Below are 57671 nucleotides of genomic sequence, written 5' to 3'. Positions count from 1 at the left end.
CATCTTCCTGGCGATGCTCGGAGCGATGATGATCCCGGGCCAGATGACGCTCGTGCCGGTGTTCGTGCTGCTTCGCAACCTGCACCTCATCGACCGCCTGCCGGCCCTCTGGCTGCCGGCACTCATCAACGTGTTCGCCATCTTCTTCTTCCGTCAGTACTTCAACACGATCCCGCGCGAGCTCGACGAGGCGGCGCGCATCGACGGCGCCGGCGACGTGTGGATCCTGTTCCGGGTGATCCTCCCGCTGTCGGGACCGGCGATCGCGGCGATGTCGATCCTGTCGTTCGAGGCGTCGTGGAACAGCTACCTCGGCCCACTGATCTTCATCTCCAGCGAGGAGAACATGACGCTGCCCCTCGGTCTGACCGCCCTGGACATGGGCCAGGGCGGGTCGTCGGTCATCGTGTTCGCCGCGATTACGGCCGTCGTCGTTCCCGTGCTCGTCGTCTTCCTCGTGTTCCAGCGCGCCTTCGTGGCGAGCATCGCCTCCGTCGGGATCCGCGGCTGATGCTCGCGGTCGCGCCCGACCCCCGCCGCTTCGTCGAGCGGGAGATCATCGCGGCGACGTTCCGCAACGCGTGGCCGAGCCTGCCGGCGCTGACGATCGCCAGCGCCGCGGTCTGCCTCGCTGCGGTCGTTCCGATCGTCGTCGTCCCCGGGATCAACCCGCTCGCCGCGCTCCTGGCGGCCGTGTGCATCGCACCGTTCGGCGCCGCGCTCGTCGCCGTCGTCCAACAGATGGCCGCCGGCGACCATGGAACGCTCACCACGTGGGGACGATCGCTGCGCCGGCACTGGCGGTTCGCGATCGGGCACGCCCTCGTCGCCGCGGTGCCGCTCGCTGCCTTCCTCGCCGCCCTCCACGTCCTCGACCGGACGGGTGCTCCGTGGGTCTGGCCGTCGGTGGCCCTCAGCGGTGCGGTCGCCGTGCTCACCGCGCTCGGGCTCACGGCGGTCATCCCGCTCGGCCTCGCCGACCCGTGCCTCGCGTCTCGTGGTCCGACGCTCTGGCTCGCCGCCTTGGCCCTCGTCGCCGCCCGGCCCGTCCGCTTCAGCGCCGTGGTCGCCGCCGCCGGCTTCGTCGTCTGGCTCGGCACGGCGGTCAGCGCCTCGCTGCTGCTGTTCGTCCCGGCACCGGCGGCGATCGTCGCCGTGACCGCCACGTGGACCGCCGCCGCAGCCACCGATCCCATCGCCGACGCCTCCGCATCGACCGATCCCTCAGGAGAATCGTGATCCGTACCGTGTTGCTCCCCGCCGTCGTCCTCCTCGTCCTGTGCGTCACCACGATGACGAGCGCGGCTGCCGCCACGACGCCCGACGAGGGGACGGGCGAGGTGTCGGCCGGCCCGTTCACGAACATCTACGACCCGAGCGTCGGCGAGGCCGGGCCGTGGTACATCAACGACCACACCATCGTGCAGGGCCCCGACGGGACGTGGCACATGTTCGGCATCACCCACGCCGAGCCCGCTGATGCCCTCGACGAGAAGCACCTCGCCCACGCCACCGCGCCCACGCTCGCCGGTCCCTGGACGAAGCGGCCGTTCGCCCTCGACGCCGACCCGTGGTACGGCGAGACCCACCTGTGGGCGCCGCACGTGATCCTCGTCGACGGCCTCTACTACATGTTCTATTGCGGCGGCGGTCCCGACAACTCGCAGTACGCGATCAACGTCGCCACGTCACCCGACCTCGAGACGTGGACGCGCCGGCCCGACGGTCCACTGTTCCGCGACGGCTACGACGCCCGCGACCCTTTCGTCGTCCGCGTCGGTGAGCAGTGGGTGATGTACTACACGGCGACGAGCGAACCCGCCGGCGGCAACCACACCGTGATGTACCGAACGAGCGACGACCTCGAGACGTGGAGCGAACGGCGCACGGCGTTCACCGACCCCGAGCTGGGCACGTGGGGCGGCGGCACCGAGTCGCCCTTCCTCGTCGAGCGCGACGGCATGTGGTACCTGTTCATCGGCCCGCGCGGCGGCTATCGGGGGACCGACGTGTTCCGCAGCGCCGATCCGTTCGATTTCGAGCAGGCCGAGCTCGTCGGCCACATCGACTCCCATGCCGCCGAGGTGGTGCGCGACGGCGACGACTGGTACGTCACCTCCGCCGGCTGGGGCGAGGGCGGCCTCCACCTCGCGCCCCTCAACCTCCCCTGACCGTCTCCGGCGGCTCGTGATCTCACCGTGACTGATGCTCCTATCGTTGTCAAGCGGCGATTGCGGGGATCTTGGTGTTGAGCCAGGTTTGGTAGCGGGTGGCGAGGTCGAGGTCATGTTGGAGGCCGCGCTCGAGCTGGGAGATGCGGGTGGGCCAGGTGCCGAGCTGCTCGGCGACGACGGCGAGCGAGATCCCGGCGGTGTTGCGGGCGGTGCGTAGGTCAGCGCCGTTGGGCACGGCGGGCGGGTTCGTGAGGAGGCGGAACATCTCGCGGGCGACGGCTCGTTTGAGGCAGCGGATGATCTCGCGGATGCTCAGGCCCTCGGCGGTGCGACGCTCGACGTAGGCCTTGGTGCGTTCGTCGTGTTGGAGGCGGACCATGATGATGCGCCACAGGGCGTTGTTGGCGCGGCGGTCACCGCCGCGGTTGAGGCGGTGACGGATCGTCTTGCCCGATGACGCTTCGATCGGAGAGACGCCGCAGAGCGCGGCGAAGCTGGCTTCGGTCTGCATCCGTTGCGGGTTGTCGCCGGCGGTGACCAGCAACGCGGCGGCGACTTCGTGGCCGACGCCGCGTGCGGCGACGAGGGCCGGGTTCGCTCGCGCGGTGAGCATCTTGAGAGCGCCGTCGAGCTCGGTGATCTCGACGTCGAGGGCTTGCCACCGTCGGGCGAGGTGACGCAGGGCGTGACGAAGCCCTTCGGTCGGGTCGGTGTAGTCGCCGGGTCGGAACCGTGCGCACGCAGCGACCCGGTTCACGGTGTTGAGGCCTTTGAGCTGGGCTCGCAGATCGTCGGGGGCGGTCACGATGAGATCGCGGATCTGGTTGCCGGCCTGGGTCCGGGCCTTCACCGCGGAGCGACGAGCGACCTGCAACGACCGAATCGTCTCCACGATCCCGTCGCCGGTCTTGGGTGTTGCGGTGGCATCGCCGCTCAACGCGGCCCGCGCGGCGGCGATCGCGTCGACGGTGTCAGACTTGCCGCGGCGCCGACGGGCTTGCCGGTCGGGACGGTTGACTTCAACCACGGCCACGCCGTGACGAGCGAGGTGGCGGGCCAGGCCTGCCCCGTACGAGCCGGTGCCTTCGACACCGACTTGGACCACTCGGCCGTGTCGGCACAGCCACGACAACAACTGCCGATACCCGGCCGTGGTCGCTGGGAACGACCCAGTCGCGAGCACTCGGCCGACCGGGTCGAGCACAGCAGCGACGTGGACATCGCCGTGCGTGTCGACACCGCCGGTGACAACGAGGCGTTGATGATGCATGCTGGTGGAGCCTTCCCTTCAAGAAGCTGGGGATGTTGGCACCACCGGCCGGGACGGCGGACAGCACACTCAGGACGCCGCTGCGAGGCTCCTATCAGGTCACGTCCGCCCGACCGGTCGGTGCGCGTGCTTGACGAAGACACCCGACCGACAGATCAGAGTCAAGGCAGCAAGCGCCGGTGACACGGTGGGTCAGATCGGAGGCATCGCCAAGCACGCGAGTCATTATGAGTGTGACACCCCTGGTTCACACTGGGGACCATGGCCGAGATCGCCCGATACACTCGCCGGGTCATATTCACCCTGCCCCATCATCCCGGTGGGGCCCCGGGGAGCCCGTCACTCGTGCCGGTCCCGGGTCCGGAGGGAGGTTCCAGCGCACCATGCGTGCATACGAGTTGATGGTCATCATCGACGGCGACGTCGACGACCCCAAGGCCCAATCGTTCGTGAAGGTCGTCACCGACGGCATCACGGCCGCCGGTGGCACGATCCACGGCAAGCCCGATTGGTGGGGGAAGCGTCAGTTCGCCTACCCGATCAACCGCAAGGAGACGGGGTACTACCTCGTCGTCGAGGCCGTGGCACCTGCCGGATCACTTGGCGAGCTCGAGCGTTCGCTCCGCCTCGCGGACGAGGTCGTCCGCCACAAGCTGATCAAGCTGCCCGTCTCCGAGGCCACGCGTCGCGGCATGTCGGGCGTCGCCGCCTGACTTCGGTCACCCGCCGAAGTCCACACCGCTTCACAGCAGGGAGCACACCATGGCAGACAACACCGTCACCCTCGTGGGCAACGTCACCCGCGATCCCGAACTTCGCTACACCACCGGCGGCCGCGGCGTCGCCAGCTTCGGTCTCGCCGTCAACCGGCGCTACCAGTCGAACGGTGAGTGGCAGGAGCAGACGTCCTTCTTCGACATCGTCGCCTGGGGCACCCTCGGCGAGAACGCCGCCGGCTCCCTCAACAAGGGCACCCGCGTCGTCGTCGTCGGTCGCCTCGAGCAGCGCTCGTGGGATACCCAAGAGGGCGAGAAGCGTTCGAAGATCGAGGTCGTCGCCGACGAGATCGGCCCCAGCCTGCGTTGGGCGAAGGCCGAGGTCGAGAAGATCGCCCGCACCGGTGGTGCCGGTGATGGTGGTGCTCCTCATCCCGCCGACTCGGCATCGAGTGGCATGAACCGTCCGGCTCCGTCACAGAGCTACGACGAAGAACCGTTCTGACACGACTGAACAAGTCACCCAACGAACTCACGAGAGACTGATGGCCAGCAAGAAGAATCGGGCACGCGCCGCCAAGGACGCGGCTCCCCGCAAGTACAAGAAGAAGACGAGCGCGCTCGTCATCGAGAAGGTCGAGTACGTCGACTACAAGGACGTCGACCTGCTGTCGCGCTTCATGAGCGACCGCGCCAAGATCCGCAACCGCCGCGTGTCGGGCAACGACGTGCAGCAGCAGCGCGAGGTGGCCCACGCCATCAAGGTGGCGCGCGAGATGGCGTTGCTTCCCTACGCCAAGCGGGTCGCCAACCAGCGCACGCGCCCGCCACGTGACGGCCGTCCCGGCCGTGGCGACAACGAGAACGCCACCGACGTGAACGACGAGAACGCGATCGACGAGACCGACACGTCGCTGGATGCCGGGCTCGACGGTGCCGACGACGGGGAGGAGTGACATGAAGCTGATCCTTCGTTCCGATCTCCAGGGCCTCGGCAAGCGCGGCGACATCGTCGACGTGTCCGACGGCTACGGGCGCAACTACCTCCTGCCGCGTGGTCTCGCCATCAAGGCGAGCGACGGTGCCGTCGATCAGGCGGGCCGCATGCGGCGCGCCCGCGACCTCCGCGACGCCAGCGACCGTGAGGCCGCCCAGACCATCGCGTCCACCCTCGTGCCGAAGATCATCGAGATCTCGGCCAAGGCCGGCACCGAGGGCCGTCTGTTCGGCTCGGTCACCGCGGCCGACGTGGTGGCCGCGGTCGAGGCGCAAACGGGCATCACCATCGACCGCCACCGCGTCGAAGTCGACGTGATCAAGTCGCTCGGTCAGCACACGGCCACGGCTCGTCTGCACGCGGATGTGGCGTTCCCGATCACCCTCGAGGTCATCGCGGCCTCCTGAGGTCGCCGATCCATTCCTGACTCGTGGCGGCGCTTCGGCGCCGCCACGATTCGTTCTCCCGGAGGTCCTGCCGTGTTCTCGCGCGCCCGTACACAGCCTCGCTCCCGTTGCCCACAGCTCGTCCACACCGAATCGCGGTGTTGTGCACCGGGTTGTTCCTCTAGTGCTCCACAGTGGCGAGCTGCCATCGTGAGGCAGATGGGCGATCAGTCGTGAGCGCAGCGAGCGACGGCCGTCCGCGCGAGCGCAGCCCTCAGGTCGACCGGTGAGTGACGACGACCCGTTCCTCGCTTCGCTGTCGACCACCCGTCCGGCGCAGCCGCGAGACGGTCGCAACGGCGGCCGGCAAGGTGGACGCAACGGCGGCAGGGGCAGCACCGACGGGTCGCGGGTCCCGCCGCACAACCTCCCGGCCGAGGAGGCCGTCCTCGGCGCGCTCCTGCTGTCGCGCGAGGCGCTCGGCGCGGTCATCGAGGCCGGCCTGCGCTACGACGACTTCTACAAGCCGGCCCACCAGCACATCTACGACGTCGCCGTGTCGGTGTCGCAGTCGGGTGGCCCCGCCGACACCATCACCGTCGCCGACGAGCTGCAGCGCCTCGGCCTGCTCGAAGCGGTCGGTGGCGTCGAGACGCTGCACCATCTGCAGAACGCCACGCCGGCCATCTCCAACGCCGGCCACTACGCCAAGATCGTCGCCGACGCGGCGATGCTGCGCCGTCTCATCATGGTCGCCGGCGAGATCAGCGAGATCGCCTACAGCGGACCCGACAACGTCGACCAGGCGCTCGACGAGGCCGAGACGAAGGTGTTCAAGGTCGCCGACCGGCGGGTGTCGGACACCTACGCCGAGATCGGTGAGCTGATGAAGGGCGCCATCGAGCGCATCGAGGAGAACTACGCCCGCGGCGACACCATCACGGGCATCCCCACCGGCTACCAGGATCTCGATGAGCTGCTGTCCGGCCTCCAACCGTCGACGCTGAACATCATCGGGGCCCGTCCAGCCATGGGCAAGACGGCGTTCGGCCTCGGGATGGCGACCAACGTGGCCAAGGTGTCGGGCAAGGCCGTGCTCGTGTTCTCGCTCGAGATGGGCCACATCGAGCTCACCCAGCGAATCCTGTCGAGCGAGGCCGAGGTCGACTCGACCAAGATCCGCAACGGCAAGCTGTCGGAGAGCGACTGGGCCCGCATCGGACGAGCGATCGGCCGGCTCGAGGTGCCGCTCTACCTCGACGACAACCCGCGCGTCACCGTCATGGAGATCCGCGCCAAGGCCCGCCGGCTGAAGATGCAGAAGGGCGACCTCGGCCTGATCCTCATCGACTACCTCCAGCTGATGAGCGGCGGCGGCAACGCCGAGAACCGCCAGCTCGAGGTGTCGGAGATCTCCCGAAACCTCAAGATCCTCGCCCGCGAGCTCGAGGTGCCGATCGTCGCCCTCAGCCAGCTGTCGCGAAACCTCGAGGCCCGCGCCGACAAGAAGCCGATGCTGTCCGACCTCCGTGAGTCGGGTTGCCTCACGGCGTCGACGCGGCTGCTGCGCGCCGACACCAACACCGAGATCACGCTCGGCGAGCTCGTCGACACGGGCGCCCTCGACGTACCGGTCTGGTCGCTCGACGATCACTACCGGATGGTGCCGGCCACGCTCACCCACGCGTTCCCGAGTGGGGTCAAGCGCGTGTTCCGGCTCCGCATGGCGTCGGGTCGCACCGTCGACGCCACCGGCAATCACCGCTTCCGCACCGTCGACGGCTGGGCGTCACTCGACGAGCTGCACGTCGGAGCGCGCCTCGCCGTGCCCCGCCTCCTCGGTGCTCCCGAGCACGTCACGCCGATGAGCCCGGGTGACCTCGCGCGGCATGCCGCGGCCGACGGCGTCGGGGCCGAGGTCTTCGCCCTGCCGACGGCCCAGGTGGCCCAGTACTTGCGACGTCGCTGGGACCTCGCCCGCCGCGCCGGTTGCGCCGTCGTCGAGCCCGGCGTGCGTATCTCCCTCGAGTGCTCCGGCGCCGTCGTGGCCGACCACCTGCAGCAGTTGCTCCTCCGGCTCGCCGTCCGCTCGACGATTCACGTCTCGGACGCCGGCCACGTGACGTTGCGAGTCCGCGGTCTCGACGGCCACCGCCGGTTCGTCGCCGATGTAGTGGGCGGCGGCGCGCCGATCCCCGACGCCGGAAGCGACGACGAGAACGACACCGTCCCCGGCTCTGCCGACGGCCGGCGAGGCGAGTCGAGCCGGGGCCGCCTCGCCGAGCTCGCCGACGTCCTCGGCGACAAGGAGCTCGCCGACCTGGCGACCTCCGACGTCGTGTGGGACCGCATCGTCGGCATCGACGACGTGGGGATCCAGGAGGTGTTCGACGCCACGGTGCTGGCGACGCACAACTTCGTCGCCAACGGCGTCGTCGCCCACAACAGCCTCGAGCAGGACGCAGACGTCGTCATGTTCCTCTACCGCGACGAGGTCTACAACAAGGAGTCGCCCGACCGGGGCGCCGCCGACCTCATCGTCGCCAAGCATCGAGCCGGTCCGATCGGGGACATGCGGCTCGTGTTCCGCGGCCAGTACGCCCGGTTCGACAACGCCGCCCCCCGCTCGATGGGTTGACCGAGGCAGCGCCGACCAACCCGACGTCCGCGGCGGGTCGACTGTCAGCGAGCGAGCCGGCTCACGATCGCGTCGGTGTCGTAGACGCAGCCGCCCCAACTGCCGCCGCTGGCGGCCTGGAGCGCGGCCCAGAGCCGCGTGTCGTCCGGCAGCCCGTCGGCCGCGGAGGCGAGTCCGGGATGCGGCGGGCGCGACGCGAGCAGATCGCCGTCGCCGGCGAAGTCGACGCGGCCCGCGAGGCGCACGGTGTCGATCTCGATGCGGATCATGTCGCCGTCGCGCAACCGCCCGAGGGGGCCGCCGGCGGCTGCTTCGGGGCTGATGTGACCGACGCATGGGCCCGAGGAGACACCGGAGAACCGGCCGTCGGTGAGCAACGGGATGCGGCCCCGGTCGTCGGCGTACCTCATCGCCGCGGTGATCTGGAACGTCTCGGGCATGCCGAACGAGGGCCCGATACCGACGAGCACCATCACGTCTCCCGGCTGGACCGCGCGTGACTTGATCGCCGCGATCGCGTCGTCCTCCGACGTGAAGACGCGAGCGGTGCCCTCGGCGCGGTACACGCCGTCGGTGTCGCACGATGCCGGGTCGAGCGCCGTGCTCTTCACGAGTCCGCCGTCGGGTGCGAGGTTGCCGCCGACGATCGTCACGGTGCCGGGCAGCTCGTGGCCAGCGGGGCGGATCACGTCGTCGGGATCGACCCCGTCGATGTCGTGGAGCCGGTTGCGCAGCGCTGAGCGGCGGTCGCTGCGCTCCCACCAGTCGAGGTTGTCGCCGAGCGAGCGCCCCGACACGGTGGGCACATCGAGGTCGAGGGCCCCGCGGCGAGCCAGGTGGAGCATCACCTCGGGGACGCCTCCGGCGAGGAACACATGCACCGTGGCGTAGCTCCGTGGCCCGTTCGGCAGGGCGTCGACGAGGCGCGGCACCGACCGGTTGACGCTCGTCCAGTCCGCCGCACTCGGCCGTGTGAGGCCGGTTGCGTGGGCGATCGCGGGCAGGTGGAGATAGAGGTTCGTCGAGCCTCCGAAGGCGGCGTGCACGACCATCGCGTTGCGCACGGCGCTGTCGGAGAGCAGCCCACCCGTCGTCGTGCCCGAATGCGCGAGCCGTGCGAGGGCGCGGGCCGACCGGCGCGCCAGGTCCTCCCACAGCGGCGTCCCCGACGGGTGCAACGCGCCGTGGGGCAGGGTGAGCCCGAGCGCCTCGGCGATCACCTGCGACGTGGCCGCCGTGCCGAGGAACTGGCAGCCGCCGCCCGCCGAGCCGCACGCCCGGCAACCGGTCACCGCGGCGTGCTCGAGCGTGATCTCACCTCGGGCGAAACGGGTGGCGAGCGACTGCACGGTGGCGGTGTTCTCGGTGAGGTCGGTCCGCAGCATCACCCCGCCCGGCACGACGACCGCCGGGAGGTGCGGAACGCCGGCGACCGCCATCAGCAGCGCGGGCAACCCCTTGTCGCACGTACCGATGGCGAGGACGCCCGACGCCGTGGGCAGCGAGCGGATCAGCCGCCGCGCCACGATCGCCGCGTCGTTGCGATACGGCAGCGAGTCGAGCATGGCCCGTGTGCCGTTGCTCCGGCCGTCGCACGGATCGGACACGAATGCCGCGAACGGTGTCGCACCGCCCGCCCTCAGTTCGCGGGCGGCGGCGTCGACGAGCATCCCGAGCTCCCAGTGGCCGGTGTGGTAGCCGAGCGCGATCGGCTCGCCGTCGGGCCCCCGACGGCCGCCGAGCGTGGACACGATCAGGAACTCGCGGCTGCCGACGCGCTCGGGGGCCAGCCCCATCGCCACGTTCTGCGTCCATCCGAACAGCTCACCGCTCGACATGCCGGCCAGGCGTCCCGCCTCGAGCGGCAGCTCACCGGCCGGACCGGCGCCGGTCGTCGCCGGCTCGTACAGCGATCGATCGCCCGAATCGAGCACACGATCGGACCTGTCGTCCATCACGGGCGCCCGCCGTGTCGGTGCGCGCCGATCACGTCGGTGTCGCCCCACCCTTGCGACTCGGATGGCGAACGGCGCACGCTGAGGGCGTCCACGTCATCGTTCGAGATATCGAACAATGATCGGAGCTTCGAACATTGTGGCAAGCTAGAACCATCGCCGTGCGAACGTCAACAGGGTGGCTCCCGACCGTTGGTGCGGAGCCGGGTCGAGCGGGTCGTAAGGTGCCCGCGCTCGACCGCGGACTCGACATCCTCGAGCTCTTCCTCGACGGCGAGCAGTTGTCGGCTCCCGACATCACCGAACGCGTCGGCCTGCCGCGCACGACCGTGCACGAGCTGGTCGCGACGCTGGTCTCCCGCCACTACCTCGTCCCGCTCGATGGTCGACCGACCCGTTACCGCCTCGGCGCCATGCTCGCCCGGCTCGGTGGCGCGTTCGGTGACCAGGTCGATCTCGTCCGCGAGGGCAGCGAGGTCGCCAGGCGTGTCGCCGCCAACTGCGGAGAGACGGTCAACGTGGCCGCCCTCGACGGGGCCGATGTGATCTACCTGGTCAAGGTGGACAGCGTGCACCCGATCCGGATGGTGTCAGCCGTCGGGCGCAGACTCCCAGCGCACTGCACGAGTCTCGGCAAGGCGATGCTCGCCGCCCTCCCCGAGGCCCGCCTCGCCGAACTGTTCCCCCGCACCGCCCCGCTCGCGTCGATGACGCCGCACAGCATCACCACGGTCCGCGCCCTGCGCGCCAACCTCGACGAGGTGCGCGCCACGGGCGTTGCCTTCGACGAGCGGGAGTCCGACGCCGGGATGTGGTGTGTCGGCGCCGCGGTCCGCGACCACACCGGTGCCGTCGTGGCCGGTCTGAGCATCTCCACGCCGGAGATGCGCCGCACGCCAGAGAACGACGAGCGCTGGGTGCAACTCGTCACGGACGGTGCCGCCGAGCTCTCGGCACGACTCGGCTACCGCGGCCCAACGAGCTCCGAGGACCGGTATCGAATGAACGATGGAGCCGCGCCATGACGCTCGAGATCATCGCCACGGCGACCGGCCTGGTCGCCGCGCAGGACGGCGAGCACCGTGCACTCGCCGCTCACTGCTCGATCGACGCGCTGCTCGCCGCGCGTGACCCGCTCGCGGCGGCCGCCGAGTGGTTTGCGGTCGGCACGGCGAGGGGGCCCGTCGGCGATGGAGACGTGCGCGCACCGATCGGCTCGCAAGAGGTCTGGGCGGCCGGAGTGACGTATCTCCGCAGCCGGGTCGCTCGGGTGGCGGAGTCGCACGAGGCAGGCGGCGACACGTTCTACGACCGCGTCTACGACGCCGCTCGTCCTGAGCTGTTCTTGAAGGCCACGTCCCATCGCGTCGTGGGCCCCGGCGCCGGGGTCCGCATCCGGCGCGATTCGACCTGGAATGTGCCCGAGCCCGAGTTGACGCTCGTCGTCAGTTCGGCCGGCCGGATCGTCGGCTACACGATCGGCAACGACATGTCGAGCCGCTCGATCGAGGGCTCCAACCCCCTCTATCTGCCGCAGGCGAAGCTGTACGCCGAGTGCGCCGCTGTCGGCCCGCGTCTCGTCTTGGCTGCGTCATTACCCGGTCCTGAGACGGCCATCGCCATGCAGATCACGCGCGCGGGGAGCCTGGTCTTCGAAGGTCGCACCAACCTGGCGCAGATCAAGCGCCCGTTCCCGGAACTCGTCGAGTACCTGTTCCGCGACAACGAATTCCCCGTCGGCGTGTTGCTGATGACCGGCACGGGCATCGTTCCCGACGACGACTTCACCCTGGTTCCCGGCGACGAGGTGGCGATCACCATCGACGGCGCCGGCACGCTCGTCAACCCCGTGGTGGTGCGTGATGTAGAACGTGACGCGCGCTGAGGGACCGGGTCCCACCCCGGACCGTGGACGTGGCTGGCGCTGGCCGGCCGCGATCGTCAGCGCGCGCTTCGTCGCCGACGCGCTCCTGTGAACGTTCACATGAATCGCCATCCGAAGCCTTGACGGCATAGCCGTTAACGTTCACAATCGCGAGGACGATCGGTGTGCTGGGGGGCCACCCAACGGGGATGACACGCAGCCGCCAACGAGCGCGATACCGAGGGGGACATCATGCGCAGCCGGGAGACGTCGAACCAGTCGCACCATCCAGCCGGGCGGCCGACCTTCACGCGACGGCAGGTGCTCGCCGGCAGTGGGGCGTTCGCTGCCGGCGTGATCGCTGGAGGGCCACTCTTCGCCAGCCCTGCCGAGGCGCGCCGGACGGCACTGCATCCCGCGCTGCCGTCGGACGAGCTGCCCCGAGAGCAGACCCTGATCCTGCAGAACCCCGAGCCGGTGCTGAACAATCCCGGCTGGTTCAACATCTGGGTCGACGGCGGCGGCGGGCTGTCGACCGGCCTGCAGCAGTTGATGATGGACACGCTGTGGTTCGTCGATCCCAACGAGGGCATCGATGGTGTCGTGCACAACTCGCTGGCGACCGGACCTGCCGAGTACAACGCCGACTTCACCGAGATGACGGTGCATCTCCGCGACGACATCTACTGGAGCGACGGCGAGCAGTTCACCGCCGCCGACGTGGTCTACACGGTGCAGACCCAGATGGACACGCCCGGCATGACGTGGAGCGGCGCCTTCTCGACCCAGGTCGCGACCGTCGAGGCGGTCGACGATCAAACGGTCCACTTCACCCTGCAAGCACCGAACTCGAGGTTCAACTCGATCTTCTCGGTGCGTTGGAACGGTGCGTGGATCATGCCCGAGCACATCTTCTCCGGAGTCGACGACGTCCTGTCCTTCGACTTCGCCAATCCCGTCGGCCTCGGGCCGTATGTGCTGCGCGACTACGACCAGAACGGCACCTGGTACATCTGGGAGAAGCGTGAGGACTGGGACCGCACGTCGGTCGCCGACTTCGGCGAGCCGGCGCCCCAGTACGTCATGTACCGCAACAACATGCAGATCGACAATCGGTTGATCGAGATGCGCAACGGCAACCTCGACATGATCCACGACCTGTCCCCGGAGGGCATGTTCTCCATCGTCGAGGAGGACGACGACGTCCGTGGCTGGTTCCCGGGCTTCCCCTACGCCCATCCCGATCCCACCCTGCCGATGTTCATCTTCAACCACCAGAACGAGAAGTTCCAGGACAGTCGGGTGCGCTGGGCGCTGGCCTTGATGCTCGACGCACGCGGTATGTCGATGGCCAGCTACCGCGGGGCGGCGACGCTGTCGGCGATCTCGATCCCTCCGACCGGCACGCACCCCGACGACTACCACATCCCGATGCAGGAGGAGCTGATCAACTTCGAGCTCGACACGGGCGAAGGCGTGATCAAGCCGTACAACCCCGACGTCGGGCTCGACATCGCCGAGATGGTTCGCGCCGAGTTCGGCGACGAGGTGCCCACCGACGAGGCGGAGATCCGCCGCGCCTTCGGGCAGGGTTGGTGGAACCAGGACCTCGACGCCGCAGCCGCACTCCTGCGCAGCGCCGGATTCACCGAGGACGGTGGGGGCTGGACGATGCCCAACGGCGAGCCGTTCGAGTTCACGATGATGGTGCCCGAGGAGGGAGTGATCAACCGTCTGGGCACCATCGCGGCTCAGATGTGGAGCCAGGCCGGGGTGCCCGTGACGCCGGAGGTGGCGCCCGACAGCTGGGACCGTCAGGCCGCCGGCGACTACGAAGCCAACGTCGCCTGGAGCGTCGAGACATGGGGTGGTCATCCCGACCTGTCGTTCTTCCTCGACAGTTACCACTCCGACTACATCGTCGAGCCAGGCGAACTCCAGCCGGCCCGCAACTGGATGCGCTGGCAGCATCCCGACCTCGACCGGATCATCGAGGAGATCCGCACGGTGCCGTTCGACGATCTCGAGCGCAACGTCGAGCTCGGCCGGGAGTTCGTCCGGCTCCACCTCCAAGAGATGCCGAACATCCCGGTGATGTCCTACAACGTGTTCGTCGCCCTGTCGGAGCGGTACTGGACCGGCTACCCGACTGCGGAGAATCCGTACGCCAACCCGGTGAACAACTGGGCGAACTCGAGGTACATCCTGACCCAGCTCGCACCGGCCGCCGGCTGACCCGGAGCCCACCGACCGAGCGGGCGCCCGGCGAGGACGATGAAGGGCTATCTCTGGTTCGCACTCAAACGAGCGCTGCAAACGCTCGTCGTCATCGTCGTCGGCATCTCCTTGGCCTTCCTGATCAGCCAGCTGTCGCCGATCGACCCGGTCGAACGGTCGCTCAGTCGCATCACGTCGAGATCGAACTTCAGCCCCGAAGCGATCGGCGAGATGCGCACCGCGCTGACCGACCTCTACGGCTCGGACAAGTCCTTGTCCGAGCAGTACGCCAACTTCCTGCGTCGCATGGCGCAAGGTGATCTGGGTCCGTCGATGCTGGCGTTCCCGACCCCTGCGATGGATCTCGTGATGCGCGCGTTGCCGTGGACGGTGTTCCTCCTCGCCTCGTCCACGCTCATCACGTTCCTCTTCGGGAACCTCTTGGGAGCGATGGCGGGCTACTTCCAGGACAGTCGCCTGCTCAAGATGTTCGGCGTGGCTGCCATCGGTGTGCAGCCGATCCCCTACTACATCGTCGCCTTCATGCTGCTGTACATCTTCGGCTTCGTGTGGCCCATCCTGCCGACGTCCAACGCCTACGACATCGGCGTGAACCCCGGTTGGAACCTGGACTTCTTCGTGTCCGCGGCCGAACACGCGGTCCTGCCGGTCGCGTCACTGATCATCACCGGCTTCGGTACGTGGTTTGTCGGCATGCGCGCCCTCGTGTCGAACATCGTCACGGAGGACTACGTCACGTACGCCGAGCTCGGGGGGGTCGGGCGTCGGCGTGTGCTGTCCTCGTACGTGATGCGCAACGCCGCCGTGCCGCAGTTGACGGCATTGGCCCTCGCGTTGGGATCGATCTTCTCCGGCACGATCATCACCGAGCAGGTCTACAACTACCCGGGACTCGGCACCCTGCTGGTCGACGCCGTGAACCAGGGAGACAGCACGACGGTGCTCGCCGTCTCGACCGTGGCCATCGTCGCCGTGGCGCTGGCGATCCTGGTCATCGACCTGCTGCACCCGCTGCTCGACCCTCGGGTCAGGACGGCCTGACGCGCTGTGTTGACCGTCGTACGCGACCTGTTCCGCTACAACCGGGAGTTCACCGCCGGCACCGTCCTGATCGTCTTCATCGTGGTGATCTCGTGCCTCAGCTACTTCTCCCCGGTGGATCCCGTGCTGCAGTACGTCGTCCCGCCCGATCGGCCTCCCTCGGGCGAGTACTGGTTCGGAACGAACTCACGCGGCCAGGACCTGTTCTGGCAGGCGACGTTCGCCATTCGCAACACCCTGCTCTTCGGCGTCCTCGTCGCCTTCCTCTCGCGCATCATCTCGATCGTGGTCGGACTGCTCGCCGGGTATGTGGGTGGCTGGTTCGACCGTGGCCTGATGTCGCTCAACGACGTCGTGGTGGCGCTCCCGATCTTCCCGATCCTCGTCTTGTTCTACTTCACGCTCAGGAACGACCTCTCCACGCTGACGCTGGCGTTGATCATGGCGTGCTTCGGGTGGCCGTTCGACGCCCGCCTGATCCGGTCCGTCGCCCTCGGGCTACGCAGCCGGGAGTTCACCCACCACGCGGTCTTCGCCGGCATGAGCACCCGCAAGATCATGTTCGAAGAACACCTGCCCTACGTGATGCCGATCGTCTTCTCGACCGCCCTGGCGAACATGATCTGGTCGATCGGGTTGTCGGTGACGCTCGCCGTGCTCGGCTTCACCGACCTCAACATCCCGACGATCGGCACGATGATCTACTGGGCCAACAACCACTCGGCGATGGTCGCCGGCAGGTGGTGGTGGATCGCCGTACCGGTCGGCCTCGTCGTCATCACGTTCGTCGGCCTGTACCTGCTCGCCGTGTCCTTCAACGAGTACATCGACCCACGCTCACGTCTGCGGCGCATCGGCGGAGAGGGCCGATCGTGAGCGAGGATCTGCTGACCGTCAGTGGCCTCCGGGCCTACTACCGCGTCAACCACTTCGGCGTCGAACGCGAAGTACGCGCAGTCGACGACATCACGCTGTCGGTCCGCAGGAACGAGATCTACGGCATCGCGGGGGAAAGCTCGTCGGGCAAGACCACGCTGATCAAGACGTTCGCGGCCGCCATCCGCCCGCCACTGCGCATCGTCGGCGGATCGATGACCTACCACTTCGCCGAGGGCGACGTCGATCCGTATGCGGTGTCCAAGGCCGAGGTCGATGCGCTCCGGTGGAAGCACCTCTCCTACATCATGCAGGGCTCGATGAGCCTGCTCAATCCGTTGCGACGGGTCCGCAGCGTGTTCGAGGACTTCGCGCTCCGTCCGATGGGACTGCCGAAGGACCAGTTCTGGGACCGCATCGAGGCGCACCTGCAGCGTCTCGAGCTGTCGCCTGCGGTCCTGTCCGCCTATCCGCACCAGCTCTCCGGCGGGATGCGCCAGCGGGTCACGATCGCGCTCGCGACGGTGTGCCAGCCCGAGTTCGTGATCGCCGACGAACCGACGACGGCGCTCGACGTCGTGGTGCAGAAGGACGTGCTGGCGATGCTGCGCGACGTCCAGCAGGCGATCGGATCGTCGGTCGTGTTCGTCACCCACGACATGAGCGTGCACGCCCGGATCGCCGATCGCGTGGGCATCATGTACGCCGGTCGCCTGGTGGAGGAGGGGCCGACGGCGTCTCTGTTCACGGCCGCCCGGCATCCCTACACCGCCCACCTCGTCGCCTCGCTCCCGCGCATCGGTGACGTCACGCCCAAACCGGCGCTCGACGGTCGTCCGCCCAATCTGGCCCAGCCGCCGACCGGCTGCCGCTTCCACCCGCGCTGCCCACTCGCCATCGAGAAGTGCACGACAGACGTGCCGCCCCTCGAGACGGTCGCCGAGGGGCACCGTTCGGCATGCTGGCGCGCCGACGAGGTACGTCAGGCGACCGCCGTCGAGGTCCATCGATCGGGGGTCGCCTGATGACCGTGGCCGGGGTTCCGACATGCGAGTCGTGCCCGAACGGCCACCGTCTCGCCCGCTTCGGATCGAGTGTGGACCGGTGACCGCTCTGCTCGACGTCTCGCACGTCTCCAAGCAGTTCGTCGTGGGCGGCAGGCTGTCGCGGCGCCGCGTCGACGCCGTCGTGGACGCCTCCTTCTCCCTGTCGGCCGACGCTCCGGAGATCTTCACGATCATCGGCGAGTCGGGGTCGGGAAAGACGACGCTGGCGCGCATGATCCTCGGTCTCGAACCCGCGTCGAGTGGCGACATCCACTTCGAGGGCCGCAGCAGTGGGGAACGTCGTCGCCGGCGAGCCCGGCTCGACTTCATGCGCCGGGTGCAACCGGTGTTCCAGAACCCGTTCGAGACGTTCAATCCGCTCAAGCACGTCGACCGCTACCTCTACTCGACGGCACGTACGCTCGCCGGAGCGACCTCGCGCGCGGCCGCCGCTGCGGCGGTGGACGCATCGCTGCAGAAGGTCGGGCTCAGCCTCGACGAGGTCGCCGGACGGTACGCCCACGAGCTCTCCGGCGGACAGCTCCAGCGGGTGGCGATCGCCCGGGCGTTGATCCCCGATCCGGCGCTGATCATCGCCGACGAGCCCGTGTCGATGGTCGACGCCTCGCTGCGCATGTCGATCGTCAACCTGCTGCGCGATCTTCGCGACACGCTCGGCGTCTCGGTGATCTACATCACCCACGACTTGGCAACCGCGTACTACATCTCGGACCGGCTGGCGATCATGCAGCAGGGCTACGTGGTCGAGATGGGACCGGCCCGGGCGATCCTCGACGCGCCCGAGCATCCCTATTCCCAACTGCTCAAGGAGTCGGTGCTGTCGGTCGACGACGCCGGTCTGGGCCACCTCGTCCCGGCCGACCGATCCGCCGCCATCGCCGCTCTCGAGGCGGCCGCGACGACGAGCCTGCAGGAGCGACCGGACGGTCGCGTCGTCAGGGCGTAGCTGCGCCCATCAGGATCCCGGTGACGCCACGAGGCGAACCATCGTCCACGACACCGGAGGCAACGCCATGGTGAGCTCGCCGTCGGCCGGTGGGGCGTCCAACGACACCCGGCGCGGGCGCACCCGGTCGGGAGCCTCGGCGGTGTTGCGCGCGTGGCGGTCGGCATCGGCGAGCTGGAGGCATTCGGCGACGGCGACCGATCCGAGCGGGCGGACGTCGACGGTGAGGGCGACCTCGCGTTCGAGCGACCGGTTGACGACGAACAGCACGGCGCCCTCGTCGTCTCGGGTGGCGACGGCGTCGACGAGGGGGACCTCACCGAAGCGTTCCGTCTCGTAGGTCGGCGCCTCGACGGCGAGTCGCAAGACATCGCCGGATGCATGGCGCGCGGTCGCGGCGAAGGGATGGAAGATCGTCTGGCGCCACGCCGGACCGCCGGGTTCGGTCATGATCGGCGCGATCACGTTGACGAGTTGCGCCTGGCAGGCGACCGCAACGCGATCGGCGTGGCGCAACAGCGAGATCAAGAGGCTGCCCACGACGACTGCGTCGGTGACGTTGTAGGTGTCCTCGAGCAGCCGTGGTGCCCGCGGCCAACCCGGCTCCGGGCCCTCGCTCTGGAACCGGGACAGGTACCACACGTTCCACTCGTCGAACGAGAGGTGGATGCGCTTGCTGACGCCGAGCTTGGCTCGCACGTGGTCGGCGGTGGCCACAACGGCGTCGATGAAGCGATCCATGTCGACCGACGAGGCGAGGAACGTGGCCGGGTCGCCGTCGTGCTCCTCGTAATACGCGTGGAGCGAGATGTAGTCGACGACGTCGTAGGCCTCCTCGAGCACTGTCGCCTCCCAGGAGCCGAACGTCGGCATCGACGAGCCGGAGCTTCCGCACGCGACGAGCTCGAGGTCGGGTTCCGCCTGCCGCATCGCCCGCGCCGTCTCGGCCGCGAGCCTCCCATACTCGGCAGCGGTCTTGTGTCCCGTCTGCCACGGACCGTCGAGTTCGTTGCCGAGACACCACAGCCGGACGCCGTGGGGATCGGGGGCTCCATTCCGGACGCGCCGGTCCGACAGCGCGGTGCCCGAGGGGTGATTGGCGTACTCGAGCAGATCGAGCGCCTCGGCGACGCCGCGAGTGCCCAGGTTGACAGCGAGCATCGGCTCGACGCCGGCCCGTCCCGCCCAGGTGACGAACTCGTCGAGGCCGATCTCGTTCGTCTCGATGGTGCGCCACGCGAGGTCGCGTCGGACCGGGCGGTGCTCACGCGGCCCGACGCCGTCCTCCCAGCGGTAGTTGGACACGAAGTTGCCGCCCGGATAGCGCACGACCGAGACTCCGAGCTCCTCGGTGAGGGCGAGGACGTCGCGGCGGAAGCCGTCGTCGTCGGCGGTGGGGTGGTCGGGCTCGTAGATCCCCGTGTAGACGCACCGTCCGAGGTGCTCGACGAACGAGCCGAACAGCCGGCGACCGACCGCAGCGATCTTGGCAGCGGGATCGACGACGACACGGGCGCTGAGCGGGACTTCGCGACTGCTCACGGTGGCGACCTCCTGGGTGATACCGGGGCTGATTGTGAACGTTAACAGATCCCCACGATGCTCGGAGACGGGCCATCCAGGGGTTCGGTCCGATCTGTGCGGCGCGCATCACTCCGGTCGGCGTGGACACCTGATCGCGAAGAGCCTCGTCGTATCCTTTCGTCGTGCACCGCGCCATCACTCCCGGACGCGACGACGGTGCGTGATCACACGGTCGCTTCGAGGCGACCCGGTCTCCACGACGTCGCCAGAGTGGCCAAGGTGTCGCATCAGACGGTGTCGCGCGTTCTCAACGATCAGCCCCACGTTCGTCCGGCGACGAGGGAGCGGGTGCAACAGGCCATCGCCGAGCTGGGGTATCGGCGCAATGCAGCGGCGCGGTCGTTGGTGACCCACCGGTCGGGGGTGATCGGGCTGCTCACGCCGCGCACCCACCTGTATGGGCCGACGCGGTCGATGATGGAAGTCGAGGTGGCGGCACGCAAGGCCGGGTTCTTCGTCAGCCTTGCCAGCGTCGCCGACAGCTCGGCCGCGGCGCTCGACGCCGCCGTCGAGCACTTCAAGGATCAGGCCGCCGAGGCGGTGGTGCTGATCGCTCCGGAGAAGGCGTGGCTCGACGCGGCGCGCGTCGTGTCGAACGACATGCCGGTCGTCACCCTGTGCGCCGACTACCGACCGGCCAGGAGGTCGCTCGTGTCCGTGGCGATGGACAACCGCAAAGGGGCGTTGCTCGTCACCGAGCACCTCGTGCAGCTCGGCCACCGTGATCACGCCTTCATCACCGGCCCGCCCGACTCGGCCGAGGCCGCCGCCCGCTGGCGCGCCTGGCGGAGCGAGCTGCAACGCGCGGGTCACGACACGTCGCGCGTCTATCAGGGCGACTGGAGCTCGGAGTCGGGCTACCAGGCCGGGCAGCGTCTCGTCGCCGACGGTGTGCCGACGGCCGTCTTCGCGGCGAACGACCAGATGGCGCTCGGGCTGCTGACCGCACTCGGGGAGGCGGGTCTCGACGTCCCGCTCGACGTCTCGGTCGCCGGCTTCGACGACCTGCCCGAGTCGGCGTACTTCCGGCCCGGCCTGACCACCGTGCGGCAGGACTTCACCACGCTCGCGGGGCGCTGCGTCGACGTGCTCGAGCGCATCCTGCGCAATGAGCCGGCGGCGAGCGTCCGAATCAGTCCCGAGCTCGTGATCCGGCAGAGCACCGCCCCACCGCCACACCGGCGTCGGAGACACTGACGTCGTGGCCGGCCGCCCTGCTCGAAGTGTGAGCTCACGGCGCGGATGTCCGCGCCGTGAGCTCACCGATCGCCGCCGTTCGGGGTGGGTCAGCCGCTGCTGCTGAAGGCCGCGTCGAACGCCGCCGATGGAGCGTCGAACGCCAACCGGCGGACGAACTCGAGGGCCTCGGGGGCGCCGACGAGGCGATCCATGCCGGCGTCCTCCCACTCGATGCTGATCGGGCCGTCGTAGCCGATCGTGTTGAGCATGCGGAAGCACGTCTCCCACGGCACGTCGCCATGGCCGGTGGACACGAAGTCCCAACCGCGGCGGGGATCGGCCCAGGCCAGGTGTGAGCCCATGCGCCCGTTGCGCCCGTTGCCGACCTGACGCTTCGCGTCCTTGCAGTCGACGTGGTAGATGCGGTCCCGGAAGTCGTACATGAAGCCGACCGGGTCGAGGTCCTGCCACACGAAGTGGCTCGGATCCCAGTTCAGCCCGAAGGCCGGCCGGTGTTCGATCGCCTCCAGTGTGCGGACGGTCGTCCAGTAGTCGTAGGCGATCTCGGACGGGTGCACCTCGTGGGCGAACCGTACGCCGACCTCGTCGAACACGTCGAGGATCGGGTTCCACCGATCGGCGAAGTCCCGGTAGCCGGCGTCGACGAAGTCCTGGCTCGCCGGCGGGAACATCGCCACCGCCTTCCAGATCGACGAGCCGGTGAAGCCGATGACGGTCTTGACACCGAGCTTCGCCGCGGCCCGGGCGGTCACCTTCATCTCCTCGGCGGCGCGCTGGCGAACCCCTTCGGGATCGCCGTCACCCCAGATGCGCGGCGCCAGGATGCCCTGGTGGCGCGCGTCGATCGGGTCGTCGCACACCGCCTGGCCGGTGAGGTGGTTGGAGATCGCCCACACGCCGAGGCCGTGGCGCTCGAGCAGGTCGCGCTTGGCCGCGACGTAGGCGTCGTCGTCCACCGCCTGCCACGGATCGAAGTGATCGCCCCAGCAGGCGATCTCGAGGCCGTCGTAGCCCCATTCCGAGGCGAGGCGGGCGACCTCTTCGAAGGGCAGGTCGGCCCACTGACCGGTGAACAACGTGACGGGACGAGGCATGTGACAGCTCCTCTCAACGAGCGGTTCTTGTACTGCCCTGGTCGCGATTTCGCGACCAGGGACGGCTGAGAATCAGGTTTTCGGGGTCGAGCGGGAACTCGTCCTCACGGGTCGGCGTGAACGGGCTCACGTGGCCACCTCCTTCCACGTGCCGTCGGCGGCGCTCGCCTCGACGGCGGCGAGCACGCGCTGGATGTTCAGCCCGTCGGCGAACGACGGCGCCGGGTCACGTCCTTCGGCGATGTCGCGGACGAGGTCGACGACCTGGTGGGTGAAGCCGTGCTCGTAGCCGAGCAGATGGCCGGGCGGCCACCACGCGCCGGCGTACGGATGGGTCGGTTCGGTGACGATGATGCGCCGGAACCCGGCGGTCTCGGACGCCTCGGTGCCGTCGTAGAGGTGCAGCAGGTTCATGTCCTCGAAGTCGAAGGCGATGCTGCCGAGCGAGCCGTTGATCTCGATGCGGATGGCGTTCTTGCGCCCGTTGGCGAAGCGCGTCGCCTCGAACGAGCCGACGGCGCCTCCGGCGAAGCGGGCGATGAACACCGCGGCGTCATCGACGTCGACCGGCCCGCGCTCGGCGCCCGCCGCTCCGCCGCCGATCGTCGACCCCTCGCCTGCGGCGGAGGCGGCGGCCACGGGCCGCTCGGTGACGAACGTCTCGAGCAGGCCCGACACCGAGGCGATGCGGTCACCGGTGATGAACTGCGTGAGGTCGACGATGTGGGCGCCGATGTCGCCGAGGGCGCCCGAGCCGGCCTTGGCCTTCTGCAGTCGCCACGACAGCGGGGCCTCCGGATCGACGATCCAGTCCTGCAGGTACTGGGCGCGGACGTGGTGGATGCGCCCGACACGCCCCTCGGCGACGAGCTGGCGGGCGAGCGCGATCGCGGGGACGCGACGGTACGTGAAGCCGACCATCGATCGTACGCCGCCGGCCGCGGCGGTGGCCGCCGCCTCGGCCATCGCTTCGGCCTCGGCGACCGTGTTGGCGAGCGGCTTCTCGCACAGCACGTGCTTGCCGGCTTCGAGGGCGGCGATGGCGATGTCGGCGTGCGTGTCGCCGGGGGTGCAGATGTCGACGAGGTCGACGTCGTCGCGGGCGATCAGCGCCCGCCAGTCGGTCTCGGTGTGCGCCCACCCGAGCCGGTCGGCGGCGGTCGCGAGGGCGTCGGGGTGGCGCCCGCCGATGACGTTCATCGCGGGCAGCAGAGGGAGGTCGAAGAAGCGGGGTGCGGTGCGCCAGGCGTGGGAGTGGGCAGCTCCCATGAAGGCGTAGCCGACCATGCCGACGCCGAGGGTGTTCATCGCGGTCCTTACAGATTCAGGGGGGTCGGTCGGAGTTCCTGTACTGATCCCTTCTCGCCGGTGAGAAGGGATCAGTACAGGAACGTGGGGTCAGTGGCGCGGGAGCGTCAGCTCTCGAAGGCCGAGTCGATGTACTGGTCGACGTTGTCGGCCGTCACGACCGGGGCGTAGAGCTGGATCAGCCGGGGCACCTCGACGTCGACGAGGTCGGCCAGCGCCTCACCGTTGGCCACGAGCCGGGCCAGGGCCACACCGTCGGCGCCCTGCGACGCCGGGTAGATGACCGTCGCCCTGACGAGCCCGCCCTCTTGGATCTCACGCATCACGTTGGCCGAGCCGGCCCCTCCGACGACGAAGAACTCGTCGCGGCCGGCGGTGGCGATCGCCGCCATCACACCGACGCCCTGGTCGTCGTCGTGGTTCCAGATGGCGTCGATCTGCGGGGCCGCCTGCAGCAGGTTGGCCGCCGCCTCCTCGCCCGACTCCACGGTGAACTCGGCCGACACCTGGTTGTCGACGTCGAGGCCGCACTCGGCGAGGGCGTCGGCGAAGCCGCGGCTGCGGTCCTGCGTGAGCGGCAGCGAGGCGATGCCCTGGATCTCGGCCACCACGGCGTCGGGGTTGTCGCCGAGCTCGCCGCAGATGTACTGGCCCGCCGACACGCCCATGCCGTAGTTGTCGCCGAGGATCGTCGCCCGCGACGCGTTGGGATCGTCGAACTCGCGGTCGACGTTGATGACGGGGATGCCGGCCTCCATCGCCTGGAGGGCGATAGGCGTGAGCGCGGCGCCGTCGAACGGCAGGAGCACGATGGCGTCGACGCCATCGTTGATGAACGTCTCCACCTGGCTGATCTGCAGGTTGACGTCATTGGTCCCGTCGGCGACGCGCAGGTCGATGTCGGGGTTGGCCTCGGCGTAGGCGCGGGCGTTCTCGGTGATGGCGGCCATCCAGCCGTGGTCGGCGGCCGGGGCCGAGAACCCGATGACGATCTGCTCGCCGTCACCGGCGGGCTCGGTGGTGGCCGCCGCAGAACCGGCGACGCCGCCGGCGATGACGGCACCGGCACCGAGGGCCAGGCCGGCGCGGCGGAGGCCGCTACGGGTGGACGTGATGCGCTTGGACATTGGTCAGCTCCTTGTTGATGTGCCGAGCCTGCGGCCGGCGTTGATGTGCCGAGCCTGCGGCCGGCGTTGGGTGTGCCGAACGTGCGCCCGGCGTCATGGTGGTTGTGGTGGTGCCGAGCCTGCGGCCGGCGTTGGATGGCTGCCGGTCGGTGGACCGGCGTCCTGTTGTCAACGGTCGCTTCGGGACGCCACGAGCTGCTGGAGCAGCACGGCCGCCACGATGACCGCCCCCTTGGCAACGTTTTGTGCCGAGATCGAGAGGTTGTTGAGCGTGAAGACGTTGGTGAGCGTCGAGAAGATGATCACGCCGATCACGGTCCCGGTGATCGAGCCACGCCCGCCCGACAGCAGCGTCCCGCCGATCACGACGGCGGCGATGGCGTCGAGTTCCCAGAGCTGACCGTGGGTGGCGCTACCGGTGGTCGTGCGCACGATGATCAGCACGGCGGCGATGCCGCAGCACACGCCGAGCAGCACGTAGAGCAACACCGTGTGGCGCCGGACGTTGATGCCGGCGAGGCGGGCAGCCTCGGGGTTGCCGCCGACGGCGAACGTGCGCCGGCCGAACGTCGTGCGGTTGAGCAGGACCCATCCGGCGGCGGCGACGAGGACGAACACGACGACGATCATCGGCAGCGCCTTGCCGGTGAACGGGATGGGGATCGGCGCTCGGTTGAAGAACTCCTCGAACGCCCGCACGTCCGCGATCTGCGTCTTGCGGTTCGACTTGATCTCGGCGAGGCCACGGGCGCTGGCCAACATCGCCAGCGTGGTGATGAACGGCACGACCTTGCCATAGGCGATCAGTACGCCGTTGACGAGTCCCACGAGGGCGCCGAAGAACAGGGCGACGGCGACGATGGCGATCCAGTGGTGGTCGTTCGACCACTTCTGAACGCCGACTGACGAGGCCATCACCGATGCCAGCGCGGCGTTGGCGCCGACGGACAGGTCGATCCCGGCGGCGGTGATGACGAACGTCATGCCGACACTGATCACGCCGATGATGGCCGCCAAACGGAGGATGACGAGGGCGTTGTCGACGCTGGCGAAGCGTCCTCCAGCCGACAGCACGCCCACGAGGCAGAGCACGGCGAACGCGACGAGCAGGCCGATCTGGCGCCAGAACGCACCCGTCGTCCACACCGCAGGGGCGGCACCGGCGTCGACGGGGATGGGACCGGCGTTGGTCGGACCGAGCGACGCCGTGGCCGGCAGATCGCCCGAGGAAAGGTCACTCATGCGAACGACTCCGTGGGTTCGGATGCGGGGGGACCGGTGGACGGTGCGGCATCGGGGTCGGTCGACGTCATCACCAGGTCGAGCACGGCGGGTTCGGTCAGCTCGTCGGCCGGGCCGGAGTGCACGACGCGGCCGTCGCTGATGACGAGGACGCGATCGGCGATGCCGAGCACCTCTTCGATCTCGCTGGACACGACGACGACGGCGACGCCGGAGTCGGCGAGCGCGCGGATCAGTTCGTACAGCTCGGAGCGGGCGCCGACGTCGACGCCGCGAGTGGGCTCGTCGAGCAGAAGCACCCGGCATCCGTGGAGCAGCCAGCGGGCGAGCACGATCTTCTGCTGGTTGCCGCCCGACAGCATGCGCGCGGCGCGGTCGACCCCCGCTGGACGGACGTCGAGCGACTGGGTCAGCCCGAGGCTCTCGTTGCGTTCGCGGCGCGAGTTCACGAAGCCGCCGGTGGCAAAGCGCCGCAACGACGACATCGTGATGTTCCGGTAGACGGCCTCGTCGAGCAGCAACCCCTGCGCCTTGCGCTCCTCGGGGGCGAGCCCGACGCCGGCGCGCACGGCCGCGGGCACGGAGTTGGGGCGCAGCCGGACGCCGTCGACGAGCACGGTTCCGGCCGAGCGTCGCCGCGCTCCGTAGATCGTCTCGACGATCTCGGACCGGCCGGCGCCCACGAGACCCGCGAGCCCGATCACCTCGCCGGCGTGCACCGTGAAGGACACGTCGGAGAACGACCGCCCGCTGGCCAGACCGTGCACCTCGAGCACTGGGGCGGCGCCGGTGACCGGCTCGCGTCGCGCGGGGAACACGTACTCGATCGAGCGGCCGGTCATCAGCCGGATCAGCTCGGGCGTCGGGGTGTCCTTGGCCGACAGCCCGGTCGCCACGGTGGCGCCGTCCTTGAGCACCGTGACGCGGTCGCCGATGCGCCGGATCTCCTCGAGCCGGTGCGTGATGTAGACGATGGCGACTCCCTCGGCGGTGAGGTCGTCGATGACCCGGAAGAGCTTGTCCACCTCGCCCTGGTCGAGCACGGCCGACGGCTCGTCCATCACGATGAGGCGGCTGTGGTACGAGAGCGCCCGGGCCATGCTGACGATCTGCTTGGCCGCCGCCGAGAGGCTGCCGAGGAGACGACCGGGCGAGATGTCGCCGTGGCCGAGGCGGCGGAGCAGGGCTCGCGCTTCGCGCGCGGTGTCGCCGCGGCGGACGAGTCCGCCCGTCGAGCGCTCATGGCCGAGGAAGATGTTCTCCGCCACGGACAGTCCGTCGACGAGGTCGAGCTCCTGATAGATCGTCGCCACACCCAGCTGCAGGGCGGCGGTGGGTCCGGAGATGGTGACCTGCTCGCCGTTCCAGATCACCGTGCCCTCGTCGGGTTGGTAGGCGCCGGACAGGATCTTGATCAGCGTCGACTTCCCGGCGCCGTTCTGGCCGAGCAGGCAGTGGACCTCACCGGCCCGGACGTCGAGGTCCACGCCGCTGAGCGCGACGACGCCCGGGAATCGCTTGACGATCCCGTGCATGGCCAGCAACTCGCTCATCGCTCCGCCGCTCGTTCCGTCCCCCGAGGCACGAACGTGACGATGGCAGGACTTTTGCGTAGAGTCAAGCAAAAGTCCCGTCATCAGGATCAGAAGTGCGTTATGGTCCGCAACGGGGCGAGTGTGAGAACCTCCTGGACCGGATGGACGGCCGCATGAACCAGATCGACGTGATCGGAGAGGGGCCGCTGGGCGGGCGCCTGACGGGACGGCGATGGTGAACGTCTCGGGGGCCGGCGCGATGTTGCACGCGCTGCGTGACCGCCGCCCGCGCACGCGTAGCGAGCTCTCCGAGATCAGCGGACTCGGCCGTGCCGCCGTGGCCCAGAGGCTCGACGCCCTGTTGGCCGCGGCGCTGCTCGAGCCGGTGGGGGAGGCGGCATCGACGGGCGGCCGCCCGCCGACGCGCTTCGCGTTCAATCCGAGCGCGCGTGTCGTGCTCGCCGCCGACGTGGGCGCCACGCACGTCCGTCTCGCCGCCACCGACCTCGCCGCCCGCGTGCTCGACAGCGAGGTGATCGACGTCGACATCGGTCGCGGCCCGCGCCACGTCCTCGGCTGGATCGTCGATCACGGCCGATCGATGCTGCGCCGCATCGGGCGTGGTCCCGAGGAGCTGGCCGGCATGGGCATCGGCCTGCCCGGCCCGGTCGAGTTCGCCACCGGCCGGCCCGTCAACCCGCCGATCATGCCCGGCTGGCACGGCTTCGACGTCGCCGGCTTCGTCGGCGGCCGGCTCGGCTGCCCCGTGGTCGTCGACAACGACGTGAACGTGATGGCTCTTGGTGAGCGGTACATCGCCTTCTCCGACGTCGATCACCTCCTGTTCGTCAAGGTCGCCACCGGCATCGGCTCGGGCATGGTGATCGACGGCGCCGTCCGGCGCGGCGCCCAGGGCGCAGCCGGCGACATGGGCCACATCCACGTTCCCCACGAATCCGATGCAGTGTGCCGCTGCGGGAACACGGGATGCCTCGAAGCGGTCGCCAGCGGGGCGGCGATCGCCGCCCAGCTCGCCGAGCAGGGCATTCCGGCCCGGTCCAGCCGCGATGTGGCCGACCTCGTCTTGCAGGGGTCGGTCGTCGCCGACCAACTCGTGCGTGCTGCCGGCCGTATGATCGGCGAGGTGATCGCCACTGCGGTCAGCCTGCTCAATCCGAGTGTGATCGTGATCGGGGGATCGTTGGCGATGGCCGGTGAGTCGCTGCTCGCGGGGGTGCGTGAGGTCGTCTACCAACGCTCACTGCCGCTCGCCACGGCGAAGCTCGAGATCGTCGCGGCCGTCGGCGGCGAGCAATCGGGCGTGATCGGGGCGGCGGCGCTGCTGTGCGACACCGTGCTCGCTCCCGGCCTGGTCGAGGCGGAACTCGCCCGTCACGAGCCGCGGGTGGCGGCCGGCCGATGAGCGCACGACGCGTGGCCGGCGTCGATTCGTCGACGCAGTCGTGCAAGGTCGTCGTGTGCGACGTGGCGACCGGCCGGATCGTCGACGAGGGTCGAGCGCCGCACCGCGACGGCACCGAGGCCGACCCCGAGGACTGGTGGCACGCCCTCGGGGCCGCCGGCGACGGCCGTCTCGATGCCGTCGCCGCGATCGGTGTGGCCGGCCAGCAGCACGGCATGGTGACGCTGAGTGCCGGCGGATCGATCGTCCGTCCGGCCCTGCTCTGGAACGACAACCGCTCGGCCGGTGCGGCCGCCGAGCTCACCGCCGAGGTCGGCGGACCCGGCTGTTGGAGCGACGCCGTCGGGTCCGAGCTCGTCGCCAGCTTCACGGTGACGAAGCTGCGTTGGCTGGCGAGGAACGAGCCCGACGCGGCGCGCCGCGTCGCCGCCGTCGCCCTGCCGCACGACTGGCTCACGTGGCGCCTGCTCGGTGGCGGTGACATCGACGCCCTGACGACCGATCGCGGCGACGCGTCGGGCACCGGCTACTGGTCGCCGCGCGCGGGTGAGTACCGCGCCGATCTCGTCGAGCTCGCCTTCGGCCGGTCGCTCATCGTGCCGCGGGTGGCCGGGCCGGCCGAGACGGTGGGCACCACGGCGTCCGGTGCAGCCGTGGCCGCGGGGACGGGCGACAACATGGGAGCGGCCCTCGGCCTCGGACTCCGGCCCGGTGACGTGGTGGTGTCGCTCGGCACGAGCGGCACGGTGTTCGCCTGCGCCGACGCGCCATCCTCCGATGCCACCGGTGCCGTGGCCGGCTTCGCCGACGCCACGGGCCGCTTCCTGCCGCTGGTGTGCACGCTGAACGCGGCGCGCGTCCTCGACGCCACCGCGGCGATGCTCGGCACGAACGTCGACGAACTGGCCGAACTGGCCCTGACCGCCTCGCCGGGGAGCGGAGGCCTGACGATGCTGCCGTATCTCGACGGCGAACGAACGCCGGCGCTGCCGGACGCCTCGGGATCGTTGCACGGCATGCGCCGGGAGAACATGACGGCCGCCAACGTGGCGCGCGCCGCCGTCGAAGGCGTGCTGTGCGGTCTCGCCGACGGGCTCGATGCGCTCCGTGCCGTCGGCGTCGAGCCGGCTCGCGTGCTGCTCATCGGCGGTGCCGCGCGCTCACGAGCCGTGCGCGAGATCGCCCCCGATGTCTTCGGGGTCGACGTGGCGGTTCCCGTGCCCGGTGAGTACGTGGCCGTCGGCGCCGCCCGACAGGCGGCGTGGGCGCTCACCGGCGAGCTGCCCGACTGGCCCGTCGCCACCGAGTCGGTCGCGTCGCCCACCGACTCGAATGCCGGCGCAGCGGTGCGTGGGGCGTACGCCGAGTGGCGCACGGCGACCCACGGCTGACATCACACGACCCTCGTGAGAGATCTGTCACCGCTCGCGCCCTGATCGCAAGCGCTGGCCACCCCGGCAGACTGTCGATGTGTTCCTCGGCGACGATCTGTTGGCCTGGTTGCTGCTCGCCCTCGGCGGCGCACTGCTGGTCGGCAACGTGATGGCCATCGTGCGGCCGCCGGAGCGTCCCCAGGCCGAGGGCGATCTCGATCGGGCGCCGCTCGCCCGGTCGATGCTGATGGCCGCGATCGGCCTCGTCGGCGCGGTCTGGGGCCTCGCCACCCTGGTGCTCTGACCGGCTCCCTCAGGCGCGGGCACGGGCGAGCCCGAGAGCCCGGCGGTCGATGAGCGCAAAGGAATCGCGAAGATTTGGCCGTCGGTCGTGAAGAAGCCGTGAAGTTCCGGCGCCGGCCCGGTTCACATCGATAGATCGATCGAGGTGAACGATCTGATTGCCACGATCATCGTGTTCGGGTTCTTCGGTCTCGCTGCGGCCTACGTCTCGTGGTGCGAGCGCATCGTCGAGAACGACTGGCCTGACATCTCGGGCGACGAGCACGAGGCGTTCGGTGGTGCCCATGACCCCACTGCGGCGGGAACGCAGTCATGATCGCCGCATCGGCCGCCGACAACTGGATCGGCCTCGGCATCGCCGCCCTGATCGTGTTGTACCTGATCGTCGTCATCGCCTTCCCGGAACGGTTCTGACATGTCCTGGCAAGCAACGACGTCGATCGTCGCGCTCGTCCTCGTCCTGATCGCGACGGTTCCGCCGCTCGGCCGCTACATGGCGGCGGTGTACGGCTCGAGGCCCGACGGGAGCGCCCCGTTCGATCGCTTCTTCGGGCCCATCGAACGCACGATCTATCGCCTCACGGGTGTCGACCACCGGCGGGAGCAGCGCTGGTCGGCGTACGCGCGCTCGCTCCTCGCGTTCAGCATCGTGTCGCTCGTTGTGCTCTACGTGATGCTCCGCCTACAGGGTTCTCTCGTGTTCAACCCGACGGGGCGCGATGGAGTCGGCTCGTTCGGTGCGCTCAACATCGCGATCAGCTTCGTCTCGAACACCAACTGGCAGTGGTACGGCGGGGAGATGACGTTGAGCCACCTCAGCCAGATGCTCGGCCTGACGGTGCAGAACTTCGTGTCGGCGGCCGCCGGTATGGCGGTCGCGATCGCGATCATCCGCGGGATCACCCGCACCGGATCCCGGACGCTCGGGAACTTCTGGGTCGACCTGACCAGGACCGTCACTCGCATCCTGCTGCCGCTCTCGATGGTGGTCGCCCTCGTCCTCGTGTCGCAAGGCGTCATCCAGAACTTCCGGGGTTCGACCACCGCGACGACACTCGATCGACTGTCGGGCATCTCCGAGCAACTGATCCCGGGCGGCCCGGCCGCTTCGCAGGTCGCCATCAAGCAGCTCGGAACGAACGGCGGTGGCTTCTTCAACGTCAACTCCGCTCATCCGTTCGAGAACGCCAACACGATCAGCAACTTCGTCCAGACCTGGTCGATCCTCGTCGTCCCGTTCGCCTTCGTCGTGGCGTTCGGCTACCTCGTCAAGGACCGCCGCCAGTCCCGCCTGCTGATCGGGGTGATGGCGGTGCTGCTCGTCCTCGCCACGGCTCTCGCTGTGTTCGCCGAGCAGAACGGCAACCCCGAGTTGACCATGGCCGGCGTGGACCAGTCGCTGTCGGTCACGCAGTCGGGCGGGAACATGGAGGGCAAGGAGGTCCGTTTCGGTGCCGCCGCCTGCGGCGTCTGGTCGGCGTCCACCACCAACACGTCGAACGGATCGGTCAACTGCATGCACGGCTCGATGACGCCGCTCGGCGGGACCGCGCCGATGGTCAGCATGATGTTCGGAGAGGTGTCCCCAGGCGGCGTCGGGGTCGGGTTGATGGGCATGCTCGTGTTCGCGCTCCTCGCTGTCTTCATCGCCGGCTTGATGGTCGGACGAACACCCGAGTACCTCGGCAAGAAGATCCAGGCGGTCGAGATGAAGCTCCTCACGCTCTACATCTTGACGATGCCGATCGTGCTGCTCTCGTTCGCCGCGGCTTCGACGTTGCTGAAGAGTGCCCGAACGTTCCAAGACGGGCCCCACGGACTGTCCGAGCTGCTCTACAACTTCGCCTCGGCGGCAAACAACAACGGCTCGGCGTTCGCCTACCAGGGCACCGGCACGGACTGGTACACGATCACGCAGGGCCTGGCGATGCTCGCCGGGCGCTTCTTCTTGATCATCCCGGCGCTCGCCATCGGCGGGTCGCTCGCCGCCAAACCCCGGGTCCCTGCCACCAGCGGCACGATGCCGACGCACAACCCGCTGTTCGGCGGGCTCGTCGTCGGCGTGATCGTCATCGTCGCCGGCCTCACCTTCTTCCCCGCTCTCGCTCTCGGCCCCATCCTCGAGCACCTGTCGCTGTCCTGAGGTGACCAACGGAATGTCGACGACCACATTCGCACCCGACGCCCCCCAGCCTGATCCCGTTCCTGCCCAGCGGCCCCCAAAGGCCCGCCGGCGCGCCGCAGCCAGCCGTTCCGCCTTCGACCCGAACCTCGCCAAGCGGGCCGTCGTCGACGCGTTCCGCAAGCTCGATCCGCGTGTCATGGCTCGCAACCCGGTGATGTTCGTCGTCGAGATCGGCTCGGTGCTCACGACGATCCTCTTCCTGCGTGATCTCGGCTCCAGCGACGGTCAGCAGAACGCCTTTGCCGGTCTCGTCGCCGCCTGGCTGTGGTTCACGGTGCTGTTCGCCAACTTCGCCGAGGCGATGGCCGAAGGGCGGGGCAAGGCCCAGGCCGACACCCTGCGAAGGACCCGGGCCCAGACCACCGCTCGTGTCCGGCGTGCCGACGGCGGCATCCAGGAGCGGTCGTCGTCGGACCTGCAGATCGGCGATCTCTGTGTGGTCTCGTCCGGCGAGGTGATCCCGGGTGACGGCGACGTCGTCGAGGGCATCGCCACCGTGGACGAGTCGGCGATCACCGGCGAATCGGCTCCCGTGATTCGCGAATCCGGAGGCGATCGTTCGGCCGTCACCGGCGGGACCCGGGTGCTCAGCGACGAGATCGTCGTGCGCATCACGGCGAAGCCGGGCGAGACGTTCCTCGACCGCATGATCTCTCTCGTCGAGGGCGCCGATCGCCAGAAGACACCGAACGAGATCGCCTTGTCGATCCTCCTCGCCGGCCTGACGGTCGTGTTCCTCCTCGCCGTCGTCACGCTCCAACCTTTCGCCATCTACTCCGGGGCCGAGCAGAACATCATCGTGCTCGTCGCCCTGCTCGTGTGCCTGATCCCCACCACCATCGGCGGGTTGCTGTCCGCCATCGGCATCGCCGGCATGGATCGCCTGGTGCAGCGCAACGTGCTCGCCATGTCCGGGCGGGCGGTCGAGGCGGCAGGCGACGTGACGACGCTGCTGCTCGACAAGACGGGCACGATCACCTACGGCTCGCGACAGGCTGCCGAGTTCATCCCGGTGTCGGGCGTCGGCGTCGGAGAGCTGGCCGAGGGTGCGCTCGTCTCGTCGCTGGCCGACGAGACCCCCGAAGGCCGCTCGATCGTCGACCTCGCCGTGCGCGACTTCGGTCTCGAGATCGTCGAGGACCCGGGATCGGTCCTCGTCCCGTTCACTGCGCAGACCCGCATGTCCGGCGTCGACCTCACGTCCGGGCGGCAAGTACGTAAGGGCGCGGCAGACTCCGTGCGCCGCTTCGTCGGCGAAGCGGGAGGCACCGTACCGCTCGAACTGGGCCCGACCGTCGAGCAGGTGTCCAGAGAGGGCGCCACCCCGCTCGTCGTCACGGAGCGCCGCGGCGAGGGTGCGCCGTGGCGGGTGCTCGGCGTGATCCGGCTCAAGGACACCGTGAAGCCGGGGATGCGCGAGCGCTTCGACCTCCTCCGCATGATGGGGATCCGCACCGTGATGATCACCGGTGACAACCCGTTGACGGCGTCGGCGATCGCCGCCGAGGCCGGTGTCGACGATTTCCTCGCCGAGGCGACACCGGAAGACAAGATGGCGCTGATCAAGCGCGAGCAGGCCGGCGGCAACCTCGTGGCGATGACCGGAGACGGCACCAACGACGCTCCGGCGCTCGCTCAGGCCGACGTCGGCCTGGCGATGAACACGGGAACCCAGGCCGCCAAGGAGGCCGGGAACATGGTCGATCTCGACTCCAACCCGACCAAGCTGATCGAGGTCGTCGAGGTCGGCAAGCAGTTGCTGATCACCCGCGGCTCACTCACCACGTTCTCGATCGCCAACGACCTCGCCAAGTACTTCGCCATCATCCCGGCGATGTTCTCGGGGACGATCCCCGAGCTCGATTCGCTCAACGTCATGGATCTGCAGAGCCCGCGGTCGGCGATCCTCTCGGCCGTGATCTTCAACGCCCTGATCATCGTCGGGCTGGTCCCGCTCGCCTTGCGGGGCGTCAAGTTCGTCGCCGACTCGGCTGCGGCGGTGCTGCGGCGCAACCTGCTCATCTACGGCGTCGGTGGCGTCATCGCCCCCTTCGTCGGCATCAAGCTGATCGACATGATCATCACCGGCCTCGGGCTCAGCTGAAGGGACTTCTCGTGCACGCACTCTTTCGGCAACTGCGACCAGCCATGCTGATGGTGGCTGTGTTCACCGCGATGACCGGCGTGGCCTACCCGCTCCTCGTCACGGCGGTCTCGCAGCTGGCGTTCAGCGATCACGCCAACGGCTCGCTCATAGAGCGCGGCGGCGAGGTGGTGGGCAGTCGCCTGATCGGTCAGCCCTTCACCTCGCCCGAGTATCTCCACCCGCGACCCTCGGCTGCCGGCGACGGCTACGACCCATCGTCGTCGGGTGCCTCCAACCTCGCGCCGACCAGTCCCGAGCTGCTGGCCGCCGTCGACGATCGCGCCGTCGCCTACCGGCGGGAGAACGGTCTGGCGGTCGATGCCGAGGTCCCGGTCGACGCCGTCACCGCATCCGGCTCGGGGCTCGATCCGCACATCTCGATCGCCAACGCCCGACTGCAGGCGGCTCGGGTCGCCGCAGCACGCGGCCTCGACGTCGACGTCGTGCTCGGTGTGATCGACGACCACACCGACCAGCGGGCGTTCGGACTGCTTGGCGAGCCGGGCGTCAACGTGCTCGTCACGAACTTGGCGCTCGACGATCTCTCGGACTGAGCGAGACAATTGGTCCGATGAAGGGCTCGCTGCGCATCTATCTCGGAGCGGCGCCGGGCGTGGGCAAGACGTACGCCATGCTCAACGAAGGCCGCCGGAAGAGGTCGCGAGGCGGCGACGTCGTGATCGGCATCGTCGAAACGCATGGCAGGGAGCGGACCGCCGAACAGATCGACGGCCTGCCGGTGATTCCCCCCCGATCGGTGGAGTACCGCGGCACGGTCCTCGTCGAGATGGACCTCGACGCCATCATCGCCCGGCGGCCCGACGTCGTGCTGGTCGACGAGTTCGCCCACACCAACGCGCCAGGGTCACGCAACCAGAAGCGCTGGCAGGACGTCAGTGAGCTGCTCGACGCCGGCATCGACGTCATCGCCACACTCAACATCCAGCATCTCGAGTCGCTCAACGACGTCATCACCCGCATCACCGGGGTCACCCAGCGCGAGACGGTCCCGGATGCGATCGTGCGGACCGCCGACCAGATCGAGCTCGTCGACATGTCGCCCGAAGCCCTGCGCCGCCGCATGGCACACGGCAACGTCTACCCGGCAGAGCGAATCGACGCCGCGCTCGGCAACTACTTCCGTCCCGGCAATCTCGGTGCCCTGCGTGAGCTGGCGCTGCTCTGGGTCGCCGGGCGGGTCGAGGAATCACTCAGCCAGTACCTGGCGTCACACGGCATCACCGAGACCTGGGAGACCCGCGAGCGCGTCGTCGTCGGCATCACCGGGGCACCTGGCGGCGACCGGCTGATCCGCCGGGCAGCGCGGATGGCCGGCCGCGTCGGGGGAGACCTCCTCGGCGTCCACGTCACCGTGGGCGACGGACTCGCAGCCGACAGCGGCCCGGAACTCGACGCACAACGGCGCCTCGTACTCGAGCTCGGCGGCACGGTTCACGAGGTCGTCGGGCGCTCGCGCCCGGAGGCACTCGTCCACTTCGCGACCGCTGAGAAGGCGACCCAACTCGTCCTCGGAGCGTCCCGGCGCAGCCGATGGTACGAGCTGTGGCACGGCTCGTTCGTCGCCACCGTCTCCCGCCTCGCCGACGGGATCGATGTGCACGTCATCGCCGTCGACCCGGGCGGCGACGACCAGGACCCCCGCGTGCGAGCCGACGGGCCGACGCTCGAGCCACGACGGACGATCGCCGCGTGGATCGTCGCCGCAGTCGGAGTCCCAGCGCTCACGGCACTGATGGTGGCCCTCGACGACGCGTTCGAGCTGTCGACCGTGCTGCTGCTGTTCCTCTCCCTGGTGGTGCTCGTGAGCGCCTTGGGCGGCCGCCTCGCCGCAGTGATCTCGGCGGTCGCGTCGTCCATGGCGGTCAACTGGTTCCTGGTGCCTCCCTTTCACCGGATCACGATCGCCGAGACCGAGAATGCGGTCGCCCTCGTCGTCTTCGTCGCCGTCGCCGTCACGGTTGGCTCGCTGGTGCACGCCGTCGCGCGCCGCGGACGTGAGGCGCAAACGGCGCGGGCGGAAGCCGAGGCCCTGGCGAGATCCGCGGCCAGCCTCGCCGCGGATCCCGAGCCGCTCCCTGGGCTCCTCGACCACCTCCGCAACACGTTCTCCCTGGATGGCGCGCTCATCCGGCAGGTCGGTGCCAGCGCCGAGATCCCCCTGGCGAGTTCGGGCACGACGACGGGTCAGCCCGCCGTTGTCCTGCCCCTACCATCGTCTGATGCAGAGCGACCGGACGCTCAGCTCGAGCTGTTCGGCAGGCGACCGACGAGTGACGAGCAGCGCGTCCTGCACATGCTCGCCGACCAGCTCGCGGTCGCACTCGAGACGCAGCTGCTCACCCGCGATGCAGCCCAGGCTGTCGCTCTCGCCGACATCGACGCCGCTCGCACGTCGCTCCTTCGCGCCGTCTCGCACGACCTCCGTACGCCGCTGGCGTCGATCAAGGCGATGGTGTCCGGACTTCGAGAGGATGACGTCGAGTGGGGACCCGAGCAGCTCGCCGAGGCCCTCGCAACGATCGATTCGGAGACCGATCGGCTCAACCGACTCGTCGGCAACCTGCTCGATGCCAGCCGGCTGCAGATCGGCGCGCTCGCTGTCGACCTCCAGGCGACGGACCTCGCCGACACCGTGCGACGCGCGTGCGAGACCGTTGGCCCGGTCGCCGACGCCGTCGCGATCGAGGTCGGCGACGACCTGCCGCTCGTTCGGACGGATGCGGCACTTCTCGAGCGGGTGGTTGCCAACCTCATCAGCAACTCCGTGCGGCACAGCCCGATGCCTGGCACCGTACGGGTCGACGCACAGGTCGTCGGTGATTCCGTGCTTCTCCGAGTCATCGATCGCGGCCCTGGCATTCCGGCGAGCGAACACGCCCGCGTGCTCGCCCCGTTCAATCGCCTCGGTGATCAACGCAGCGACGACGGCGCCGGGCTCGGGCTGTCGATCGCTCAGGGCTTCATCGACGCAACCGGCGCCAGCATGACCCTCGACGACACTCCCGGCGGCGGGCTCACCGTCGTCCTCACTCTGCCCATCTCGGTGCCGTCGGAGCCCCCGATCCTTCGACCCGCGACCACCCCACCCCCATCTCCCTGAGATGACCTCCAGCCCCGCTCACCCTCTGGCGACGGTGCTCGTCGTCGACGACGAGCCCCACCTGCGCCACGCCGTCCGCCTCAACCTCGAGGCCCGGGGCTACGGCGTGCTCGAATCGGCGTCGGGTGAGGAGGCGCTGCAGATCGTGCCGCTACAGCGACCGGACGTGGTGCTGCTCGACCTCGGGCTGCCCGGACTCGATGGCATCGCAGTCATCCGCGCGCTGCGCAACTGGACGAGCGTGCCGGTCATCGTGCTGACAGCGCGCGGCGACGAACACGCGAAGGTGCTCGCCTTGGACGCGGGCGCTGATGACTATGTCACGAAGCCATTCGGTATCGCCGAGCTCCTGGCCCGCATCCGGGCGGCACTACGCCGTTCTGGGGATGCAGCGGCCGATTCACCCGACGTCGTGACCGCCCATTTCCGCCTGGATCTGACCGGCCGCCGGGCATTCGTGGGGCAAGCCTCGGAAGAGGTCCGGCTCACCCGAACAGAGTGGGGCATCGTCGCCTATCTCGTCCGCCACCCGAATCGTCTCCTCACCTACAGAGAGGTGACCGGCGCCGTCTGGGGTCCGGACTACCTGCCCGACATGAGTCTGCTGCGCGTGCACATGGCTCACATCCGCCGCAAGCTCGAACCCGATCCGGCCCGCCCCCGCTACTTCATCACCGACGTCGGCATGGGCTACCGCTTCGCACCGGACGTCCCGTCGAGCGCGTCGCCATCGACGGGTCCACCGTCTCCGCCACACCAATAGACCCTGGCAAGAGACGAGGACACCAACACACGCGCCCAGCCAGTGAGACGGGTCATCGTCGGCCCATGGCCGAGACGTCGATCGGTCGGCTCAGCCGCGGGGGTAGGGCGTGTCCTCGAGGGAGCGGCAGGCGTCGGGGTACTCGGCGAACCACTCCTCGAGCTCGGTGAGCGGCGAGAGGTTCTCACCGGCCTTCCACGAATCGAGGTAGACGTCGGGCCAGATGACGCCGCGGCGGATGTACCAGTCGTCCGAGCCCTCGGGACACGGCAGCGACAGCCCGAAGTGCACGTGACAGGCGCCGGCGCGGCCCGTGTCGCCCATCTCGCCGAGGAACTGGCCGGCCGTGACACGGGCGCCCGGGGTGATCGACGGGTCGATCGCCTGGAAATGCGCCATGTAGTAACGCACGCCGTCGTCGCCGATGATCGACACGGCGTTGCCGCCGCGATCTGCGGGGTTGTCGGTGGCGCGGTCGTACACGTTCTCCAGCACCTCGTCCACGGTCCCGGTGACGGGCGCGAGGAGCCGCGTCCCGCAGCCGGCGGTCGCGAAGACGTCGGTGGCCCGGTAGTTGCTGTGCGCCTCGGGTGTGTACGACGATCCGACCTCGGGATCGACGGGGAAGGCATGGGCGACCGTCAGCGGGTCGATCGTGGTGGTGGTGGTCGACGTCGACGTGGAGGTCGTCGTCGACGTGGTCGTGGTGCGGGCGGGGCGGGTGGTGGTCGGTCGCGACGACACGGGCCCCGTGGATTCGGGCGTGCTCGACTCCGACGCCGAGTCCGGCGCGGCCGCCGCGAACGTCGATCCGACCGCCCGGAACCCCGCCGCGCCGTCGCCGTCGTCGTCCGAGCAGGCGGCGGCGCCGGCCGCCAGCAGGAGCGTCAGAGCGGTGGCCGCGATCGGGGCGCGCAACGTACGACGTGAGGGGGGCACGGGCGCAGTGTACGGGCGACCCCTGGGCGACGGGTGCCGCGATCGAGGCAGGAGGAGGATCGATACTGGACCGGTGAGACCGTCCACCGCTCCCCGCCGACCGGCCGGTCTCGCCGCGTCGCTGGCCGCGCTGCTCGTGGTGCTCACAGCGTGCGGCAGCGCCCGGGAGACCACCGATCGCGATGCCGAGGTCCCCCGCATCACCGGTCGTCCGGTTCCCGGGACCGTCGAGGACACGTCCGACACCGCCGACACGGCCGCGGCACCAACTGCTCCGGTGCGCACGTCGCCCACCGTCGCACCGACGGCACCGGTCGCCACGATTCCGCTCCCGACGTCCGTCACGACGACGACGCCGCCACCGACGCCCGCACCGACGACCGCCGCACCGGTCACCAACGCCACCGTCGCGCCGACCCCGGCTCCGACGACTCGCCCGCCGACCACGGCGCCGCCGATCTCGCCCCCCACCCCGCCGCCGACCCCGCCACCCACGACGCCCCTGCCGACGTCGATGACCACCACGACGACGATCGCCGTCACTCCCGGCCAGCCCGTCGGCTGTGCCGGGGCCGACATCGTCGCGGCGACGGGGGTGGCGGTCGGCGGTGATCTCCGCTGCCGAGCGGGCTGGGCGGTCGCCAACCGCGCCAGTTGTTCCGACCCGGCCGCCGCGTGCGACACCGTCGACGTGTTCCGTGTGTCCGGGCGCGGTTGGATCCACGACGGGCGCTTCGACGCCCTCGCCCCGTGTGACTTCTCCGGCTCCGATCTGGCCGCGGCAGGAATGATGCTCACGACAGCCGAGGCCCTGCTCGGGGCGTGCGACACGGCGACACCGGTCGACCCGGTGATCGTGCGGCCGGGCACCACCGGCCCGGCGGTCCTCGCCGTGCAGGTGGCCCTCGTCGGCCAGGGCTATCCGATCGCGACCGACGGGACCTACGGCCCGCGCACCGAGGCGGCCGTCCGCGATTTCCAGGCCCGCAACGGATTGGAGGTCGACGGCATCTCCGGTCCGGCGACACAGCACGCGCTCGGCATCGGTCCACCGCCGGCGGGCGCGGCGCCGACGACCGCGGCCACGACGGCGGCCACGACGAGCGCGCCCTCCACGTCGGCGGCACCGTCGACCACCATCGCCGGGGTCGGTCCGCGTGAGCCACGGGCGTGCTCGGCGGAGGCGATCGGCACGGACATCGGCCGCGTCGTCACGGCGTCGGTGACGTGCCGCGCCGGCTGGGCCGTGGCCGTGCGCGCCGGTTGCGCCGGGGCCGCATGCAGCACCGTCGACGTGTACCAGCAGGCGTCGATCGGCTGGGTGCTCATCGGCGAGTTCTCGATGACGTGCGCCGAGGGCCTCATGCGGTCGGGGATGTCCCCGCGGGTGGCCGCGTCGTTCGCCGACCTCTGCTCGACGACGTTGCCCGAGCGCACGAACATCACGCCGGGATCGTCCGGTCCCGCCGTCGCCAACCTGCAGATCGCCCTCGTGGCCCAGGGCTACGTCATCGGCACGGACGGCACGTACGGACCGCGGACGGAGGCGGCGGTGCGCGACTGGCAGCAGCGCCGCGGCCTCGAGGTCGACGGCATCGCCGGTCCGGCGACCCAGCAGTCGCTCGGTTTCTGACCGACATGGATGGGTCTCTGACCGACATGGATGCGTCTGTGACCGACATCGACACGTCTCTGACCGACATGGATGCGTCTCTGACCGACATCGACACGTCTGCTGACCGGGATCGGCCCGTCTCGGACCGCGACTAACATCCGCCCGACGACGCAGCGAGGGGCGCGTGGAATCGCCCGCTGAGAGGTCCCGATGGCGCTCGAACCCGACGAGCTACAACCAGGCGGAACGATCGATCACTACCGCCTCGAACGAACGGTGCACCGCGGACAGAACACTGCCGTGTTCGCAGCCACCGACCAGCGAACCGGCCGCCGCGTCGCGCTGAAGGCCCTGTCCGAGCGCTTCGCCCGCGACCCGGCGGCGCGGCGACGCTTCGTCGACGAGGCGCAGACCGCGGCCCAGCTCGACGGGCACCCGTACATCATCCGCGTCCACGGGTGGGGGCAGCACGGCGACACGACGTACTTCGTCACCGACTTCGTCGAGGGCGTCAGCCTCGCCGACGTGTTGTCGCGCCGAACGCCGGACTCACCGATGACTCCGGCCGAGGCGCTCCCGCTGCTTCGTCACGTCGCCGACGCGCTCGACTTCGCCCACGATCGCGGTGTGCTGCACCGCGACATCCGGCCGGCGAACGTGATGGTGAGCATGTCCGACACGGCTCGCTCGGCGTACCTCGTGGACTTCGGCATCATCAAGGACGTCGACCCGACGCGGCCCGGGCCGCCGGGTGTGTTCCTCGGTTCGCCCGACTACTCGTCGCCCGAGCAGATCTCCGGCGGCGCCGGTCTCGATCGCCGGGCCGACGTCTACTCCTTGGCGTGCATGGCGTTCGAGATGCTGACGGGACGGCCCCCGTACGCCGGTGCGCCGAACGATGCGGCGCGGCTCGCGGCCCACCTGCAGGGTCCGGTCCCGAACGCCCGGTCGATGCGGCCGGAGCTCCCGTCCGCCGTCGATGCGGTGTTCGACAAGGCGCTCGCCAAGCGGCCCGACGAGCGCTACGCGTCGGCCGGCGAGTTCGTCCACGACCTGCGCGCCGTGTTCCCGCTCGCCGGCGCCGACCCGAGGCGTCCCGCGCTCACGCCGGCCGGAGCGGCCCCCGTGCTCTCGTCGCGGCCGCCGCCCGACGTCGACGGTGGGGCGCGACGGCGATGGGTCGTCGCGGCGGCTGCGCTCGTCGCCGTGGCGCTCGTCGCAGGAGCCGCCGTGCTCGTCACCGACGGTGGCGACGGATCGACCGCGAGTGACGCGACCGGTGCCCCGCCGTCGTCGGCCGTCACGACGCCGCCGCCGACGCGGCCGACATCGACCGTCAGTCCACGCACCACGGTGGCCGTCACGGCGCCGGTTCCGGTCACCACACCGGCACCGGTGACGACGCGGCCGGTCGTCATCGGTCCGTTCGGGTTTCCGGTCGGTGCCGAGGTGACCGCCGGCGACGGCGCCGAGAGCATGTTCGCCGTCCACGTGCAGCGTCGCACCGTCCCGGCCGACGTCGTGACGCCGGGTTCGCCCGCCGAGTACTACGCGGCGTGGATCCGCGCCGCCACGCCATCGACGACCGAGCCGGTGGTCGCCACGGACGACGGCTTCCGCGTCGTCGCCGATCGGGTCGTCGAGCTGCGGGAGTTCGTCGTCGTGGACGGACGCGTCAGCTCGTTCGACGAGTGCGTCGCCGGCGTGTGCACGTCGCTCGACGCCAACGTCATCGCACCTCCCGACTGCGAGCCGGGCGAGGGTTGCCCCCACGTCCGGTCGGCGGACGGGGTGGTCACGGCGTATCAACGCGCCGTGATCACGCAGCGCTGGCCCGAGCAGGTGGTTCTGTACGAGCTGGTCGTGAACGCCGGAACCGGCCGGACGATCGCGTCCGTAGAGGAGCCGACGCAGCAGCACTTCCACTACGACGCGCCGACCCAGATGTTCACGGCGACGTTCCCCGATCGGCCGACGCCGGGCACGCGCACGGAGCTGCTCATCACGCTCGACGACGGGTCGACGGACTCGATCGGCATCTTCTATGGCAGCTGATGCGAGTCGATGCCCGTGGCCGGATTGCGGGCCGAGTAGCGGAAATCAGACAGTGGGCGAACCGATCGCCGGGGGCGAACGACAGACCATTCTGGATCACTGCTACGTTCGCCAGCGCCCCGACTGGCACGAGACGGATCGAGGAAGCGCCCCATGACTGACACGTCTGCACGCCTGAACCTGCTGAAGGACTTCGTCGACACGCAGAACGCCGAGGTGCAGAAGCTCGGCGGCGAGGGCGGCGCCATCCAGACGGAGCTCGCCAAGTTCCTGGCGTTCGCCCAGGCCGATGGCACCGGATCCGTCGACGAGGCGTGCGTCAGGGAGGTCAACCGCATCTGTGGCGCGCTCGCCTCGGAGTACGCCGAGATCGCCCAGTTCGTGCTCGTCGTGCACGACGCCGTGAAGCTGGCCGACGGCCAGACCGACGACGGCGTCACCACGGTCACGGGCGACCTCGGACCCTATGTCAAGGCCGTCGCCGAGGCGTACGGCTTGAAGTGGGGCGACCTGTGGGGGTCGAGCGAAGTGAAGGCCGACCTCGACCTGATCGACGTCGGCACGGTGCCGGCGAGCTCGGGGTTCGTGAACGATCCGGTGTGCACGGCCACGGGGCACCTCGTCATCGATGCCCGCGACTTCGCCATGCCGCCGCGGCTCGACGTGCTGTCATTCCGTCGTACATACGCGTCCCGCGAGCTCAGCGACGGCGCGTTCGGGCCCGGATGGTGGACGTGGACGGAGTGCCACAGCGACGTCCGCGCCGACGGCGCGTTCTTGTACTTCGGGCCCGACGCGATGCACTTCGCGGCCGAGCCCGATGGCCACGGCGGGTTCATCACCCGCCCCGAGCTCGACGTGCGCATCGAGCAGCCCGAGCCGGATCGCTTCGTGCTCCACTGGGGCCGTCGGTCGGCGACGCCGTACCAGCGCTGGACGTTCGCCGGTGGCCGCCTTGCCGAGGTCGCGGGGCCGTTCACGGGCACGGCGACGTTCGAGCACGGCCGCCACGGGTTGAGCCGAATCGTGCACGACAGCGGCCGCGCGCTCACGCTGCACTGGTCGCGCAGCCGCGTGACCCGCATCGAGTCGTCGGACGGGCGCGCGGCGTCGTTCCGGTACGACCGCAGCGGTCGCCTCGTCGCCGTCGACAACGCCGTGCAGCCCGAGACCTACGAGCTCGACGTGGCCGGCCGAATCGCCGCGATCATCGACGCCGACGGCGTACGCGCCGTCTCGATGGTCTACGACGACGAGGGCCGGGTCGTCGAGCAGACGCTGCCCGCCGGCTTCGTGACGCGGTTCGGCTACGACGTCGAGCATCGGCGCACCACGCTGGCCGACGGCGACCACAATCCGCTGTCGGTGTACACACACGACGAGCGCGGGCGCGTCGAGATGTACGCCACGGGCGGCGGCTTCCGCTTCTCGCGGCGTTTCGATCCGTTGGGCCGTGTGGCGTCGCAGAGCGACCCCGACGGCCGCAGCTTCACGCTCACCGAGTCCTACGACGGGCCGCACCGCACCGAGGCGTTCACGTGGACGACGGGCGCCGTCGACTCGTACACGTACGACCATCTGGACCGGCTCGTCAGCCAGGTCTCGCCCGGCCGCTCCACGGCGTTCACGTACGCCGACTCCTCGCCGTTCCCCACGCGCGTCGACCTCGTCGGCGACGACGGCATCTCGGTCGAACTCGAGTGGGCGCACGGAACGCCGATCCGCATCGAGGACGCCGACGGCGTCGTGAACACGTTCGACGTCCGTCCCGACGGCACCGTGGCCAGTGTCGCCAACGGCTACGGCACCGTCTCTCACTTCGACGTCCACAGCTCCGGCGCGGTCTCTGCCATCCGCCACGCCGACGGTCGCACGCAGACCTATCGGCACGACGACGGCGGCCGCCTACTCAGTGCGGTCGACGCGGCCGGTGGTCGCGCCGAGTTCACCTACTCGGCGGCGGGGCGCCTCTTGTCCGTGACCGACCCGGCAGGCTCGGTCACCCGCCTCGTGTACGACGACAACGGGACGCTCGACCACATCGTCTCGGCAGACGGCGTCACGACCGAGTTCCGCTTCGACGACCAGCAGCGCCCGATCGGTGTGCGCTTCGCCAACGGCGACACGATCGGCCTCGAGCTCGACGAGTTCGGCCGCCAGGTCGCGGTCGACGTGGACGGGGCGACGTGGACCACCGAGCGCGAGCCGTCCGGGCGCGTGAAGCAGCAAGTCGACCCGAACGGCACGGCCAAGGTGCAGACGTACGGCGAGGTCGCCACGTGGTCCGAGATCACCGACGCCGCCGGAGCGACGAGTCGCGTGGAGATGGACCTCGCCCGGCGCGTCACGTTCCTGCGCGACGGCACACGCGAGTTCTCCGCGGAGTACAGCGACAACGGCTTCGTGACGCGCCGCACCGACGCCAGCGGCCGGACGGCCGAGTTCGAGTACACGCCAGGCGGCCGCGTCGCCCGCGTGATCGAGGAAGACGGCGTCACCGAGTGTCGCTACGACAACGCCGGATTCGTCGTCGCCACCAACAGCGGCGCCGGCTGGTGGACGTTCGATCGCGACCAGTACGGCCGCATCACACGCCGCGTCTCCCCGGCCGGCCGCGAGCAGCGCTACTCCTACGACTTGCTCGGCCGCGTCCGTACGGTCGAGGTCGACGGTGCGGAGTGGCGCTACGAGTACGACCCCGTAGGTCGCGTCACGCGCACCATCGACCCGACGGGACGGAGCAAGTCGTTCACCTACGACGTGATGGGTCGCATGGTGGAGTCGCGCGACGGCGCCGCGATGGACGTGCGCTACGCGTACGACGCACGCGGACGCATCGCGTCGATGTCCGATCGGCACGGTGGCGTCGTCTCGTACGAGCACGACGCGATGGGCCACCTCACGGGCATCGTCGATCAGCTCGGACGTCGCACCGTGGTGCGGTACGACGCCGCCGGTCACCACGTCGCCACCGAGTTCCTCGACGCCGACGGCACTCCCGTCGTTCCCGATCCGCTCGCCGGTACCGGCCCGCGGCCGGCGCCCACCGGCGAGTTCGGCGGGACGGCACCGCTCGCTCGCAGCGAGTCCGCCGACGGCGCCACCACCTCCTGGTCGCTCCCCGGCGGCGCTCGCGTCGAGTTGCGCCGCGACGCCGACGGTCTGGCGGAGCGCCTCACGTCGCCGGGGTTCGAACGCACGTTCACGCGGGACGCCTGTGGCCGTGTCGTCTCGGTCCGAGACGTGACCGGCGGGACGACGTCGACGACGTCGCTGCGTCGCGACCTCGCCGGGCGCGTCCTCGAGCAGGACGCGGACGGCGTCGTCACGACGTACGAGTACGACGACGCCGGCCAGCTCGTCGCCACGACCGGTCCCGACGGCCGCCACGAGTGGGAGTACGACGACCTCGGCCGCCTTGCCGCAGAACGCGACGGCAGCGGGGAGCGCCGCTACGAGTACGACGCCGCCCATCGGCTGGTGTCGGTCACCGACGCCGACGGCATCACCACGTTCGAGTACGACGGCCGGGGCCGGCGCGTCCGAGCCCGCGGTCGCCACGACGTCGTGTACGTGTGGGGCCTGGATCGGCTCGACGCGGTGATCACCGACGGCCGGTGGACGTTCCTCGACTTCGACGAGGCCGGCCGCCTCGCCCGCTTCGGCGACACCGCCGTCACGTGGACCGACGATGACGTCCCGGCGCCACGGTCCCTCGATGACCGGCCTGTCCTCGCCCTCGGCGCGTCGACGTTCGGGACCGTGGCCGACGATGGCGACGTGTCGTGGCGTCCGTTCCGGATGTCCGATGCCTGGGGCGACCGCGGTGACGACGACGGCTGGCACGACTACTACGGCGTCGCCGCCGACGGGATCGTGTGGCTGGGCGTTCGTCCTTACGACGTGGCGACGCGACAGTTCCTGTCGCCCGACCCGCTGGCCCCCACGCCCGGAGGCGCCGGCTCGGCGTCGCCCTACACGTACGCGGCGAACGATCCGATCAACCTCTTCGATCCCACGGGCCGCAAGGGTGAGCCGATCTCGATCGACGACTTCAACGAGATGAAGGACCGTCGCACCGGCGTCCAGTGGGGCAACGTCGCCGCCTTGGGTGTGGCCGTCGTCGGGATCGTCGTCGTCGCCGCGGTCACCGTGGCCACCGGCGGTCTCGCTCTCGGCCCGATGATCGCTATCGGAGCAGGCCTCGGCCTGGCGTCCGGACTCGCTCGCGAGGGTCTCGAGACGGCCACCAACACCGGCGACGGTTCGTTCAATGCCGGCCCGATCGTCAAGGACGTCCTCCTCGGCGCCGCCGGCGGTGCGCTCGGCGGAATCGGTGGTCGCCTCGCGTCACCGCTGATGGCCCGGATCCCGACGGCAGGCACCGTGCTGCCGACCGTGACGAGGTACGGCGTGACGGCGACGACCGAGGCCGTGTCGGGTGCCGCCGAGGCGACCGTCGGCGAGCTCTACGACGTCACGATCCCGAAGGGTGTGCTCGGCTCGGACGGCCAGTTCGACGGCACGCAGATCGCCGTCAACGCCGGGATCAACTCGGTGGTCGGCCCAGCCGCCGACGCCGTGTTGCCGCGAGTCCTGCCCGCCGGTCTCCAGGGGCCCACCGGAGGCGTCGACCCGACCGTCTCCGTCGGCGAAGCCTCGCCGGCTCCCGACCTGCCCGACACCGTTCCCGACGTGACACCCGGCGACGTCGGCCCCGAGGTCAGCCCGGCGTCGTCCGTCACGGCTGGTGCCGATTCCACGCCGTCCACGACCGTCGTCGATCCGACGCCGACGCCGACGACTGCCGACCCGGCGCCGGCGACGACCACGACGGCTGCCGATCCGACGCCTGCGACCGCGGCTGCTGATCCCGCACCGGCGGGTGCTGCTGATCCGACGCCCGGGTCGACGGCTGCTGATCCGACGCCTGCTGGTGCTGATCCGACGCCTGCGACCGCGTCTGCTGATCCCGCACCGGCGGGTGCTGCTGATCCGACGCCCGGGTCGACGGCTGCTGATCCCGCACCGTCGAGTGCTGCTGATCCGACGCCCGGGTCGACGGCTGCTGATCCCGCACCGGCGGGTGCTGCTGATCCGACGCCCGGGTCGACGGCTGCTGATCCCGCACCGGCGGGTGCTGCTGATCCGACGCCCGGGTCGACGGCTGCTGATCCCGCACCGTCGAGTGCTGCTGATCCGACGCCGTCGAGCGCGGCCGATCCCACCCCTGCTGGTGCTGATCCGACGCCGTCGAGCGCGGCCGATCCCACCCCTGCTGGTGCTGATCCGACGCCTGCGACCGCGGCTGCTGATCCCACACCTGCTGGTGCTGCTGATCCGACGCCCGGGTCGACGGCTGCCGATCCGACGCCGTCCACGGCGCCTGCTGATCCCACACCGGCGGGTGCTGCCGATCCCACGCCGGCCACGGCCGCTGCCGATCCCACACCGGCGAGTGGTGCCGACCCCACGCCGGCGACGGCTGCGGCCGACCCGACGCCGCCGGCCGAGGTCGCTGCGGCGGCCGGCGCTGCTGCTGCCACGGGGAGCATCGACGTCTCGACCCAGCTTCGCTCCGACGTCACGCCGGGCGGCGCCCGACCGGGGGCCGGCGACGGCGTCTCGCCTCGGGTGCCCGGCTCGACGCCGGGCGATGCGACGCCAGGGAACACGAGTCCAGGGGACGCGACCGTGCCGCCGCGCACACCCCTGCATCGCACCCCTCCCGGGCCGAACGAGACCGACTTCGTCACCGTACGGCCGGTCCTCTCCGACGGCTCGCTCGGCCGGCCGACGAGCGTGCCGCGAGCCGACCTCCAGTCCACGCGCCCGACCCACGAGCTCGATGCGGGGGACCCGGCGACGTTCGACGGCCAGCAGGTCCAGGTCGGCGGCAACAACATCCGGATCACCGCCGACGCCAACAACCGGCCGCTGTCCGCCCAGATGGACATCTCGGAGCGCTTCACAGCCGCCGAGCTCAGGGACGCGAACACCCTCAACCACCAGGGGAAGCCGGATCGGGACGGTCGCCTCAGTCCAGAGAGGACGGCACAGAGTGCGACGAAGGCCGACGGCGACGCGGCGACGGCCGCGGGTGAGGCCCCGAACTACCCCTGGTCGGGTGGACACGTCGGCGGGCATCAGTTCTTCCCGGACATCGGCCGCCTCAACATGTTCCCTCAGGAGTTGCATCTCAACACGAACGGTGGCTACCGGCAGATGGAGAAGGCGATCGCCTATGCCGTCCGCCACGACGACGTCACGGTGTCGGCCTCGGTCACGCTGACCCCTGGACGTCCGCCGGCCACACCCGGGCGGCAGGCGGTTCCACCGCGGATCCAGGTCGAGGTCACCTTCACCGGTCCCAGGGGTACGGTGACCCGGCAGTACGACTTCAACAACGCGCCCGCCAACCAGCAGTCCGCAAGCGTCCAGGCGTACCGTGGCCGGCCGGACGCCCAGAGGATCCTGGCTCAGATCCGATGAGCAGCGCCCGCTTCACCAGGAAGGAACGGTCCAGTGGCCGATCAAGCACTTGTCGCTGAAATCCTCAACGAGGTCGTCGACGACGTCCTCCAGAACGGGTTGGTCGCCGATCCGTCATGGGAGTCGTACGGCCTCGCCGCCGAGGTGATGGACGACGGCTCCACCATCCAGGCGGCGTACCTGTACTCCGGTGACGATCCGCCCCGGTCGGCGTCGGGCGTGAGGCAGTCGTTCTCGCTCGTCGAGCTGCGCGAGGCGTCCCGCGGTGACGACGGGGAGACGTGGGACGTGTTCGTGATGAAGATCCACCGACCGAGCGGTCAGGCGGCGACGAAGTTCGTGTCGGGTGCGGAAACGGCGGAGTGGTCCCTGCTACCCGACAACGATGCTCGGCTCGCCGAATCGCTGCGGGCACGCCAGGAAGACTTCGACAAGCCGATCACCTGATGGTCGACACGCCGGCCGCCGCCGGTGATCTGCTCATCGAGGTGTTCGACGACGGGGGGATCCGGGTGTCGCCCCCGGCGGGGCGGGCGGGGATCGCCACGCTCGCCGAGACCGTGAAGTGGGCCGAGGCGGTGGGCGCCGCCGGCGGTCGCGTCCGTGTCACGGGAGCGATCGAGTCGTCACGTGTGGCTGCCGTGCTCGACGCGCTCGAGCCTCGTCCGGCGACGATCGAGGCGGGTAGCCCGCAGCCGTGGCGCCGAGGGTGGACGTCGCTGATGTGGGCCGCCGACCATGGCCTGGAGCGCGTGGTCACCGACCTGGTGGCCCGCGGCGCTCCGACCGGCGCGTCCCGACCGTGGCGGCTGTCGCCGTATCGCCTGGCGATGCGCCGCGGCCACGTGCCCGTGATGCTCGCCCTGCGCGCGGCGGGCGTACGCGACCCGGCGCGCGTGCGACCGCCCGGCGCGCCGGACGCCGTGGTGATGCGGCCCTACATCGGGTTCTTCCTCTGGCCGATGGCCGCCGTGCCCGTCATCATCGGCATCGTCGCGGCGGTCGCCACGGGCAGCCCGATGGCCGCGATCGTCGGCCTCGCACTCGGCGTCCTGCTCGTCGTCCTCGGGCGGTTCATCGACAGCATGGCCGGCCGGACCGTGGTCGCCGTCGACGGCCCGCTGCTGTACTCGCGGCGCCTCACGCGATGGCGTGGACCCGTCGACCTTCGCCACCTGGTCGCCGTCGGCTTGCGCGAGACGCTGCATCAGCGCAGCCCCACGCTCCTCCGTCTCGCCAACGGGACCGCGGCGGAGACCGGCGAGGGTGAGCCGCCGGCCCGTCCCACCGTCGCGGCCGGGTTCGACGACGAGATCGTCACCATGTTGCGGGAACGCCCCGGCGTCCGGGTACTCACGATCTACATGTCGGCGACGTACCTGCGTCCTGGCCTCGAACGGCACGTGCTCGCCCATCTCGACCGGACCCGAACCGTGGTGAGCAGCTCGGCCGAGGCGCGCTTCGTCGCCATCACCCCGCCGACGTGAACCACCGCCGAATTTTGTCCTGGAACGCCGATGTCCTGAACCTGGACGACGTCGGTCACGTCGCATTCAACGGGCCTCGCTGTTCGTTCCGCACAGTGGCGTCGCCCGGCAGAGTTCATCCCGAGTTCGGCCCCATCGCGAACGGCGCCTCCGCCAGCCGTGTTACGGTCGAAAGTGCTTCCGGTCGCTCATCGCGGTCACGGGAGGGGGTGGACCACCAGACAGGATCCCTGATTGGAAGGTACCGAGATGACGGATATGAAAGCGATCGCACCCGGAGCGATCGAGACCTACAGCGGCCAGCTCAACTCCGGAGTCGACCAGATCACCAACGGTCTCAATGACTTGTGCAGCGCGATCACCAACGTCGAGTACGGCGGCCGTAACGCGTTCAAGTTCAAGACCGAGTCGAGCCAGCTCGCCAACAAGCTGTCGACCACGCTGTTCGATGCGCTCAACGAGTTGGGCAAGCAGGTGTCGCAGGCGACGTCCGAGCTCTCCGGATCGCTCGGTGGCTCGACGATCACGATCAGCCTGGCCAACAACACGATCACTCCGGCCGACCCCGGTGCCGACACCGAGGACGGCGTGGCGTCGATGTCCGGGCTGACGGCGCTGGCGTCGCAGGTCGAGGCGGCGTTCAACACGATCGCCGGCGGAGTCAGCCTCGTGCTCGACATGCCGCCGAACTCGCCCGCCGGCTGGATGGGCGATCGCCGCAACCAGACCGAAGGACACGTCAACGAGTTCGTCGGCCTCGCCAAGTCGCAGTGCAAGTCGACGCAGCAGAGCCTCACGGAGTACATCACGTCGCAGATGAACTCCCTCGAGGGTCAGTAGCCGACGCGACGACAGGCACACCGACACGCGACGAGAGGGGATGCCTCGGCATCCCCTCTCGTCGCGTCCCGGTACGAAACAGGCGCTCCTGTCCGACCTGACGTCTCTGGGGATGGATCGTGACGGTTTCCGTCACGATCCATCCCCAGATCACCGAATGGCACGATCGAGCCCCGGATTCGATTCGTGGTCGTCGAGGGCGCCGTCAGGCGTCGATCTGGTCGTGGCCTCCGCCGACGTCGCAGCCGTCCTCGTGGGGCGGCGCTCCCGATCGCTTGAAGCCGTCGGGGCCGGGCTTGGGTGGGTTGTCCGGCTTGTTGGGTTCCTCGTCACCGAAGAGGCTGTCGCCGAACTTGTTCAGGCCGTTCTCCTCCGACTCCCGCTTGGCGAAGCCGCGGGCGGCGCAGATACGACCCTGCTGCCCGCGGGCGGCGACCCACGCCCCGGCGAGGCCGTCGGCGAGCCCTTCGAGGGCGGACTTGATGTTGTCGCACGAGGCGCGGAACGTCTCGCACTTGGCGTCGAACTGATCCTTGTAGGGCCCGGTCCAGTCGCGCGCGGCCGTCTCCTGAGCGGTCGTCAGGGCGCTGCGCGCCGCGGACACGTCCTGGGCGAGCTGGTAGAGACCGGCGGCCGCGGGCTCGAACTCCTGCCACGCGAACGGGATGTCATTGGAATCGGCGAACGCCCCGTCGTAGACGGGCGTCGTCACCGAGGGAGGGGGCGCTGAAGTCGATCCTCCACCGCCGCCACTGTCGGCGAGCAGTTGCAACGTTGCTCCTTTGGGTCGTGAGCATGTTCTCGACGTCATCGACCGTAGCCCATCACCGGCGGGGTCGCGACGCGACTGACAGTGGGTGAGACGGCGTCCGCGACGAAGAGGTTCGCGGTCTCATGACCACCGCGATGACGGGCGACAACGGGTCCGACCGAGACCGACCGGCCCCGGAACGCGGCTAGGAATATGGGGATGGAGTTGCTGGTGCGCATCCGATGGCGCCACGCCCCGGCCGCCGATCTGCGCTTCGACGTCGAGCCGTACCACTCGGTGAGCGACCTCGTCTCGGTCGCCAGCGAGTTCTGTGACGCGCAGTGGGACGCCAGTCAACCCGTGTATCTGGAGCGCACGGCGGCGCAGCTGCCACTCGACGCGCCGCTGCTCGCCAGCGGCGTGATGTCGGGCGACACGCTGCGCTTCGAGCTCTACGGCATCGAGCCGAGCCGCCGCGAGGCGCTGTCGGAGGCACTCAGCTGCGACGTGACCGCCGGTCCCGAAGCCGGCCGGTCCTTCGTGCTGATGCCCGGCCGGCACGAGGTGGGGCGCGGCTCCGGCAACCAGATCGTCCTCCACGACCCGACCGTGTCGGACCACCACCTGTCGATCGTCGTGTACGACGACCTCCAGACGACGATCCTTCCCGACACGACGGCGACGAACCCGGTCGCCGTCAACGGCCGGGCCATCAGCGACGCCACGGGGGTCGGGGCCAACGACGTGGTGCAGTTCGGCGCCACGGCGGTCGCCCTGCGCGTCTTCAGCCGGTCGTCCGATGCCGAGCGCGACCAGCTCGGCCAGGTGCCGTTCCGCCGCACTCCCTACAAGCCGGTGGTGGTGACCGACCGGCCGTTCAAGCCGCTCGGGCAGGTGCCCAAGCGGCCTGAGGCGCGCCGCTTCAACCCGGTCCCGGCGTTCCTCCCGATGCTGATGGGTCTCGGCATGTTCGCCATGACCCGCCAGCCCTACATGTTGATGATGATGTTCATGTCGCCGGTGATGCTGGTGGCCAACCTCGTCGAGGGCCGGAAGTCGGCGAGGGTGAAGTTCGACGATCAGGTCGCCGATCTGCGCAAGCGCCTCGAACGCCGTAAGGCCGACGTCGATCGGGCGCTCCTCGAGGAGCGCGCCGAGCGCATCAACCAGTCGCCCGACCTCGCCGACCTCGCCCGACGGGCGACGCTCCGCACGCTCGACCTGTGGGCCCGTCAACGCGGCGACGCCGAGTTCCTCCGCACGCGTCTCGGCATCGGCACGGTCCAGTCACGAGTCACGGTCGATCCGGAGACGACGGGCGAGGAGTACCTGCGCGACGCCATCGCGACCACACTCGTGGGCTTCGACCGACTGCCGGCGTCGCCGATCTGCGTCAACCTGGCCGAGCTCGGCGTCTTCGCCCTCCACGGCTCGCCGCTCGAGGTGCAGGCGATGTGCGCGTCCGTGCTGCTGCAGGCGGCCACGTTGCACAGTCCCGAAGATCTCGTCATCGTCATGCTCGAGGGTCACGACGAAGGCCTCGGGACGTGGGTGAAGTGGTTGCCCCACACCCGTTCGGCCACGTCGCCGCTCTCGGGCCGCCACGTCATCGGCGACCCGGGCCAGGCCGCCGAGATGGTGCGCGAGCTGGTGTCGGTGGCTCGCATGCGAACCGCCGACGACCGCGGCGATCACCGGTGGCCATGGGTGCTGGTGGTGCTCGACGAGTCCGCCGACGTCGACCCGGCGCTGGCGTCTCAGCTCCTCGAACTGTGCCCCCACGCCGGGATCTCGGTGGTCGCCGCCGTGGCGTCCGACGCCCGCGTGCCGCGCCAGTCGAAGGCGACGTTCCGCTGTGTGCCTCCCACGGGCGGGATGCTGTCCACCGTGTGGTTCACCGAGCCACAGGCGCCGAGCGAGGAGTTCGAGCCGGAGCCGGCGAACGCCCGCCTCGTCGACGAGGTGGCGATGTCGCTGGCTCCGCTGCGCGACGCCACGTCGGCGAGTGCCACCGCCGCGATCCCGCGCGTCGTACCGCTGCTCTCGCTGTTCGGACCCGAGCCGCCGACCGCCATGTCGGTGGCGGCCGGATGGGCGACGCCGAAGCCGTACGGACTGCGGGCGCCGATCGGCGTCGGTCCCTCCGGCCCGTTGGAGCTCGACCTCGTCGAGCACGGACCGCACGCGCTGATCGGCGGCACCAGCGGCGCCGGCAAGAGCGAGTTGCTGCAGTCGATCGTGGCGTCGCTGATCCACGAGTACCCGCCGACGCGCCTCACGTTCCTGTTCGTCGACTACAAGGGCGGCGCCTCGAGCGTGGTGTTCAACCGCGTGCCGCACACCGTCGGCTACGTGACCAACCTCGACGCCAGCCTCTCGCTGCGGGCCCTGACCTCGCTGCGGGCCGAGCTCAACCATCGCATGCGCCTGATGGAGGGCAAGGCCAAGGACCTCGCCGAGATGCTCGAGCGGTTCCCCGACGAGGCCCCGCCGTCCCTCGTCATCGTCGTCGACGAGTTCGCCACGCTCGTCAAGGAGGTGCCGGACTTCGTCGCCGGCATCGTCGACATCGCCCAGCGCGGCCGCAGCCTCGGTGTGCACCTGATCCTCGCCACCCAACGCCCGTCGGGCTCGGTGAACGACAACATCCTCGCCAACACCAACCTGCGGATCTCGTTGCGCATGCTCGACGCCGCGGAGTCCAAGACCGTCATCGGCGTCGGCGCCGCCGCCGACATCCCGTTGCCGCTGAAGGGTCGCGGCTTCGCCAAGCTCGGGCCCCGCGACCTCGTCGAGTTCCAGTCGGCGTTCACCGGCGCGCCGCTCACCCAGGACGCCGAAGTGAGCCCGGTGACCGTGGAGCGCTTCGGCAAGGTGCCCCGGTCGGGCGGTCTTACGCGAACGACGGCACAACAGACCAACTCGCCCCGGCCCGAGACGCGCACCTACGACGTCGGCCAGCTGTGGCGCGTGGACGATCACGCCACACCGGCGGCCGCCGTTCCGCCTCCGCCGGCCCCGGCGGGGCCGCCTCCGCCCGGTACGCCGTTGCACTTCGCCCCGCCCCGACCGTCGCAGCTCGTCATCACCTATCAGCCGAGCGTCACCACGCAACCGGCCGACGACGTGGTCGTGGCCGAACCGTCGCGCCCGGCACCAAAGCCCGACACGGGTGACACGGTGACCCATCTCGACGTCCTGCTCGAGGCGGTCCGCGACGCGGCGCCGCACCTGCCGCCGCCCCGCAAGCCGTGGCGCGAGATGCTGCCCGAGGAGCTCGACTGGCACGCCGTCGAGCCACCGGCGTACACCACCGCGCCCGGCCGCCGCGGGCGCTACGTCACGCTCGGACTGCTCGACGATCCGGCGGCTCAGGCTCAACATCCGGCCGTGTTCGATCTCGAGGAGAACGGCGGCCTGCTGATCGGCGGAAGCGGGGGCTCGGGCAAGACCACCGCCTTGCGCACGGCGGCGATGTCGGCGGTGTCGGGAGCGACCCCGGAAGAGGTGACGCTCTTCGTCATCGACTGCGCCTCGCGATCGCTCGCCGCGCTCCACGGCCTGCCCCACGTCGCCGCCCTCGCCACCGGCGACGACCTCGAGTCACTCACGCGGGTGATCGCCCTCCTCTCCGCCGAGATCGATCGCCGGCGCCCGATCCTCTCCGACCTCTCTGTGCAGGCCGAGAACCTCTCGGCGTACCTCGACAAGGGTCACCAGATGCCCCGCATCGTCGTGATCGTCGACGGCTTCCAGAACATGTCGGCCATCCTCGGCACGGTGAAGTCGGCCGAGGTCGGCCCGCTCGACTGGTTCGCCGAGTTCCAGCGCGTCGTCACCGACGGCCGCCAGCTCGGCGTCCATGCGATCCTGGCCGCCGATCGTCGGCAGGCGGTTCCGGCGTTGCTCATGTCGGCGATGGGCAACCGCCTGGTGCTTCGCCAGACGGACGAGAACGGTTACATGGACTACGGCATCCGCAGCTCCGTCAGCCGCGGACTCGAGCTGCCGAGCGGCCGCGGCCTGCTCGGCGACCAACTCGTGCAGGTCGGGCTCATCAGCGACGACCCGTCCGCAGCGGCGCAGGGCGCGGCACTCGCCGCGTTCGCCGAGTCGCAGACCGGCGCCCCGCCCGAGCGGTTGGTCACCACGGCGCCACCCGACGAGGTCGCCGTGCCCCTGGTGGCGTCGCGCCCCGACCGCTTCACGCTCGGCCGCACCGACGTGTTCGGCGACGTGGTCGAGGTGAGCGTGCAGCACAACGGTCTGTGCGTGGCCGGTCCGCCGCGGTCCGGCCGCACGACCGCGTTGCGCCAGGCGGCTCGCTCGTTGATCGCCGCCGGCTACGAGGTGTGGTCGATCGGCGTCGGCGACGACCTGGGTGGGCCGGGCCGCCACGCCGCGGCCAAGGCCGATCCGGCGCGCGAGCTGATGGAGGACTTCGCCGCGCTGTGCGAGTCGTTCCCGAAGCCGCAGCCGTACGTGCTGGTGGTCGACAACGTCGATCGGCTCGACGACTCGGTGTCGTCCGCCTACGAGCGCGTGCTGAAGTCCGAATGCAGCCGGCTGCTGGCGTCGCTCGAGGCGAGGAACCTGTCGGGGTACACGCAGAACACCCTGCTGCTCGAGCTCCGACGCGAGCCGAACATGCTCCTGCTTCAACCCGACACGGTGACCGAGGTCCTGCAGTACAGCGGTGTGCGTGCCCAGCTTCGCCCCGGCCTCAAGCTCACGGCGGGGCGCGGTGTGCTGATCCAGCATCGCCAGCCGCTCCTGGTCCAGGTGGCGCTGCCCGACTGACGGTTCAGCCGGCCGGGGCGGCCGTCGTGGGCGCCGCCGTCGTCGGTGCCGGCGCCGCGGTGGTCGGCGCCGCGGTCGTGGCCGGCGGCGCCGCAGTGGTCGGTGCGGCGGTGGTCGGCG

42 protein-coding genes and 1 pseudogene (1 of these 43 running past the window's edge) are annotated in these 57671 nt (G+C 69.9%); 33 read left to right on the top strand and 10 right to left on the bottom strand.

The annotated features are described in order from the left end of the window. The 3 genes in view from DN771_RS22085 to DN771_RS22075 are tightly spaced (each overlapping or abutting the next) and all read left to right on the top strand, a layout consistent with a single transcriptional unit that may run on beyond the window. Window positions 1-511: the 3' portion of a carbohydrate ABC transporter permease gene (locus DN771_RS22085; RefSeq protein ID WP_205528716.1), read on the top strand. It extends 320 nt beyond the left edge of the window; the window shows 511 of its 831 coding nt (coding positions 321-831); the start codon falls outside the window, past its left edge; it ends in the stop codon at window positions 509-511. Continuing rightward, window positions 511-1239, top strand: coding sequence for a hypothetical protein (locus DN771_RS22080; protein WP_193615399.1), 729 nt, complete (start codon window positions 511-513; stop codon window positions 1237-1239). Before DN771_RS22085 ends, DN771_RS22080 begins: the two co-directional genes overlap by 1 nt. Then, window positions 1236-2171 carry a family 43 glycosylhydrolase gene (locus DN771_RS22075; protein ID WP_205528715.1) on the top strand — a complete coding sequence of 312 codons (936 nt, stop codon included), beginning with the start codon at window positions 1236-1238 and terminating at the stop codon, window positions 2169-2171. Before DN771_RS22080 ends, DN771_RS22075 begins: the two co-directional genes overlap by 4 nt. A gap of 49 nt (window positions 2172-2220) precedes the next feature. On the opposite strand, the gene DN771_RS22070 is transcribed toward DN771_RS22075, so the two are convergent. Next, complete coding sequence (locus DN771_RS22070; RefSeq protein WP_116999733.1) at window positions 2221-3444, bottom strand: IS110 family RNA-guided transposase; 1224 nt, start codon at window positions 3442-3444, stop codon at window positions 2221-2223. Window positions 3445-3827: 383 nt separating this feature from the next. Here DN771_RS22070 and rpsF point away from each other — a divergent pair, with 383 nt between their 5' ends. From rpsF to dnaB, 5 genes and pseudogenes are all read left to right on the top strand, one after another. Next, the gene (gene rpsF, locus DN771_RS22065; protein ID WP_116999732.1) at window positions 3828-4157 is read left to right on the top strand and encodes a 30S ribosomal protein S6; all 330 of its coding nucleotides are present in this window, start codon (window positions 3828-3830) and stop codon (window positions 4155-4157) included. Between the two features lie 49 nt (window positions 4158-4206). Continuing rightward, the gene (locus DN771_RS22060; protein ID WP_116999731.1) at window positions 4207-4665 is read left to right on the top strand and encodes a single-stranded DNA-binding protein; all 459 of its coding nucleotides are present in this window, start codon (window positions 4207-4209) and stop codon (window positions 4663-4665) included. Window positions 4666-4705: 40 nt separating this feature from the next. Continuing rightward, a pseudogene (gene rpsR, locus DN771_RS30555) lies at window positions 4706-4954 on the top strand (30S ribosomal protein S18); the annotation flags it as partial. Between the two features lie 163 nt (window positions 4955-5117). After that, a complete protein-coding gene (rplI, locus tag DN771_RS22050; RefSeq protein ID WP_116999729.1) occupies window positions 5118-5564 on the top strand; it encodes a 50S ribosomal protein L9 in 447 nt (148 codons plus the stop codon). A gap of 265 nt (window positions 5565-5829) precedes the next feature. Beyond that, the gene (gene dnaB, locus DN771_RS22045) at window positions 5830-8181 is read left to right on the top strand and encodes a replicative DNA helicase (protein ID WP_162942265.1); all 2352 of its coding nucleotides are present in this window, start codon (window positions 5830-5832) and stop codon (window positions 8179-8181) included. A 44-nt stretch (window positions 8182-8225) separates the two neighbouring features. Here dnaB and DN771_RS22040 read toward each other — a convergent pair whose 3' ends face one another. After that, the gene (locus DN771_RS22040; protein ID WP_116999727.1) at window positions 8226-10136 is read right to left on the bottom strand and encodes a YjhG/YagF family D-xylonate dehydratase; all 1911 of its coding nucleotides are present in this window, start codon (window positions 10134-10136) and stop codon (window positions 8226-8228) included. Window positions 10137-10360: 224 nt separating this feature from the next. Here DN771_RS22040 and DN771_RS22035 point away from each other — a divergent pair, with 224 nt between their 5' ends. From DN771_RS22035 to DN771_RS22005, 7 genes are all read left to right on the top strand, one after another. After that, window positions 10361-11161 (top strand): IclR family transcriptional regulator, encoded by an 801-nt coding sequence (locus DN771_RS22035; RefSeq protein ID WP_227462441.1) that lies wholly within the window; start codon window positions 10361-10363, stop codon window positions 11159-11161. Further along, window positions 11158-12021, top strand: a complete 864-nt coding sequence (locus tag DN771_RS22030; protein WP_116999725.1) for a fumarylacetoacetate hydrolase family protein — start codon at window positions 11158-11160, stop codon at window positions 12019-12021. Before DN771_RS22035 ends, DN771_RS22030 begins: the two co-directional genes overlap by 4 nt. 231 nt (window positions 12022-12252) lie before the next feature. Continuing rightward, a complete protein-coding gene (locus tag DN771_RS22025; protein ID WP_116999724.1) occupies window positions 12253-14235 on the top strand; it encodes an ABC transporter substrate-binding protein in 1983 nt (660 codons plus the stop codon). 39 nt (window positions 14236-14274) lie between these two features. Further along, window positions 14275-15279, top strand: a complete 1005-nt coding sequence (locus DN771_RS22020) for an ABC transporter permease (protein WP_116999723.1) — start codon at window positions 14275-14277, stop codon at window positions 15277-15279. Window positions 15280-15285: 6 nt separating this feature from the next. Then, window positions 15286-16155 (top strand): ABC transporter permease, encoded by an 870-nt coding sequence (locus tag DN771_RS22015; RefSeq protein ID WP_116999722.1) that lies wholly within the window; start codon window positions 15286-15288, stop codon window positions 16153-16155. Beyond that, a complete protein-coding gene (locus DN771_RS22010; protein ID WP_116999721.1) occupies window positions 16152-17180 on the top strand; it encodes an ABC transporter ATP-binding protein in 1029 nt (342 codons plus the stop codon). Before DN771_RS22015 ends, DN771_RS22010 begins: the two co-directional genes overlap by 4 nt. A gap of 79 nt (window positions 17181-17259) precedes the next feature. After that, complete coding sequence (locus tag DN771_RS22005; protein ID WP_116999720.1) at window positions 17260-18168, top strand: ABC transporter ATP-binding protein; 909 nt, start codon at window positions 17260-17262, stop codon at window positions 18166-18168. A 9-nt stretch (window positions 18169-18177) separates the two neighbouring features. On the opposite strand, the gene arfA is transcribed toward DN771_RS22005, so the two are convergent. Further along, window positions 18178-19710: an arabinosylfuranosidase ArfA gene (arfA, locus tag DN771_RS22000; protein ID WP_116999719.1), complete on the bottom strand. Its 1533-nt coding sequence runs from the start codon at window positions 19708-19710 to the stop codon at window positions 18178-18180. A gap of 198 nt (window positions 19711-19908) precedes the next feature. Here arfA and DN771_RS21995 point away from each other — a divergent pair, with 198 nt between their 5' ends. Further along, window positions 19909-20949 (top strand): LacI family DNA-binding transcriptional regulator, encoded by a 1041-nt coding sequence (locus DN771_RS21995; protein WP_420810935.1) that lies wholly within the window; start codon window positions 19909-19911, stop codon window positions 20947-20949. Window positions 20950-21038: 89 nt separating this feature from the next. Here the strand turns inward: DN771_RS21995 and DN771_RS21990 are convergent, their stop codons facing one another. The 5 genes from DN771_RS21990 to DN771_RS21970 form a co-directional block, all read right to left on the bottom strand. Next, window positions 21039-22046, bottom strand: a complete 1008-nt coding sequence (locus DN771_RS21990; RefSeq protein ID WP_116999717.1) for a sugar phosphate isomerase/epimerase family protein — start codon at window positions 22044-22046, stop codon at window positions 21039-21041. A 126-nt stretch (window positions 22047-22172) separates the two neighbouring features. After that, window positions 22173-23354 carry a Gfo/Idh/MocA family protein gene (locus DN771_RS21985; RefSeq protein ID WP_116999716.1) on the bottom strand — a complete coding sequence of 394 codons (1182 nt, stop codon included), beginning with the start codon at window positions 23352-23354 and terminating at the stop codon, window positions 22173-22175. A 107-nt stretch (window positions 23355-23461) separates the two neighbouring features. Beyond that, window positions 23462-24481 (bottom strand): substrate-binding domain-containing protein, encoded by a 1020-nt coding sequence (locus DN771_RS21980; protein WP_116999715.1) that lies wholly within the window; start codon window positions 24479-24481, stop codon window positions 23462-23464. Between the two features lie 168 nt (window positions 24482-24649). After that, on the bottom strand, window positions 24650-25723 hold the full coding sequence (locus DN771_RS21975) for an ABC transporter permease (protein ID WP_116999714.1): 1074 nt from the start codon (window positions 25721-25723) through the stop codon (window positions 24650-24652). Next, window positions 25720-27276 carry a sugar ABC transporter ATP-binding protein gene (locus DN771_RS21970; RefSeq protein ID WP_205528713.1) on the bottom strand — a complete coding sequence of 519 codons (1557 nt, stop codon included), beginning with the start codon at window positions 27274-27276 and terminating at the stop codon, window positions 25720-25722. Before DN771_RS21970 ends, DN771_RS21975 begins: the two co-directional genes overlap by 4 nt. Before the next feature lie 214 nt (window positions 27277-27490). Here DN771_RS21970 and DN771_RS21965 point away from each other — a divergent pair, with 214 nt between their 5' ends. The 10 genes from DN771_RS21965 (at window position 27491) to DN771_RS21925 (ending at window position 38572) form a co-directional block, all read left to right on the top strand. After that, window positions 27491-28681, top strand: a complete 1191-nt coding sequence (locus DN771_RS21965; protein WP_116999713.1) for an ROK family protein — start codon at window positions 27491-27493, stop codon at window positions 28679-28681. After that, a complete protein-coding gene (xylB, locus tag DN771_RS21960) occupies window positions 28678-30072 on the top strand; it encodes a xylulokinase (RefSeq protein ID WP_116999712.1) in 1395 nt (464 codons plus the stop codon). The genes DN771_RS21965 and xylB overlap by 4 nt, the downstream gene beginning before the upstream one ends. A 79-nt stretch (window positions 30073-30151) precedes the next feature. Then, window positions 30152-30358, top strand: a complete 207-nt coding sequence (locus DN771_RS21955; protein ID WP_116999711.1) for a hypothetical protein — start codon at window positions 30152-30154, stop codon at window positions 30356-30358. Window positions 30359-30502: 144 nt separating this feature from the next. Beyond that, window positions 30503-30673 (top strand): hypothetical protein, encoded by a 171-nt coding sequence (locus DN771_RS29740; RefSeq protein ID WP_162942264.1) that lies wholly within the window; start codon window positions 30503-30505, stop codon window positions 30671-30673. Further along, window positions 30670-30771 carry a K(+)-transporting ATPase subunit F gene (locus DN771_RS30925; RefSeq protein WP_116999710.1) on the top strand — a complete coding sequence of 34 codons (102 nt, stop codon included), beginning with the start codon at window positions 30670-30672 and terminating at the stop codon, window positions 30769-30771. Before DN771_RS29740 ends, DN771_RS30925 begins: the two co-directional genes overlap by 4 nt. A gap of 1 nt (window position 30772) precedes the next feature. After that, window positions 30773-32500, top strand: a complete 1728-nt coding sequence (gene kdpA / locus DN771_RS21945; protein ID WP_116999709.1) for a potassium-transporting ATPase subunit KdpA — start codon at window positions 30773-30775, stop codon at window positions 32498-32500. Window positions 32501-32513: 13 nt separating this feature from the next. Next, window positions 32514-34646 (top strand): potassium-transporting ATPase subunit KdpB, encoded by a 2133-nt coding sequence (gene kdpB / locus DN771_RS21940; protein ID WP_116999754.1) that lies wholly within the window; start codon window positions 32514-32516, stop codon window positions 34644-34646. A gap of 11 nt (window positions 34647-34657) precedes the next feature. Then, window positions 34658-35242: a K(+)-transporting ATPase subunit C gene (gene kdpC, locus DN771_RS21935; protein ID WP_227462440.1), complete on the top strand. Its 585-nt coding sequence runs from the start codon at window positions 34658-34660 to the stop codon at window positions 35240-35242. A gap of 17 nt (window positions 35243-35259) precedes the next feature. Beyond that, window positions 35260-37809, top strand: coding sequence for a DUF4118 domain-containing protein (locus DN771_RS21930; protein ID WP_116999707.1), 2550 nt, complete (start codon window positions 35260-35262; stop codon window positions 37807-37809). 1 nt (window position 37810) lies between these two features. Continuing rightward, entirely contained in the window at window positions 37811-38572 is a 762-nt protein-coding gene (locus tag DN771_RS21925) for a response regulator (RefSeq protein ID WP_116999706.1), read from the top strand. 90 nt (window positions 38573-38662) lie between these two features. On the opposite strand, the gene DN771_RS29735 is transcribed toward DN771_RS21925, so the two are convergent. Continuing rightward, complete coding sequence (locus tag DN771_RS29735; RefSeq protein WP_162942263.1) at window positions 38663-39511, bottom strand: M23 family metallopeptidase; 849 nt, start codon at window positions 39509-39511, stop codon at window positions 38663-38665. A 73-nt stretch (window positions 39512-39584) separates the two neighbouring features. Here DN771_RS29735 and DN771_RS21915 point away from each other — a divergent pair, with 73 nt between their 5' ends. From DN771_RS21915 to DN771_RS21890, 6 genes are all read left to right on the top strand, one after another. Next, complete coding sequence (locus DN771_RS21915) at window positions 39585-41144, top strand: peptidoglycan-binding domain-containing protein (protein ID WP_162942262.1); 1560 nt, start codon at window positions 39585-39587, stop codon at window positions 41142-41144. Between the two features lie 192 nt (window positions 41145-41336). Beyond that, the gene (locus DN771_RS21910) at window positions 41337-43181 is read left to right on the top strand and encodes a serine/threonine-protein kinase (RefSeq protein ID WP_116999703.1); all 1845 of its coding nucleotides are present in this window, start codon (window positions 41337-41339) and stop codon (window positions 43179-43181) included. A 153-nt stretch (window positions 43182-43334) separates the two neighbouring features. Continuing rightward, a complete protein-coding gene (locus DN771_RS21905) occupies window positions 43335-49673 on the top strand; it encodes a DUF6531 domain-containing protein (RefSeq protein WP_116999702.1) in 6339 nt (2112 codons plus the stop codon). Between the two features lie 33 nt (window positions 49674-49706). After that, the gene (locus DN771_RS21900; protein WP_116999701.1) at window positions 49707-50120 is read left to right on the top strand and encodes a hypothetical protein; all 414 of its coding nucleotides are present in this window, start codon (window positions 49707-49709) and stop codon (window positions 50118-50120) included. After that, window positions 50120-51160: an ankyrin repeat domain-containing protein gene (locus DN771_RS21895; RefSeq protein WP_116999700.1), complete on the top strand. Its 1041-nt coding sequence runs from the start codon at window positions 50120-50122 to the stop codon at window positions 51158-51160. The genes DN771_RS21900 and DN771_RS21895 overlap by 1 nt, the downstream gene beginning before the upstream one ends. Before the next feature lie 249 nt (window positions 51161-51409). Then, window positions 51410-52000 carry a hypothetical protein gene (locus DN771_RS21890; RefSeq protein WP_162942261.1) on the top strand — a complete coding sequence of 197 codons (591 nt, stop codon included), beginning with the start codon at window positions 51410-51412 and terminating at the stop codon, window positions 51998-52000. A 205-nt stretch (window positions 52001-52205) separates the two neighbouring features. Here DN771_RS21890 and DN771_RS21885 read toward each other — a convergent pair whose 3' ends face one another. Next, on the bottom strand, window positions 52206-52712 hold the full coding sequence (locus tag DN771_RS21885) for a WXG100 family type VII secretion target (RefSeq protein WP_116999698.1): 507 nt from the start codon (window positions 52710-52712) through the stop codon (window positions 52206-52208). Window positions 52713-52970: 258 nt separating this feature from the next. Between DN771_RS21885 and DN771_RS21880 the strand changes: the two genes are divergently transcribed. Next, on the top strand, window positions 52971-57551 hold the full coding sequence (locus DN771_RS21880) for an FtsK/SpoIIIE domain-containing protein (protein ID WP_162942260.1): 4581 nt from the start codon (window positions 52971-52973) through the stop codon (window positions 57549-57551). Window positions 57552-57671: the final 120 nt, after the last annotated feature.

Origin of the sequence: Desertimonas flava (genome assembly GCF_003426815.1) — a bacterium.
Taxonomy (GTDB): Bacteria; Actinomycetota; Acidimicrobiia; order Acidimicrobiales; family Ilumatobacteraceae; genus Desertimonas; species Desertimonas flava.
Note: the sequence above shows the minus strand (reverse complement) of the source record. Positions and strands in the feature narration are given on the sequence as shown.

What these genes read in the sequence shown, in the direction of transcription:
- DN771_RS22080 (WP_193615399.1), top strand. Translation starts at nt 511, where the DNA reads ATGCTCGCGGTCGCGCCCGACCCCCGCCGCTTCGTCGAGCGGGAGATC.
- DN771_RS21930 (WP_116999707.1), top strand. Translation starts at nt 35,260, where the DNA reads ATGAAGGGCTCGCTGCGCATCTATCTCGGAGCGGCGCCGGGCGTGGGC.
- DN771_RS21975 (WP_116999714.1), bottom strand. Translation starts at nt 25,723, where the DNA reads ATGAGTGACCTTTCCTCGGGCGATCTGCCGGCCACGGCGTCGCTCGGT.
- rplI (WP_116999729.1), top strand. Translation starts at nt 5,118, where the DNA reads ATGAAGCTGATCCTTCGTTCCGATCTCCAGGGCCTCGGCAAGCGCGGC.
- kdpB (WP_116999754.1), top strand. Translation starts at nt 32,514, where the DNA reads ATGTCGACGACCACATTCGCACCCGACGCCCCCCAGCCTGATCCCGTT.
- xylB (WP_116999712.1), top strand. Translation starts at nt 28,678, where the DNA reads ATGAGCGCACGACGCGTGGCCGGCGTCGATTCGTCGACGCAGTCGTGC.
- DN771_RS22020 (WP_116999723.1), top strand. Translation starts at nt 14,275, where the DNA reads ATGAAGGGCTATCTCTGGTTCGCACTCAAACGAGCGCTGCAAACGCTC.
- rpsF (WP_116999732.1), top strand. Translation starts at nt 3,828, where the DNA reads ATGCGTGCATACGAGTTGATGGTCATCATCGACGGCGACGTCGACGAC.
- DN771_RS30925 (WP_116999710.1), top strand. Translation starts at nt 30,670, where the DNA reads ATGATCGCCGCATCGGCCGCCGACAACTGGATCGGCCTCGGCATCGCC.
- DN771_RS21990 (WP_116999717.1), bottom strand. Translation starts at nt 22,046, where the DNA reads ATGCCTCGTCCCGTCACGTTGTTCACCGGTCAGTGGGCCGACCTGCCC.
- kdpA (WP_116999709.1), top strand. Translation starts at nt 30,773, where the DNA reads ATGTCCTGGCAAGCAACGACGTCGATCGTCGCGCTCGTCCTCGTCCTG.
- DN771_RS21910 (WP_116999703.1), top strand. Translation starts at nt 41,337, where the DNA reads ATGGCGCTCGAACCCGACGAGCTACAACCAGGCGGAACGATCGATCAC.
- DN771_RS21985 (WP_116999716.1), bottom strand. Translation starts at nt 23,354, where the DNA reads ATGAACACCCTCGGCGTCGGCATGGTCGGCTACGCCTTCATGGGAGCT.
- DN771_RS21895 (WP_116999700.1), top strand. Translation starts at nt 50,120, where the DNA reads ATGGTCGACACGCCGGCCGCCGCCGGTGATCTGCTCATCGAGGTGTTC.
- DN771_RS21905 (WP_116999702.1), top strand. Translation starts at nt 43,335, where the DNA reads ATGACTGACACGTCTGCACGCCTGAACCTGCTGAAGGACTTCGTCGAC.
- DN771_RS21970 (WP_205528713.1), bottom strand. Translation starts at nt 27,276, where the DNA reads ATGAGCGAGTTGCTGGCCATGCACGGGATCGTCAAGCGATTCCCGGGC.
- DN771_RS22030 (WP_116999725.1), top strand. Translation starts at nt 11,158, where the DNA reads ATGACGCTCGAGATCATCGCCACGGCGACCGGCCTGGTCGCCGCGCAG.
- DN771_RS21980 (WP_116999715.1), bottom strand. Translation starts at nt 24,481, where the DNA reads ATGTCCAAGCGCATCACGTCCACCCGTAGCGGCCTCCGCCGCGCCGGC.
- DN771_RS22040 (WP_116999727.1), bottom strand. Translation starts at nt 10,136, where the DNA reads ATGGACGACAGGTCCGATCGTGTGCTCGATTCGGGCGATCGATCGCTG.
- DN771_RS22070 (WP_116999733.1), bottom strand. Translation starts at nt 3,444, where the DNA reads ATGCATCATCAACGCCTCGTTGTCACCGGCGGTGTCGACACGCACGGC.
- DN771_RS21925 (WP_116999706.1), top strand. Translation starts at nt 37,811, where the DNA reads ATGACCTCCAGCCCCGCTCACCCTCTGGCGACGGTGCTCGTCGTCGAC.
- DN771_RS21965 (WP_116999713.1), top strand. Translation starts at nt 27,491, where the DNA reads ATGGTGAACGTCTCGGGGGCCGGCGCGATGTTGCACGCGCTGCGTGAC.
- DN771_RS22060 (WP_116999731.1), top strand. Translation starts at nt 4,207, where the DNA reads ATGGCAGACAACACCGTCACCCTCGTGGGCAACGTCACCCGCGATCCC.
- DN771_RS21880 (WP_162942260.1), top strand. Translation starts at nt 52,971, where the DNA reads ATGGAGTTGCTGGTGCGCATCCGATGGCGCCACGCCCCGGCCGCCGAT.
- DN771_RS22025 (WP_116999724.1), top strand. Translation starts at nt 12,253, where the DNA reads ATGCGCAGCCGGGAGACGTCGAACCAGTCGCACCATCCAGCCGGGCGG.
- DN771_RS21890 (WP_162942261.1), top strand. Translation starts at nt 51,410, where the DNA reads ATGACGGATATGAAAGCGATCGCACCCGGAGCGATCGAGACCTACAGC.